The organism is Paraburkholderia nodosa, assembly GCF_001718195.1.
Classification (GTDB): Bacteria; Pseudomonadota; Gammaproteobacteria; order Burkholderiales; family Burkholderiaceae; genus Paraburkholderia; species Paraburkholderia nodosa_A.
The window spans coordinates 114470-171342 of the sequence record NZ_MCNV01000014.1; the positions used below are offsets into that span (position 1 = coordinate 114470).

Annotated in this window: 50 protein-coding genes and 2 pseudogenes (2 of these 52 running past the window's edge); 27 read left to right on the forward strand and 25 right to left on the reverse strand. The window is 65.7% G+C overall.

Annotated features, from left to right (window positions below):
- The 4 genes in view from BFD71_RS23085 to BFD71_RS23100 are tightly spaced (each overlapping or abutting the next) and all read left to right on the forward strand, a layout consistent with a single transcriptional unit that may run on beyond the window.
- Positions 1-151, forward strand: partial view of an ABC transporter substrate-binding protein gene (locus BFD71_RS23085; RefSeq protein WP_083245415.1) — the final stretch only. It extends 935 nt beyond the left edge of the window; the window shows 151 of its 1086 coding nt (coding positions 936-1086); the start codon falls outside the window, past its left edge; its stop codon occupies positions 149-151.
- Positions 148-1002 (forward strand): ABC transporter ATP-binding protein, encoded by an 855-nt coding sequence (locus tag BFD71_RS23090; protein WP_141710775.1) that lies wholly within the window; start codon positions 148-150, stop codon positions 1000-1002. Before BFD71_RS23085 ends, BFD71_RS23090 begins: the two co-directional genes overlap by 4 nt.
- Positions 983-1843 carry an ABC transporter permease gene (locus BFD71_RS23095; RefSeq protein ID WP_256094886.1) on the forward strand — a complete coding sequence of 287 codons (861 nt, stop codon included), beginning with the start codon at positions 983-985 and terminating at the stop codon, positions 1841-1843. Before BFD71_RS23090 ends, BFD71_RS23095 begins: the two co-directional genes overlap by 20 nt.
- Complete coding sequence (locus tag BFD71_RS23100; protein ID WP_069266634.1) at positions 1836-2735, forward strand: transporter substrate-binding domain-containing protein; 900 nt, start codon at positions 1836-1838, stop codon at positions 2733-2735. Before BFD71_RS23095 ends, BFD71_RS23100 begins: the two co-directional genes overlap by 8 nt.
- A 278-nt stretch (positions 2736-3013) precedes the next feature.
- On the opposite strand, the gene BFD71_RS23105 is transcribed toward BFD71_RS23100, so the two are convergent.
- From BFD71_RS23105 to BFD71_RS23115, 3 genes are all read right to left on the reverse strand, one after another.
- The gene (locus tag BFD71_RS23105) at positions 3014-3526 is read right to left on the reverse strand and encodes a hypothetical protein (protein WP_069266635.1); all 513 of its coding nucleotides are present in this window, start codon (positions 3524-3526) and stop codon (positions 3014-3016) included.
- A gap of 300 nt (positions 3527-3826) precedes the next feature.
- Entirely contained in the window at positions 3827-4387 is a 561-nt protein-coding gene (locus tag BFD71_RS23110; RefSeq protein ID WP_069266636.1) for a methyl-accepting chemotaxis protein, read from the reverse strand.
- Positions 4388-4652: 265 nt separating this feature from the next.
- Entirely contained in the window at positions 4653-7175 is a 2523-nt protein-coding gene (locus BFD71_RS23115) for a penicillin acylase family protein (protein WP_069266637.1), read from the reverse strand.
- Positions 7176-7407: 232 nt separating this feature from the next.
- Here BFD71_RS23115 and BFD71_RS23120 point away from each other — a divergent pair, with 232 nt between their 5' ends.
- Positions 7408-7611, forward strand: coding sequence for a DUF3079 domain-containing protein (locus tag BFD71_RS23120; protein ID WP_069266638.1), 204 nt, complete (start codon positions 7408-7410; stop codon positions 7609-7611).
- A 21-nt stretch (positions 7612-7632) separates the two neighbouring features.
- On the opposite strand, the gene BFD71_RS23125 is transcribed toward BFD71_RS23120, so the two are convergent.
- A complete protein-coding gene (locus BFD71_RS23125; RefSeq protein WP_069266639.1) occupies positions 7633-8412 on the reverse strand; it encodes an SDR family NAD(P)-dependent oxidoreductase in 780 nt (259 codons plus the stop codon).
- A gap of 154 nt (positions 8413-8566) precedes the next feature.
- Here BFD71_RS23125 and BFD71_RS23130 point away from each other — a divergent pair, with 154 nt between their 5' ends.
- Positions 8567-9463 (forward strand): AraC family transcriptional regulator, encoded by an 897-nt coding sequence (locus BFD71_RS23130; protein WP_069266640.1) that lies wholly within the window; start codon positions 8567-8569, stop codon positions 9461-9463.
- Positions 9464-9540: 77 nt separating this feature from the next.
- On the opposite strand, the gene BFD71_RS23135 is transcribed toward BFD71_RS23130, so the two are convergent.
- Both BFD71_RS23135 and BFD71_RS40700 read right to left on the reverse strand, forming a co-directional pair.
- Positions 9541-10320, reverse strand: a complete 780-nt coding sequence (locus BFD71_RS23135) for an ABC transporter substrate-binding protein (RefSeq protein WP_069266641.1) — start codon at positions 10318-10320, stop codon at positions 9541-9543.
- 592 nt (positions 10321-10912) lie between these two features.
- Positions 10913-11056, reverse strand: a pseudogene (locus tag BFD71_RS40700) (GGDEF domain-containing protein); the annotation flags it as partial.
- Positions 11057-11390: 334 nt separating this feature from the next.
- Between BFD71_RS40700 and BFD71_RS23145 the strand changes: the two are divergent.
- A complete protein-coding gene (locus BFD71_RS23145; protein ID WP_069266643.1) occupies positions 11391-11855 on the forward strand; it encodes an LEA type 2 family protein in 465 nt (154 codons plus the stop codon).
- Positions 11856-11901: 46 nt separating this feature from the next.
- On the opposite strand, the gene BFD71_RS23150 is transcribed toward BFD71_RS23145, so the two are convergent.
- Positions 11902-12150, reverse strand: a complete 249-nt coding sequence (locus tag BFD71_RS23150; RefSeq protein WP_069266644.1) for a hypothetical protein — start codon at positions 12148-12150, stop codon at positions 11902-11904.
- 416 nt (positions 12151-12566) lie between these two features.
- Between BFD71_RS23150 and BFD71_RS23155 the strand changes: the two genes are divergently transcribed.
- From BFD71_RS23155 to BFD71_RS23170, 4 genes are all read left to right on the forward strand, one after another.
- Positions 12567-12836: a CsbD family protein gene (locus tag BFD71_RS23155; RefSeq protein WP_069266645.1), complete on the forward strand. Its 270-nt coding sequence runs from the start codon at positions 12567-12569 to the stop codon at positions 12834-12836.
- Positions 12837-12937: 101 nt separating this feature from the next.
- The gene (locus tag BFD71_RS23160; RefSeq protein WP_069266646.1) at positions 12938-14143 is read left to right on the forward strand and encodes a paraquat-inducible protein A; all 1206 of its coding nucleotides are present in this window, start codon (positions 12938-12940) and stop codon (positions 14141-14143) included.
- Complete coding sequence (locus tag BFD71_RS23165) at positions 14140-15438, forward strand: MlaD family protein (RefSeq protein WP_069266647.1); 1299 nt, start codon at positions 14140-14142, stop codon at positions 15436-15438. The genes BFD71_RS23160 and BFD71_RS23165 overlap by 4 nt, the downstream gene beginning before the upstream one ends.
- Positions 15435-16046, forward strand: a complete 612-nt coding sequence (locus BFD71_RS23170; protein WP_069266648.1) for a PqiC family protein — start codon at positions 15435-15437, stop codon at positions 16044-16046. The genes BFD71_RS23165 and BFD71_RS23170 overlap by 4 nt, the downstream gene beginning before the upstream one ends.
- A gap of 38 nt (positions 16047-16084) precedes the next feature.
- Here BFD71_RS23170 and BFD71_RS23175 read toward each other — a convergent pair whose 3' ends face one another.
- The gene (locus BFD71_RS23175; protein ID WP_069266649.1) at positions 16085-17566 is read right to left on the reverse strand and encodes an alkaline phosphatase family protein; all 1482 of its coding nucleotides are present in this window, start codon (positions 17564-17566) and stop codon (positions 16085-16087) included.
- Positions 17567-17761: 195 nt separating this feature from the next.
- A pseudogene (locus BFD71_RS23180) lies at positions 17762-18007 on the reverse strand (MmyB family transcriptional regulator); the annotation flags it as partial.
- Positions 18008-18119: 112 nt separating this feature from the next.
- Between BFD71_RS23180 and BFD71_RS23185 the strand changes: the two are divergent.
- Complete coding sequence (locus BFD71_RS23185; RefSeq protein ID WP_069266720.1) at positions 18120-19025, forward strand: SDR family oxidoreductase; 906 nt, start codon at positions 18120-18122, stop codon at positions 19023-19025.
- 63 nt (positions 19026-19088) lie between these two features.
- Here the strand turns inward: BFD71_RS23185 and BFD71_RS23190 are convergent, their stop codons facing one another.
- Together BFD71_RS23190 and BFD71_RS23195 are read right to left on the reverse strand one after the other, a co-directional pair.
- Entirely contained in the window at positions 19089-20285 is a 1197-nt protein-coding gene (locus tag BFD71_RS23190; RefSeq protein WP_069266651.1) for a phytanoyl-CoA dioxygenase family protein, read from the reverse strand.
- 108 nt (positions 20286-20393) lie between these two features.
- Entirely contained in the window at positions 20394-21335 is a 942-nt protein-coding gene (locus tag BFD71_RS23195; RefSeq protein ID WP_069266652.1) for a LysR family transcriptional regulator, read from the reverse strand.
- A 185-nt stretch (positions 21336-21520) separates the two neighbouring features.
- On the opposite strand from BFD71_RS23195, the gene BFD71_RS23200 reads away from it, so the two are divergent.
- Positions 21521-23032 carry a CoA-acylating methylmalonate-semialdehyde dehydrogenase gene (locus BFD71_RS23200; protein ID WP_069266653.1) on the forward strand — a complete coding sequence of 504 codons (1512 nt, stop codon included), beginning with the start codon at positions 21521-21523 and terminating at the stop codon, positions 23030-23032.
- A 143-nt stretch (positions 23033-23175) separates the two neighbouring features.
- On the opposite strand, the gene BFD71_RS23205 is transcribed toward BFD71_RS23200, so the two are convergent.
- Positions 23176-24090: a LysR family transcriptional regulator gene (locus BFD71_RS23205; RefSeq protein ID WP_069266654.1), complete on the reverse strand. Its 915-nt coding sequence runs from the start codon at positions 24088-24090 to the stop codon at positions 23176-23178.
- Positions 24091-24200: 110 nt separating this feature from the next.
- Here BFD71_RS23205 and BFD71_RS23210 point away from each other — a divergent pair, with 110 nt between their 5' ends.
- Complete coding sequence (locus BFD71_RS23210; protein ID WP_069266655.1) at positions 24201-25217, forward strand: zinc-dependent alcohol dehydrogenase family protein; 1017 nt, start codon at positions 24201-24203, stop codon at positions 25215-25217.
- Between the two features lie 69 nt (positions 25218-25286).
- On the opposite strand, the gene BFD71_RS23215 is transcribed toward BFD71_RS23210, so the two are convergent.
- From BFD71_RS23215 to BFD71_RS23230, 4 genes are all read right to left on the reverse strand, one after another.
- Positions 25287-26639, reverse strand: a complete 1353-nt coding sequence (locus BFD71_RS23215; RefSeq protein ID WP_069266656.1) for a TRAP transporter large permease — start codon at positions 26637-26639, stop codon at positions 25287-25289.
- 7 nt (positions 26640-26646) lie between these two features.
- Complete coding sequence (locus tag BFD71_RS23220; protein WP_069266657.1) at positions 26647-27126, reverse strand: TRAP transporter small permease; 480 nt, start codon at positions 27124-27126, stop codon at positions 26647-26649.
- 78 nt (positions 27127-27204) lie between these two features.
- Positions 27205-28164: a TRAP transporter substrate-binding protein gene (locus BFD71_RS23225; protein WP_256094893.1), complete on the reverse strand. Its 960-nt coding sequence runs from the start codon at positions 28162-28164 to the stop codon at positions 27205-27207.
- A gap of 440 nt (positions 28165-28604) precedes the next feature.
- A complete protein-coding gene (locus BFD71_RS23230) occupies positions 28605-29597 on the reverse strand; it encodes a LacI family DNA-binding transcriptional regulator (protein ID WP_069266659.1) in 993 nt (330 codons plus the stop codon).
- 174 nt (positions 29598-29771) lie between these two features.
- On the opposite strand from BFD71_RS23230, the gene BFD71_RS23235 reads away from it, so the two are divergent.
- From BFD71_RS23235 to BFD71_RS23245, 3 genes are all read left to right on the forward strand, one after another.
- Positions 29772-30605, forward strand: a complete 834-nt coding sequence (locus tag BFD71_RS23235; protein ID WP_069266660.1) for an NAD-dependent epimerase/dehydratase family protein — start codon at positions 29772-29774, stop codon at positions 30603-30605.
- 295 nt (positions 30606-30900) lie between these two features.
- Complete coding sequence (locus BFD71_RS23240; protein ID WP_069266661.1) at positions 30901-31299, forward strand: helix-turn-helix transcriptional regulator; 399 nt, start codon at positions 30901-30903, stop codon at positions 31297-31299.
- Positions 31300-31337: 38 nt separating this feature from the next.
- The gene (locus BFD71_RS23245) at positions 31338-32627 is read left to right on the forward strand and encodes a type II toxin-antitoxin system HipA family toxin (protein ID WP_069266721.1); all 1290 of its coding nucleotides are present in this window, start codon (positions 31338-31340) and stop codon (positions 32625-32627) included.
- Positions 32628-32633: 6 nt separating this feature from the next.
- Here the strand turns inward: BFD71_RS23245 and BFD71_RS23250 are convergent, their stop codons facing one another.
- Positions 32634-33542 (reverse strand): LysR family transcriptional regulator, encoded by a 909-nt coding sequence (locus BFD71_RS23250; RefSeq protein ID WP_069266722.1) that lies wholly within the window; start codon positions 33540-33542, stop codon positions 32634-32636.
- 134 nt (positions 33543-33676) lie between these two features.
- Between BFD71_RS23250 and BFD71_RS23255 the strand changes: the two genes are divergently transcribed.
- The 3 genes from BFD71_RS23255 to BFD71_RS23265 are packed head-to-tail and all read left to right on the forward strand — an operon-like array spanning position 33677 to position 37547.
- The gene (locus tag BFD71_RS23255; RefSeq protein ID WP_069266662.1) at positions 33677-35095 is read left to right on the forward strand and encodes a M20 family metallopeptidase; all 1419 of its coding nucleotides are present in this window, start codon (positions 33677-33679) and stop codon (positions 35093-35095) included.
- A gap of 10 nt (positions 35096-35105) precedes the next feature.
- Complete coding sequence (locus BFD71_RS23260) at positions 35106-36413, forward strand: MFS transporter (RefSeq protein ID WP_069266663.1); 1308 nt, start codon at positions 35106-35108, stop codon at positions 36411-36413.
- Between the two features lie 39 nt (positions 36414-36452).
- Positions 36453-37547 carry a serine hydrolase domain-containing protein gene (locus BFD71_RS23265; protein ID WP_069266664.1) on the forward strand — a complete coding sequence of 365 codons (1095 nt, stop codon included), beginning with the start codon at positions 36453-36455 and terminating at the stop codon, positions 37545-37547.
- Here BFD71_RS23265 and BFD71_RS23270 read toward each other — a convergent pair.
- The 3 genes from BFD71_RS23270 to BFD71_RS23280 all read right to left on the reverse strand — a co-directional run bounded on the left by BFD71_RS23270 (position 37544) and on the right by BFD71_RS23280 (position 43214).
- Positions 37544-40567 carry an FAD-binding and (Fe-S)-binding domain-containing protein gene (locus BFD71_RS23270; RefSeq protein WP_069266665.1) on the reverse strand — a complete coding sequence of 1008 codons (3024 nt, stop codon included), beginning with the start codon at positions 40565-40567 and terminating at the stop codon, positions 37544-37546. The two genes, BFD71_RS23265 and BFD71_RS23270, sit on opposite strands and share 4 nt — an antisense overlap.
- Positions 40568-40573: 6 nt before the next feature.
- Positions 40574-41860, reverse strand: coding sequence for an MFS transporter (locus tag BFD71_RS23275; RefSeq protein ID WP_069266666.1), 1287 nt, complete (start codon positions 41858-41860; stop codon positions 40574-40576).
- Between the two features lie 136 nt (positions 41861-41996).
- Positions 41997-43214 (reverse strand): pyridoxal-phosphate-dependent aminotransferase family protein, encoded by a 1218-nt coding sequence (locus BFD71_RS23280; RefSeq protein WP_069266667.1) that lies wholly within the window; start codon positions 43212-43214, stop codon positions 41997-41999.
- Positions 43215-43376: 162 nt separating this feature from the next.
- Here BFD71_RS23280 and BFD71_RS23285 point away from each other — a divergent pair, with 162 nt between their 5' ends.
- On the forward strand, positions 43377-44093 hold the full coding sequence (locus BFD71_RS23285) for a GntR family transcriptional regulator (RefSeq protein WP_069266668.1): 717 nt from the start codon (positions 43377-43379) through the stop codon (positions 44091-44093).
- A 26-nt stretch (positions 44094-44119) separates the two neighbouring features.
- Here BFD71_RS23285 and BFD71_RS23290 read toward each other — a convergent pair whose 3' ends face one another.
- The gene (locus tag BFD71_RS23290) at positions 44120-45073 is read right to left on the reverse strand and encodes a LysR family transcriptional regulator (RefSeq protein WP_256094890.1); all 954 of its coding nucleotides are present in this window, start codon (positions 45071-45073) and stop codon (positions 44120-44122) included.
- A 164-nt stretch (positions 45074-45237) separates the two neighbouring features.
- Between BFD71_RS23290 and BFD71_RS23295 the strand changes: the two genes are divergently transcribed.
- Positions 45238-46428 carry a M20 aminoacylase family protein gene (locus BFD71_RS23295; RefSeq protein WP_069266669.1) on the forward strand — a complete coding sequence of 397 codons (1191 nt, stop codon included), beginning with the start codon at positions 45238-45240 and terminating at the stop codon, positions 46426-46428.
- On the forward strand, positions 46425-47729 hold the full coding sequence (locus BFD71_RS23300; RefSeq protein ID WP_083245419.1) for an MFS transporter: 1305 nt from the start codon (positions 46425-46427) through the stop codon (positions 47727-47729). The genes BFD71_RS23295 and BFD71_RS23300 overlap by 4 nt, the downstream gene beginning before the upstream one ends.
- Positions 47730-47846: 117 nt before the next feature.
- Here the strand turns inward: BFD71_RS23300 and BFD71_RS23305 are convergent, their stop codons facing one another.
- Positions 47847-48227, reverse strand: coding sequence for a hypothetical protein (locus tag BFD71_RS23305; protein WP_069266670.1), 381 nt, complete (start codon positions 48225-48227; stop codon positions 47847-47849).
- 222 nt (positions 48228-48449) lie between these two features.
- Between BFD71_RS23305 and BFD71_RS23310 the strand changes: the two genes are divergently transcribed.
- A complete protein-coding gene (locus BFD71_RS23310) occupies positions 48450-49004 on the forward strand; it encodes a type 1 glutamine amidotransferase domain-containing protein (RefSeq protein ID WP_069266671.1) in 555 nt (184 codons plus the stop codon).
- Positions 49005-49025: 21 nt separating this feature from the next.
- Here the strand turns inward: BFD71_RS23310 and BFD71_RS23315 are convergent, their stop codons facing one another.
- Entirely contained in the window at positions 49026-50960 is a 1935-nt protein-coding gene (locus BFD71_RS23315; protein ID WP_083245420.1) for a potassium transporter Kup, read from the reverse strand.
- A gap of 191 nt (positions 50961-51151) precedes the next feature.
- Here BFD71_RS23315 and BFD71_RS23320 point away from each other — a divergent pair, with 191 nt between their 5' ends.
- Positions 51152-52132, forward strand: a complete 981-nt coding sequence (locus BFD71_RS23320; RefSeq protein ID WP_069266672.1) for a bifunctional helix-turn-helix transcriptional regulator/GNAT family N-acetyltransferase — start codon at positions 51152-51154, stop codon at positions 52130-52132.
- A 6-nt stretch (positions 52133-52138) separates the two neighbouring features.
- Here the strand turns inward: BFD71_RS23320 and BFD71_RS23325 are convergent, their stop codons facing one another.
- Together BFD71_RS23325 and BFD71_RS23330 are read right to left on the reverse strand one after the other, a co-directional pair.
- On the reverse strand, positions 52139-53464 hold the full coding sequence (locus BFD71_RS23325) for an MFS transporter (RefSeq protein ID WP_069266673.1): 1326 nt from the start codon (positions 53462-53464) through the stop codon (positions 52139-52141).
- Positions 53465-53507: 43 nt separating this feature from the next.
- A complete protein-coding gene (locus BFD71_RS23330) occupies positions 53508-54392 on the reverse strand; it encodes an isocitrate lyase/PEP mutase family protein (RefSeq protein ID WP_069266674.1) in 885 nt (294 codons plus the stop codon).
- Between the two features lie 196 nt (positions 54393-54588).
- Between BFD71_RS23330 and prpR the strand changes: the two genes are divergently transcribed.
- The gene (prpR, locus tag BFD71_RS23335) at positions 54589-56550 is read left to right on the forward strand and encodes a propionate catabolism operon regulatory protein PrpR (RefSeq protein ID WP_069266675.1); all 1962 of its coding nucleotides are present in this window, start codon (positions 54589-54591) and stop codon (positions 56548-56550) included.
- Between the two features lie 75 nt (positions 56551-56625).
- Positions 56626-56873 carry the 5' portion of a LysE family translocator gene (locus tag BFD71_RS23340; protein WP_069266676.1) on the forward strand. It continues 364 nt past the right edge of the window, so only the first 248 of its 612 coding nucleotides appear in the window; the start codon lies at positions 56626-56628; its stop codon lies beyond the right edge, outside the window.

Below are 56873 nucleotides of genomic sequence, written 5' to 3' on the forward strand. Positions count from 1 at the left end.
CCAGTACTACATCGATATCCTCGAAACGGCAGGCAAGATTCCGAAGGGCAAGGTCAACGTCAAGGATGTTTACACGAACGACTTCAATCCGTTCGCGAAGCACGAGGCCCAGGCTAGCGCGACGCCCTTGCCGAACGGAACACGCTCGTGAGCACGGCAACTGCGCTACGCGAGAAGATCGTCGCGCGCGATCTCTCCCTCACCTATAGCAACGCGCAAACGGACACGCACCATACGGTCCTCAAACGCTTCGATCTCGCCGTACGCGAAGGCGAATTCATGGCGCTTTTGGGCCCGAGCGGCTGCGGCAAGTCGACCTTCCTCAACGTGCTCGCCGGCCTCACGCTGCCAACCTCGGGCGATATTCGCGTGGACGGCGACCCCGTGAGCGCCGTGCGGCAAAAGCTCGGCTTCGTGTTTCAGGGCTACGCGCTCTTTCCGTGGCGCACCGTGCGCAAGAACGTGGAGGCGGGACTCGAAATTCGCGGCATGAAACGCGTCGAGCGGCGCAGCGAGGCCGAACGCTTCTTGCGCCTCGTGGGCCTGCTGGAATTCGCGGATCACTATCCGCATCAACTTTCCGGCGGCATGCGCCAGCGCGTGGCCATCGCGCGTGCGCTCGCTTATGGCCCCGAGATCCTGCTGATGGACGAGCCGTTCGGCGCGCTCGACGCACAGACGCGCGAATTGCTTCAGCAGGAACTGCTCGCGATCTGGGAGCAAAGCGCCACGACCGTCGTGTTCGTCACGCACAGCATCGACGAGGCGATCTTTCTCTCCGATCGCATCGCCATTCTTGGGCGCGGCCCCGGACACGTGAAAGAGATCATCGACGTCGACCTGCCGCGCCCGCGCGACGCCGCGCTGCGTCACTCGGCGGCGTTCGTCGCGCTGCGTCAGCGCGCATGGGCGAGCCTCAGCACGGAACTCGACACGCGACTCGACGCACAGCCGCAAACCCATGCATTGACGGGAGCCGATCATGTCCGATTCGATGTCTGACTCGATGTCCAACCCGGGCGCGGTCCGCGAATCCTCGCACAGCGTTCAGCGCGCGCGCACAGCTTCATCTTTCGCGCGCCTATACGTAGGCGTGGAGCGCTCCCTCGCGCTCGCCGCCTTCCTCCTGTTGTGGGAGTTGCTGCCCCGGCTCGGCGTGGTCAACGCGGCTTACCTGAGCCCGCCTTCACAAGTCGCCCTCGCCATCGCGCGGCTCTTCGAAAACGGCGACGCGTGGACGCATATCGGTGCGAGCGCCGTGCGCTCCATCAGCGGTTTGCTGCTTGCCGTGGCCGGTGGCATTGCATGCGGCTTCCTGCTGGGATGGTTCAAGCGCGTCGAACGCGTCGTCGATCCTGTCTTTCAACTGCTGCGGCAGGTGTCGGCGTTTGCGCTCTTTCCCGTTTTCATGTTGTTTCTCGGCATCGGCGAGTCGTCGAAGATCGCCATTGTCGTGTGGGCCGCGTTCTGGCCGGTGCTACTCAACACCATTGCGGGCGTGAAACAGGTCGAGCGCGTGCTGATCGACTGCGCGCGCTCGATGGGCGCCTCGCAGCGCTTTATCGCGACGAAGGTCGTGCTGCCGGCTGCGTTGCCGCAGATCCTCACAGGCGTGCGTCTGGCGGGCGCCTACAGCATTACGGCGCTGGTGGCGGCAGAAATGATCGGGGCACGTTCGGGGCTCGGCTTCTATACGCTCAATTCGCAGGAGACGTTTCAGATTCCCGATATGTACGCAGGCATCGTGCTGCTCGCCATATTTGGACTGCTGATCAATCAGGGCCTGTCGATACTCGAACGGCAACTGCTGCGCTGGCGCGTCGGACTCGCGCAGAATGGCTAGGAACGCTGAGCTCGACGCTTCGGCAATTCCGCGGCGCCTGCGCTGGCCCGCCACCGCGCTAACGGCCACGTTCGCAGCGCTCGCATTACTCGCGCTGCTCGCGTGGGCGCTGAACCGCGAGTTGCCACGCGCCCTTGCCGAAAGCGACCTGCCTTTCGCAGCCGCGGCAGCACGCGGCGTGCTGATCGTGGCGGTGCCCCCGCGCCCCGCGCCTGCGCTTTATGTCGGCAAGGTCGACCGCGCGCTGCGCTCGCCCGACCCGTTCGCGGCGGCGCTCGCTTCGGACCTCGCTCGCCGCGCAGGGCTGCCTGTGCAGTTCCTGCTGGCCCAACCGGCCGCCGCGCGTGCCGCGCTGCAGGCGGGCAAAGCCGATGCCGCCATTGCCGGCCTGGATTTCTCGCCCGACGCGCGGGTCGCGTTCGCACCGGCTTCGTATTCGAGCGGCCGTGGCATGGCGCTCGTGCTGGATCATGGCAACGTGCGGACATGGCGAGACCTGAGCGGCCGCGCGATTTGCGCATCGCAAGGCAACCCTTATGCACGGCGCGCAGCGCGCGAGTACCACGCGAACCTGCGCGGATTCGACCGGTCGCTCGATGCGCTGCTGGCGTTCCAGGCGGGCGATTGCGCCGCCCTTGTCGACGACGAATTCGTGATCGAGGCGCTGCTCAAGCAGGCGGACTGGTCCTACTATCGCCCGCTACCCGGAACCATCGCTGCGCAGGCGGCGTTCATCGCCACGCGCGCGGGCGACGCGGCAAGCGCGGTCTTTGTCGGCAATACGGTGGCGCAGTGGCAACGCAGCCGCTGGCTGGCGACCGTGCGCAAAGATCAGGCAATCAGCCTCGCGTTCGACATGTTCAACGCGGAAAACGACCTGTATTGCCACTAGCTGCGCCGCCTGAGTTCTGCCACGCGCAGCTGGCAGCTTTTCAACAGGCACGCCTTGTGGCCGCACGCATTGCGCGAGTTTCGAATCCATGCCCTTGCTCTGCCCTTAGCCGGTAACGAAAGCGGCGCTCGCGCAAAGCTTCAGTAGATATTGAACTCCATGGCGCGCAAGACGCCAGGCAGCACGAGTAGCGCAGCCGATAGCCACGCACGCGCGAGGCGGTGCAGAGTCGTCGAATCGTGGGCGTTACGCACACACGCCTCTAAACGGAACCCGGTCTAGAACCCGCGCCTCAGGTTCCGGTCGCGCATTGGGTCGGGCGTCTTCTGCGTGAGCCGCAAGATGCCCTGATCGTCGAAGTAGAAGTGAAACATCATGTAGTCGATGTTGTTCGCGATGTAGCGGTAGGACCAGACTTCCCGCTGCATGCGCGAAAAGTAGGCCGTCTCCGCGGGCCGGCCGAAATTGATCAGGACATCGTTGCGTGTCCACTCGTTGACTTTCGCCCGATAGAACTCGCTCTCCTGCATGACCTGACGCACACTCACGACCTTGCCGCTCGCGTCGATGTCGGCGACGGTGTTCGTCGACCCCATCGGCTGGGTCGGCCACATGAGACGTTTGCCGCCGTCCGGCAGGTTATAGGTTTCGCGCGGCGGCCCGAGACGCGCGATCAACGCAGACTGGTCGCTGCCCGGTTCGATGCTTTGCCACGGCTGGGCGCAACCGGCCGCGAGCAGCACCGCGGCGGCGAGCCACGCGCGCTTCACGAAATTGGACAGAGACCCCATTCACGCACCCCTGAGCAGCGAATCTGGCGAGCAACACACGCAGATCATGGCGGCCGTGGCGGATGCGGACAATCAGACCTTGGTCCTACCGGCAAAAGCCGGCGCTCCGCGGAGGCCGGCCACGGCGTGTGCAATACTGGTGCAGCATGGTTGCACGCCCCGAACGGGTTGCCAGCGGCGTTTACACGCGACCTCTGCTTTCGGGGCGATCGCGTGGAAGCGATCTGGCCAGTCGACGCACGCGGTCTTTCCCGATGACGCTCCGATGCCGCAACGATCGCTGCGGCATCCGCTTTTACGTCAAGCGCCCACAAATCTGAAAACCGACACCGCCTGCTGCAACTGCGCCGCCTGATCGGCCATCGAGCTTGCCGCGGCAGCCGCCTGCTCGACCAAGGCCGCGTTTCGCTGCGTGACCTGGTCCATTTGCGCGACCGCGCGAATGTCGGCGACGATGCCGGTTAGCTGCGCACGCATCTCGCCGAGCGCGTACAGCAAGCTGCTCGTATCGCCAGCATGCGTTGCTATGGATACCGAAAGATCGCCAGCGGCGATACGGCCCGCGATTTCCATGGCGTGAGCCGGCTCGCAGCCCAGCCGGCGCGAAAGCCGCTGCGAAATCAACCAGGCCAGCAATGCGCCTGTCGCGACCGCACCGAGCAGCATCGCCACGATGAGGGTGCGCATGTACTGGAATTGCACCGTGGCTTCGGTCTGCGCACTCTTGGCCTCGCGTTGCAGCGAATCGATCAGCGCGGCGACGCTGTCTCCCAACGCGACACTCGCCGCAATGGCGCGGCGTACGAGCTCGGCGTTGTCCACACCTGCCGGCACGGGTGCGAAACCGATCTGCTGATGCATGCTGTCAGCAGCTTTTTGAACACCGTCATGCGATCGAGCCATCTCATGGCTGTCCCCTTATTCGATTCCGCTTTATGTGTATCACGGCGAGCGAAAGCCTCGACGCAAGCGCGCCAAGCTTGATGCAATCCCCCCACCAAGGGTAGGAGGGCAACGGATACAGGGAGAATCAGCCAGCGCTTCTAGCGGTGTCAGCGGAGTTCTGCTAACCCGCCGCGCGCGCCGCATTTCGAGGGGGACGTGACATCCATGACGCTGAGAGCCCTCAGTTTCCAGCCTGCTGCGCGCTGGCCGGTACGAGCTTCAGCGTATGCACCAGTGCGCCCGGCAGGAACGGCGCCGCGTCGCCATGCACCCACGTTTCATGCCCCGCGAGGAAATACGGCGACATGGGATTGCCCGATTGCCCGCCCGGCATCTCGAAGATGCCGTCCTGTTCGCGCCCCGGCGACACCGCGAAACGCTCGGACGCGCCGAATGCCCGGGCCTGCACGCGCGGCATGTTGATGTCGCCCGGGAGCGGGTCGTGCGGCGCGCTGAGCCAGCCGCGAACCCACGGCAGCCATGCCGGCACCATGCGCGCGAACGGATGCGCAATGGTCGAGCGGTTGCGCTCGCCCCAGCGCGCCTCTTCGAGCGTGGTGCCCTTGGGCAACCGGGCGATCGTGTGATCGATGCGGTCCAGCATGAACGCGCGCCAGTCCGCGAAGCCTCCCGGTATCCACGCGCGATGGTCGGCCAGCGTCTCCATCGTCGCTTCGTAACGCGAGTTCGCCGCGCGATAGCTGAGGTCCGGCGCAATCGCGGCCATCTGCTTGTCAAGTACCCCGAACCATGCTTCGTAGAGCGAGTCGTAGAACGCGCGCACCAGCCGGTAGCCGACAGCATTCACATCGGCGCGGCCATCCCACGCCTGAACGAGGCGCTGGAATTCGGCGCGTTGAGGATGGCCGTCGAGCGCGCGTGCATCGAGCGCGTCGAGCGCAACGCGTCGCCAGTACTCGATCCAGAACGCGCGATCGTCGGTCTGCACCGCGAGCATGTCGCGCTCGCCCGCGTGCGGCAGCGCGAGGAGGTCGTTGCGAATCTGCGTGGCGCGCGCGCCGAGATCGGTGCCGGCATCGCCAATTTGCGTCACTTCCTCCAGCGGCAGGGTACGGTTATTCGCGGTCCAGATGCGGCCGGCCGGCGGATCGACGCGAACCGGATACGCATCGGGCGTCCGATATCCTTGCCAGCCGGCGTACGTCCCGGAGAGGTACGGCATGCTCGCGAGCGCGGCCGCCTGACCGTCCACTTCAGCGTCCGCAGTGGCATCCGCGAAGCGCGGCAGCGGCCCGGCGAGCGTCCAGCCGATATGGCCTTGCGCGTCGGCCACCATGAAGTTCTGCGTCGGCATGCCGAAGGTCTGCGCGGCATGCAACGCGTCGGCGACGTTCGTGATGCCTTCGAGCCGCATGAAGTTCATGTTGGTCGCCTGCGGATCCTGCGCGACCCAATGCAATGCATACGCGCGCTCGCCGGCCACAATCTGTGGCCCCCAGCGCGTTTGTACGACCGGCAGATCGACGCTCGCGCCGCCGTTCACGTCGAGCCGCTCGTGGATCACCTGCGCACGCTCCCATCCGCCGCTCGGGACGCGGTAGCGCAGTGGATCGGCCGGATCGCGTTGAAGTTCGACCAGATCGACGAAGCGCCCATAGCTGTTCGTGAAGCCCCACACAATATGGCCGTTGCTGCCGGCCACGACGAACGGTGTACCCGGCAAGCTGACGCCCGTGATGCGCCGCACGCCGCCTTCGGGCGCAGGATAGACGAGCGAGATCCGGTACCAGATGTTCGGCAACGAGAGGCCGAGGTGCATGTCGCTCGCGAGCAGCGCGCCGCCGTGTGCGCTGTGCGCGCCGTCGACCGCGAAACCGTTGCTGCCGACCATCGAATCGACCGCGCTCCCGCCGCCCGCGAAGCCGCTAACGAAACCAGGCGGGCCGGCGACAAGTACGTTGGCCTCCGGTTCGGCATCGACGGCGGACCGCGTTGACGGGAGCCATGACGGCGGCGCGGCGGGCAGCGCCGCCGGCGGCTGCGCCAATGGGCGCTGCCCGTCGAGCGGGGCGTCCCAGTGGCTCGTCTCAGGCAGCAGGAACGCAAGCAGATCGGCCGGCACGCGCTCGCGCAACGCCGCGCGAGAGAGTACGCGCCTCACCTGGTCATACTGAAGATCGAAGTACATCGCGTAGACCGCGAGAACTGTGTCTTCGGGACGCCACGGCGCCGGTTGCGCGCGCAACAGCCAGTATTCGAACGGCCGCGCGCGAAGCGAGCGCAGGCCGTCGTTGACACCCGCCGTGTAGCGCTCGATCAACTCCCGCTGATCGGCGGAGAGCGCGGCGAGCGCCGCCTGCGCGTGCTCGCGAAAGCGCAAGGGCCGGTCGCGTCGGTCCAGCGGCAGCGCCGCCGGGCCGATGAGTGCCGCCATTTCGCCAGCGGCGACCCGGCGCAGCAAATCCATCTGGAAGAAGCGGTCCTGCGCGTGAAGGAAACCGCTCGCATACGCAACGTCGCCACGCGTGCCGCCCTGTACCGTCGGCACGCCGAGCGCATCGCGCCCGATCGTTACCGGTGCGGAGAGCGGCACGGCACGCGTGCCGTCCAGCTGTGGCAAGCTGACGCGCAATGCCAGCCAGCCCGCCAGCACCATGGCAGCCAGGACGATGACGACGGCACACAGCAAAATCAGCGGCCACGCACGGCGCCGCTTTGGCGGGAAAGGACTCGAACGGGTCATGGAGGAGCACGCAGGTCGTTGTGTTCAGCGCTTCCAGGCGCGGCGACCGGATCGGCCGGACGCCGTACGACCATAGCATGACCCTGTGGCAACAACACGCAGGGAGAGCGACGCGGCCTTCTACCTCTTCACCGCCCTTCCTGGGCGCGACAGTCTGCCATCTGCCACCGTGCCGCGGAAAGAACACAATCTCGATATTGCGTTCCGTCCGAGATCGCGCGGGGGCGACATCATGGCAAAGAAGTTTCCGATTCACCCGCTGCGCCCCGAGCGCCTGTGCTGGGGCTGCGACCACTACTGCCCGGCCAACGACATGCGATGCGGCAACGGCCAGAGCCGCACGCAGCATCCGGCCGAACTGCTCGGCGACGACTGGCTCGAACAGGGCGACTGGGGTATCGAAGTCGACGCGTCCGGCAAAAGCTTCACGCCTTAACGCGCGAAATCAACCGCGCAATCAGATATGAATGCCGCCAGCCACCTCGATGCGTTGCGCGTTCACCCAGCCAAAGTCATCCGATAGTAGACCGGCAATCACGGGCCCCACGTCCGTCGGTAATCCCACGCGGCCCAGCGCGGTATGTTCCGCCACTGCCTTGTTGACCTCAGGATTGTCCCGCACGATACCGCCGCTGAAGTCGGTGGCAATGGCGCCCGGCGCCACGACGTTGACCGCGATCCTGCGCGGCGCGAGTTCGAGCGCCATATAGCGCGTGAGCGCTTCGACAGCCGCCTTCATCGGGCCATAAATCGAGCGGCCCGGGTACGCGAAGCGCGCAAGGCCCGAAGAGATGTTCACAATCCGGCCGCCGTCATGAATGAGCGGCAGCAGCTTTTGCGTCAGCAGGAACGGCCCCTTGAAATGCACCGCGAACTGCGCGTCGAGCTCCGCTTCGGTGCCCGCTGCGAGCGTGGCCGTCGATGAGATACCGGCGTTGTTCACCAGATAATCGAAGCCCGTTGCATTGAGCGTCCCAAGCGCCTCTCGCAGGCGCGCGACGAAGTCGTCGAACGCGCCCGAATTCGCGATATTCAACTGCAGGGCAATCGCCCGGCCGCCCGCTTGCGCGATCTCGGCGCAGACCTTCTCTGCCTCGGCGTGATTGGTGTTGTAGGTGAAAGCCGTGTGGACGCCGCTGCTTGCCAGCCGCAGCACCGTGTCGCGACCGATCCCACGGCTGCCTCCGGTGACGACTGCGATTTTCGGGCCCGACTGACTGCGGTTGTTCGTTGCCATTTGGCACCTCTCGCTGGGTTGGATAGCGTCGATTCTGCGCCTGACGCGACCGGCGAGTGAATACCCGAATCTCCCCGATTCTTGCCTAATCCTGCTTCGCTGACTAAGATGGACCGGCGCGCACTTTCCGTCGCGCGTTTCTTATCCAGCCCCCATGACAAACGATCTGGCCGCCGCCCTGCTGCGCTACACGCAAACACAGCCGGGCACGAGCCCATACAGCACCGCTGTCGACGGACTGCTCATCCTGCGCTCCGACCATCCCGCGCCGCCCACGTTTCGCTCGGCGCGGCCGGCTTTGTGCATCGTCGCCCAGGGCGCCAAATGGGCCAGTTTTGGCGGGGAACAACTGGAGTATCGCGCCGGTCAAGCGCTCGTGGTCGGCGTGGAAACGCCGTCGCGGGGCCGCGTGTTCGAGGCGAGCCCGGACAAGCCTTGCCTGGTTCTGATTCTCGAGCTGGACCTGGCCATGTTGCGCGCCGTGGCAAAGGAGATGTCGCCTGCGCCCGTGCCGGCGGCGGACGCAAGCCGCGGCGTGTTCGTCGCGAACTTCGACGGCCCCCTCGCCGATTGCGCGCTGCGCGCCGTGCGCCTGCTGGACACGCCGGACGCCATCGGCATGCTGTATCCCATGCTGATGCGCGAGATCTGCTACTGGTTGCTAAGCGGTCCGAACGGTTCGGAAATCGCGAGGCTGGCGTCGACGGAAAGCCCTTCTCACAGCCTGCTGCGCGCGGTGGAAAACTTGCGTGCGCGGTTTGCCGAACCCGTGCGGGTGGAAGACCTGGCGGCAGTCGCCCAGCTCAGCGCTTCGGCGTTCCACCGGCAGTTCAAGGCGCTGACCGGGCTGCCGCCCCTTCAGTACCAGAAGCAGCTGCGGCTGCTGGAAGCGCGCAGACTGCTGCTTTCGCTGTCGATGAGCGTACAGGCCGCCGCCTTCGAAGTGGGATACGAGAGCGCCTCGCAGTTCAGCCGCGAATACACGCGAATGTTCGGAGCGCCACCGAAAAAAGACTCGACTCAAGCGAAGGCACTGCGCGAGGCCGCGTAGCACGCTCCGCTGACACGCAGCGCGAGAGCGGTGCATCCGCTCTCGCGCCGTGCACACGTCACGCTGGACGCGTCACATCACTTGCCATACACGTCGAAGTCGAAGTACTTCTTCTCGATCTTCTTGTACGTACCGTCCTTGATGATGCTGGCGATCGCGCCGTCGATCTTCGTCTTGAGCGCGGCGTCTTCCTTGCGCAGGCCGATGCCGGCGCCGTTGCCGAGCGTTGCCGGATCGTCGAGGTCGCCGCCCGCGAAGCTGTAGCCCTTGCCGCGCGGCGTCTTCAGGAAGCCCACGTCGGCCTGCACGGCGTCTTGCAGCGCGGCGTCCACGCGGCCGGCCAGCAGGTCCTGATAAACCTGGTCCTGGTTCTGGTAAGGCACGACCTCAACGCCTGCCGTTGCCCAATGCGCCTTTGCGTAGGCCTCCTGAATCGTGCCCTGCTCCACGCCCACGCGCTTACCCTTGAGCGATTCGGCGGTCGGCATGATGCCCGAACCCGTCTTGGCGACGAGACGCGTCGGCGTGTTGAACAGCTTGTCCGAGAACGCGATCTGCTCTTTGCGCGCCGGGGTCATGGACATCGACGAAAGCACGCCGTCGAACTTGCGCGCCTTCAGCGCCGGGATCATGCCGTCGAAGTCGTTCTCGATCCAGACACATTTGGCATTCAGACGGTGGCAGATCTCGTTGCCGAGATCGATGTCGAAGCCGACCAGTTTGCCGTCCGGCGCTTTCGATTCGAACGGCGGATAGCTTGCATCGACACCGAAGCGAATGGTGTCCGCCGCAAAGGCGCCGACGCTGGCCGTGGAGGCGATCAAGGCAATAGATACGGCTGCAAACAACTTTTTCATGGGATCCCCTCGGTTCTGGATATCAAGGTGGTCAAGAACATAAACACCGCCCGCATGGTTGCGGCGCGGACATTCCCTCGCGGCGCACGCCGCAAACGTGATCGACGCTGCGGGTGCACCTGCGCCCGGCAAGGTAGCAGTCCAGAATACGCGCGTCGAGTCGTCAAAAACAGGCGGAAACACCTATGGCAGGGAAGACCCTAAAGGGGGTTGAAAGCGGCAGCCGAAGACTTACCCGAATGTCCAGTTGCTCTTGCCGGCGCGAGCCGCGCGCGCCGGTTGGGCAGTTCCGTCATGTCGTCGATCAGGGCGCGTTGTGCGAGATGTTCCGGCTGATGGCGCATAGCGTACCGATGACGGCGCCGCCTTGCGCGCAGACCGGTGCGCTCGCATAGGTGCAAATCCCGAGTTCGGAGGCCGCCCGCGAATCGCCCCGGATATCCTTGACGTTGCTGACCACGCGCCGCCCGCTTTCCAGACTGCGCTTGCAGAGGGTGTCGAACCGCTGAACCTGCAGGCCCTCCATGATCTGCACGTCGCCGTCGTTGCGCGAATAGAGGACGGTCTGCACCTCGCGGCTGAAGTCGACCGAGGCGCCCGTCAGTTCGTCGATCGTCGCGAGTTTTTCCATGCGCCCAGGTATCCGGTCGTGAGCGAGCATCACCATGCCGATCGACATGCAAGGCAACGTGACGATCGCAAGGCCGAGCAGCACCACGTTCCAGGGCGACGGCTGCACCGCCACACGGCACGCATGCCGAAAACTTGGCGCGTGCCCTGCACGAGCAGCACGACGACCATCGAAAGCAGATTGAAAGAATCCAGGCCGCGTGTGGCGCACATCGCTTAAGCGTCGGGGACGCATCGTATCCCAGGTTTGGCCCGAATCCATGCAATCCGGATCGATCCGGTCGACTCCGCCCGCTCGAACCCGCGAATCGAAACTCGGGGGCCGGCAACAGTCGGGCGCACAGCGCGAAATCCGCGAAGGATCGACGCTACACTAAGCGGCACCCGCGGACTCTCCAGACGAGGTACTCGCCATGCCAGCACCTGACGTCAGGCGCTCAATGCGACTTGTTTGCGCCTTGCTTTGTGTGCTGTTCTGGCTTGGCGGCTGCGCGGGGTTGACGGGAGACCCGCTGCGGGTCAACGTGGCGGGGCTGGAGCCACTCCAGGGCGAAGGCATGGAAATGCGCTTCAACGTGAAGTTGCGCATCCAGAATCCCAACGACACGCCGGTCGAATTTAGCGGCGTGTCACTGCAACTGGACCTGAACGGTCAATCGTTCGCGAGCGGCGTAAGCGATCAAAGCGGCGTCGTGCCGCGCTTCGGCGAAGCGGTGATCATCGTGCCGCTGACCGTGCCGGCTCTCTCCGCCGTCCGGCAGGCTTTCGCCTTTGCGGGCAGCGCACAGGCCGGCAACATTCCCTACGAAATACGCGGGCGCCTAGCGGGCGGCATCGGCGGCGGCACACGCTTCGTCGATCACGGCAACCTGTCGCTGCCAACGCAGGGCCTGTTCGGCCCGTGAACGGCGCCAGCGCGCCGGCCGGGCGTGTCGCAGCTTGCTTCGGCGCTCAAACGTCACGGCCCTCGACGCCGAGCGCCGGACGCGCTTCGTCCGGCGGAAAGATGTACCAGCTGCCGTCGTCGTGACGAAAGAAGAACATGCCCGATTCGCCGACGGCGCCGACCGCGCTGACATAGACGCACGACCGATGCTTCCTCGCACCCTGCGCAACACGCGTCACATGCACTTGCGTGTCCGGCCGCAAGAAGAGCCATTTATCGGCCATCGCTCGCAATGAGCGTGATTTCCTGCGCATCGTCGTTTCCCTCCCAGCTCGCTCCGATGTTCCAACCCGCGGCATCCCCATTGACACGGTGCATCGGGCATGCCGGCATGATCAGCCAATCGGACTTCGGATACCTTTAAATTCGCATCGCATGTTCCTGCGCCCCGCGCTATTCAGGCATCGAAATAAGTCAGGCCCAACGTGTCTTTCACCTCGGAAAGCGTCGTCCCGGCGTGCAGCGCAACGCGCAGGCCGGCTTCGATCGGCATCTCGCCAGGCCTACCGGCCTTGATTAGCTCACCGCCGCGCTGATGCTTGCGCGCGAGCGCTGATTCGCCCGTGTTTCATCGATCGCTGCACTGCGGGCATTCGCGTTGCTCCACCGTCATTGCGCAAGTGGAGCGCGCAAACTCAATGACCCACCCTGAGCACACAGGAGCACGATCATGGACACGAGACACGCACACGCCATCGCGAACGAGGTCGCGGGAGAAGCGCAGCACCTGGCCGGCCGCATGCTGCGCGACCCCGCCATGGGCCTGGCCGGCAAGGCAAAGGTGCTGTACGGCAAATCCCAACAGGCCTTGAACGATGCGGCCGACGCAACACGCGACAACGTCGCCGACAAGCCCATGACCGCGCTCGGGCTCGCCGCCGCTGTCGGCTTCGCGCTCGGCGCGGCATGGGTCTTGAACCGCAATAAATCCGAAGGCTGAAAGCCAGCCCCGGCTCGGGAACGCTTTATGCGCGTGGTCGTGAAATCGCCTCACTGATGCGAATCGTGTGTCATCGCGAGGCGTAGTCAGGAGCTCCGCCCATGACGATCGGCTGTCCCGAATGCGGCGCCCTCGAGGACATCCCTCCGCTCGGCCCGCGCATGCTCGCGCGCTGCAGGACCTGCCACTACCCGCTCGAGCGGCGCAGCGGGCGCAGCATCACCGCTTCGCTCGCCTGCGCCATCACGACCTTCGTCCTGCTGTTCCCCGCCAACCTCGCGCCGCTGATGACGGTGCACATGCTCGGCGCCGATCGTTCATCCGTTCTCGCGTCGGGCATCGTGTCGATCTGGCGCGACGGCTGGCTCGCGCTCGCGCTGTTGCTCGGCGCATTCGGCATCGTGCTGCCGCTCGTACGCTTCGGCCTGCTCATGATCGTGCTGGGACTGGTCGGCTTCGGTGTGCGATTCAGGCATATCGGCACGCTCTTTCGCTGGTCCATCGCGCTCGACATCTGGGCCATGCCCGACGTCTACCTCGCCGGTTGCCTCGTCGGCTATGCGCGCGTCACGCAGAACCTCACGGGAACGATCGGGGCGGGCGGCTACTGTTTCATCCTTGCCGCGCTCATGTCGATGCTCACGCGCGCCTCGCTCGATCGCCGCACCGTCTGGCGCGCCATCGTCCCCGACCAACAGGCGCCGCACGGGCATGGCGCGCTGTCCTGCTCCGTGTGCGACCTCGTCGTGCCCATTTCGCATGAAGGCCGGCCATGCCCGCGCTGCGGCCTGAAACTGCGCGCGCGCAAGCCGGACGCCGTGGTGCGCGCGGCCGCGCTCACGCTCGCGGCGCTCGTGCTCACCGTGCCCGCCAACTTCTATCCGATGACCATGTCGCGGCAACTCGGGCATTACGACTCGCACCGCATCATCGACGGCGTCTATCAGCTCTTTCACGTCGGACTATGGCCGTTCGGCATCCTGATCATTGGCACGAGCATCGTCATTCCCCTTGCGAAGCTCGGCGGCATGGTGTGGTTCATCACCTCGGTCTTGCGCCATTCGCGCCGGCACCTGCGCGCCAAGGCCCATCTTTATCGCTGGATCGACGAACTGGGCCGCTGGTCGAACGTCGACGTCTTCACGATCGCGGCATTCGTGCCGCTGATCCACTTCGATGGCGTGGCGGTGGCGAGACCCGACACCGGCGCGACGGCGTTCGCACTCGTCGTCTTCTTCACGATGCTGGCCTCGCGCAGCTTCGACCCGCGCATGATGTGGGACGTGCATAGGCGGAGAAAGCCATGAGCGGCCCGCATCGCCACCGCACGCAAGCCGAAGTGCGGCGCAGCGCCTGGCCCGGCTGGATCTGGGCCGTGCCGATTGCCGCCATCGGCGCGACGGGATGGCTCGGCCTGCGCGCGCTCGTCCATGACGGCGAGACGGTTGTCGTGACGTTCGACAATGCCTACGGCATGAAGCCCGACGACACGATCGTCACACTGCACGGCGTGAAAGTGGGCGCCGTCTCGGACGTGTCGCTCGCGCCAGATGGTCAGCATGTCGAAGCAAAGCTCCGGATCGACCGGGCGGAGAATCCGTATTTGCTCTCGGGCACGCGGTTTTACCTGCGCGGCGCGAAGGTGGATTTGAGCGACCCTGCCTCGCTGAAGGCCATGCTTTCGGGACCCGAAATCGTCATGGAGCCCGGTCCCGGCAAACATGCCGACCACTTCGACGGCAGCGATCGCCGGCCCCCGCTTGCGCCCGAACACGGTCCGATGGTGCGCTATGCGGTGCGCTTCGACGGCGCGGTCGGCAACCTGGAGACCGGCTCGGAAGTGGACCTGCGCGGCTTTCCCGTGGGGACCGTCACGAGCGTGCGCCTGAGCTACGACGTGCGCACTGGCGCGCTGAGCACCCCGGTTCAACTCGCGCTGGACCCGTCGCAGCTTGGCATCGTCGGCGCACCGCCGCCCGCGGACGGCAACTGGCGGCCGCTCGTCGACGGCATGCTCGATCACCTCGTCGCCGACGGGCTGCGCGCGCGCCTTTCGCAGGACCCGCCGCTCCTCGGGCCGCGCAAGGTCAATCTCGACTTCGTTGCGGGCGCAGCGGGCGCGACGCTCACCGCCGACAGCGGGCTCCCTGTGATCCCGAGCGTCGCCCCCGCCGATTTCGATACCATGACCTCGCGCGCCGGCGAGGTGATCCGGAAGATCGACGACCTGCCGATCAAGCAAACGGGCGACGAAGTGCGCAGCATTGCCGCGCACGTGAACGCCATCAGCGCCTCGCCGCAGATCCGCGACAGCCTCATGCATATCGACCGCTCGGTTGCGCAAATCGATCAGACGCTCGCGCAGGTGTCGCCCAAGATCGGCCCGCTCGTCGCGCAGCTGCGCGAGACGGCGAACGAAGCCGATCGCACCGTCGCGGCGGCCAATCGCACGCTGGGCGCCGACGCCTCGAGCCAGAACGACCTGCCCGCCGCGCTGCGCGAGCTGACGGATACCGCGCGCTCGGTTCGCGCGCTAGCCGACTATCTCGACCGGCATCCCGAAGCGCTGCTGCGCGGCAAGGCGCAGGAGGAGAGCCAATGATGCGCCGCCAAGCGAGCCGGGCTTCGATCGCGCGACTGCTAGATGCGGCCGTGCTCGCGGGCATCGGCGTCGGGATCACGGCATGTGGCCACAGCGCGCCCACGCGTTACGTCACGCTCAACGCGACGCCTGCGCAAGCGCCGCTTGCCACCGCCGCCATGGCGCCGGTGCAACTGGGCGCCGTGCATATTCCCGCCGTGCTCGACCGGCCCGAAGTGGTGACGCATGTCGCGCCCAACCGGCTCGCCGTCGACGACAACGACCGCTGGGGGGCGCCGCTCGGGCAGATGATGCGCAGCACGCTCGCGCAGGACCTGCTGCCGCGCCTGCCGCCCGGCGCATTCGTTTTTCCGGACGCGCCCGCGCCCGCCGGCACGCGCACGCTCGTCGTCACGGTGCTCGACTGCAACGCGAGCGCGGGCGGCACGCTCACGCTGCAAGTGGCGTGGACGCTGCTCGCGGGTCAGCCCGCACGAACCACAATGAGCCAGGAGGCGGCGCTAAGCGCACAGGTCGAGGGTCACGATGCGGCCGCGCAAGCCGCTGCGCTCAGTCGCGTGCTCGGCGAACTCGCCGACCGGATCGCCGCATCGATCGCCGTGCGCTGACATGCCGATCGCTGACACAGGCGGCCCTCCCCGCATCGCTAACCTCCCGTCTGGAATCCTAACGACGCCGCCTTGGCGCGCAGGTCCGCGAAGCGGTCCACGTTCGGGTTGGTCGCGAGCTGCGACTGATCGATCGACGACACCGGATTCGACGGCGACACCCCGGGGATCCCCGAGCACTCCCCGCCGAACGTGCCTTGGGCAATCGTGAACGCAGGCGCGTCGGTGCGCGGCGCATCGGTGAAATCGAGCGCATAGGCGAGATTGAACGTCGCCGAATCGCTGCTGCGCACGCCGAGCGGCGGCAAGCCGAAGCGCCATTGCAGCAGCGCGTGAATCGAACTCGGGTCGAACGGATAGCGCGTGACCGTGCCCGCGCGAACGCGCGGCCCCAGCAGCGCGAGCGGCACGCGAAAACCCAGCTTGCCGTCGTTGCCGAGCGCGAGCTCGTTCTTGCTGATCGGCCTCGTGGGCGGCACCACGTGCTCGAGAAAGCCGCCCCACTCGTCATACACGACGATCATCAGCGTGCGGTTCCAGGTCGGACTCGTGCGCAGCGCTTCGTACACCTGCCCGAGAAACGCCTCGCCGTTGCGGATGTCCGCGTGCGGATGATCGTCCGCGGAAGTGCCTTGCGGCTCGCCCGCGAATGCCGGATCGACCATGCAGAACGGCGGCAGCGTACCCGTCCCGGCATGCGCGACAAAATCCGCAAACGGACGCGAAATGCCGACATGGCGCCTGCCGTAAAGCGCCGTGAACGGCACGTCGTGATAGTAGTAGTTGCAGCCGATATTCGCGGCGCTGAGCCTGTCCCAGATCGTGGGGAGCGTCGAATTGTCGATACTGTCGTCGAGGCGATCCGTGGCGCCGCTGTGCAGATAAAGGCGATTGGGAAACGTGCTGGTGAGGATGCCGGTGAAGTAGAAGTCGCCGATCGTGTAACTGCTCGCGACCGCGTCGAAGAACTGCACATCGGCCGAAGTGTAGTAACCGATGGGCAGCAAGTCGCCCTGATGCAGGCTCGTGCCGGGTGTGAGGAGAAAGCCGTTCATCGCGCCCGAAGCGAGTTGCGTACGCGCGCCGTCGTAGCTGTGATTGGGGTCCTGGTACGCGCACGCCTGGTAGCCATAGGCGGAATTCGCTGCGAGCGAAAACGGCGTTTGCGTCGCGCCGAACGCGTCCTTGAACTGCCGGTTCGCGGGCATGCCTTCGGCGCCCGGCACCCAGCCGAGGAAGTGGTCGAAGGAACGATTTTCCATCGTGACGAGCACGATGAAGTCGATGCCCGAACTCGCGGGATTCGGCAACGCCGGACGCGGCAAGCTATAACGGTCAGCGCCGTCCGGCGAGGGAACGTCGCCGACCGAGGGCGCGGGCGCGTCGCCGTTCTGGCCGGCCGGGTCGTCACCGCCTCCGCCACCGCAGCCCGATAATGCAACGCTGCCGGCAACCGCCGCTACGCCGGCAAGAAAGCGGCGCCGGTCGTATCCGTGATGCGGGCTATTGTCGTCTCCCATGACACGTCTCCTGGTTGGATGCGGCGCTGGCAATCCGCCCGTGCCTCGCTGCCGCGAAGCGAAACGCGCTCGCGACGGCGAGCAGCGGACGGCCTTTGCCCGCAAGCCTCGCGCCCGCTGTGGTGCAGCCAGGACACGCTCGGAGTGTGGCGATGAGAGAGGAGGACGAGGGAGGTCAGGATGCGTGCGGCAGGGTCACGACTGCTCGATGAGCGCCTTGATGCGCTCGGCCTGCCCGGCATCGACCGGGTGGTAGGCGATCATGTGCAGGTCGGGCCGGCCATCGACGGAAAACGCCGATTGCTCCAGCGCGATCAGACCCAGCGTGGGATGGTGCAAGCGCTTCACGTGGTCGGCTTCTGCATGTGCCGGCACTTCGTTCTCGCGCCACAGTGCGTCGAACTCGGGGCTCATGCTGCACAACTCGTCGACGAGCCCGCCGAATGAATCGGAATGGAAAGCCTGTTAGGCATCTTACTATGATGAACTCACTACTTTAACGGTATAGAGAATTTGGAGATAGTACGCCAGTCATGACCCAGGAGAGATGACCATGCGTATTTTTCTAACTGGCGCGACCGGCTTCATCGGCTCCGCGCTCGTGCCGGAACTCATCGAAGCCGGTCACGAAGTGATCGGCATGACCCGTTCCGAAGCCGGCGCACAGGCGCTCGCCAGGGCGGGTGCACGCGTGCATCGCGGCACGCTGGAGGAACCGGCAAGCCTGCGCAGCGGCGCGGAGCAAGCGGACGCCGTGATCCACACGGCCTTCGACCACGACTTTTCGCGCTTCGTCGAAAACTGCGAAAAGGACAAGCGCGCCATTGCGGCGCTCGGCACCGCCCTCGCCGGCTCGGATCGTCCGCTACTGATCACGTCCGGCACGGGCATCGGCAACGCCCAGCCAGGCGAACTGGCCAGCGAGGACGTCTTCAATCCGGGCCATCCCAACCCGCGTATTGCGTCCGAGCTGGCTGGGCAGGTACTGTTGGAACAAGGGCTCAATGTAGGCGCGGTGCGGCTGCCCCAGGTCCACAACCCGTTCCGGCAGGGGCTCATTACGCCGCTCGTCGCGATCGCCCGCGAGAAAGGCGTTTGCGCCTACGTGGGCGACGGCCAGAACCGCTGGCCGGCGGGCCACCTCTCCGACGTCGTGCGCCTTTATCGGCTCGCCGTTGAAAAAGGTCAACCGGGCGCGCGCTACAACGCGGTTGGCGAAGAAGGCGTGACGAGCCGCGCAATCGCCGAGGCGCTAGGCCGCGGGCTCGGCCTGCCGGTCGTTTCGATCGCGCCGGAAGAGGCAGCCGCGCATTTCGGCTGGATGGGGATGTTCGTCGGCCTCGACATGCCCGCTTCGAGCGCGCTCACCCAGGCGCGGCTAGGCTGGCGCCCGACCGGTCCCTCGCTGATTGCCGATCTGAACGAAGCGCGCTTCGCCGAGGTGGGAGCGTCGACTTGATCCGGCAGCAATCCTGAATATCCTCACCTCACCGTCTCGTGGTCGACGACGCCATCGCCGCGCTTACGCGGGGTCGCGTCGCGCGTCATGCGCGCGCAACGCCACGGCGAATCTGCCTGGCTCCCAGTCCTCATGCAGCGCGCGCTGCATGAGTGCCTGCTGGCTTTCTGGCGCGAGGCCCCCCAGAGGCGGGTCCCGGTCGAGATTCGTGGGAAACGGATAGCCTTCGGCGCACGACGCGATGACCGCCATTGTCGCGAGTTCGTCCGCAACGCCCAGGCCCTTCCTGCGCCACTCGCGCAGCACGGGATAAATCGCCTCGCACATGCTCGCACGGTCGAGCGCTTCCATTGCGCGCCCCATTGCCGACGAAACCTGCAGCAGATTCGCCATGCGCTGCACGTCGGCGGTGCGGTTCGCGCCCGCCGCATGAAATAGCGCGGGATTGAAGAACAGGGCGTCGCCCCTGGTAAGCGGCAACTGTACGCAATGCGTTTCGAAGTACGCGCGGAAATCGGCTCGCCGCCATGCAAGATAGCCCTCGGCATAGCGTTGCGAGTACGGCAGGAGTTTCGTCGGCCCGCTCTCGACCGGCATGTCGCTGTGCGCCACCGCCCCCTGGAGCGTGAGGAAAGCGGATACATGATGCACGTGCGCCGGATAACGCTGCGCCTGCTCGATCGTCTGGAATCCCAGGTGATAGTCGCGGTGCGCTTCCTGTGCCGCGCCGCCCGGCCGCACCACGTTGACCTGCGAAGTCATCTGATAGCACGGTCCGAGCCACGCCTCGCACACGGCCATGAGCGGCAGATTTGCGAAGTAGTCGACGAACACGGCAGGCGCTTCGAGGCACAGCTTCTGTTGCGCATTCCAGATGCGGTCGTTTGCGCCCGCCTTCGCGAAATGGTCCGCGCCGCTCGTGCCCTGCTCCCGCTCGGCCCGGATGATGGCTTCGAACACGGCGGTGGCATCGTCCACGGGCTGCGTATTCGCGTAGGCGCGCTCGAGCACCAGCACGCCGGCGCCGTCGCGCAGCACATGCGCCCATTCCGCCTGCAACTGCGCGCGCCGCGCCGCGTCGTGCAGCGCGCCTTCGAGCGCCACGCAGTCGTAGACGGGAATGCGCTGCCTCATATCGCAGGCGTAACGCAACGGGCTGCCGTCGTCGCGCAGTCGGTTCACGAAGGCGTCCAGCGAGCATTCGCGTTCGACGTACCATTGCCGCCCCAAATCCGCCACCGGTATTTCGTGCTGGTCCATGCGTCTGCCTCCGTGTTGGATCAAGCATAACGTCGGCACCCGGCGCCGTGGATACCAAATCTATCAAAACCGCATCAGGAAGGCGGCGGCAGGGCTGCGTGCGCCACCTCACTCCAGCGGAAAGCCATCCTTGAACGTCTGCCGCAGAAACTCCGTAAAGTGCTTGACCGCTCGCGGCACTTGCGCCCCATACGGCCGCACGACGTGCAATTGCGAAGCGAACGCGCCCACGGGGCGCCAGTTGGGCAGCAGCACGACGAGCTTGCCGGCCTGCAGCGCGGCCTGCGCGCTGAAATCGGGCAACAGCGCGATGCCGAGATGTTCCAGCGCCGCGTCGCGCAACGCCTCGCTGTTGTTCGCCGAGAACGGGCCGTTTACCGTCACCGTCTCGCGCGCGCCTTCCGCGCGGCGGCCGGCTTTCTCGAACGACCACACGCCCGCCCCCAGCGGGCGCGGATAGAACAGACAGTCGTGCTGCGCCAGATCGGCGGGCGTTTGCGGCGTGCCTCGCTGCTTGAGGTAAGGCCGCGTGGCGACGATGACCGAGCGCGTGTCGCAGAGCTTCCAGGCCACGTGGGTTTCCGGCACCTGCGCGCTATGGCGAATCGCGAGATCGAACCCTTCGGTCGCAATCGAGCTGAGCCGGTCGGAAAGCTCCAGTTGCACGCGCACTTCGGGATGCGTGCGCGAAAAGTGCGCGAGACGCGGCACCAGTTGCTGGCGCGCGAAGGCGACCGGTGCAGTGACGCGCACCGTGCCGCGGGCGACGTCGGCCATCTCGCGCACGCTCGCGAAGCTCGCGGCGATGCTGTCGAACTGCGCGCGCGTGTCCTCCACGAGCCGCAGCCCCGCCTCCGTGAAGCGCACGCTGCGCGTGGTGCGCTGCACAAGCGGCACGCCCGCCACGCGCTCCAGTTCCGCGATGCGCTGGCTCACGGCCGCCTTGCTCACGCCCAGGCGCGTCGCCGCCGCGGTATAGCTGCCCTGGGTGGCCAGCACATTGAGCCAGTGTAAATGCGTCCAGAGTGCTTCGACTCGCTGTGTATCCATCGATAAAAAGTCCGCGTCAAAACTCGTGAATCCCGCGTCGATACTAGCATGCCGTTCGCGCACTTTTCACAGACTACGCCAGTGATTGTTCACAGCTGAAAACAATCAATTCAGCGCCAGCGTCTTTCCTCGCCCCCGCACCCTCCGTAGACTGGCGGCACGCACTCACCTAACGAGGAGATGACATGCAGGCCTATACCGATTCCGCAGACGTAGTCCACTTCATCGGCGGCAAGACCGAGCGCGGCACGGGCGACCGCACGCAAGCGATCTTCAACCCCGCGACCGGCGCCGCCGCGCGCCGCCTCGTGCTGGGCGAAGTCGCCGACGTGGACGCCGCCGTGGCGAGCGCGAAAGCCGCGTTCCCGAAGTGGCGCGACACGCCGCCCATTCGCCGCGCGCGCGTCATGCTGCGGTTCCTCGAGCTGATGAACCGTCACGCGGACGAACTCGCGGCGATCATCACGGCCGAGCACGGCAAGGTCTTCTCCGACGCGCAGGGCGAAGTGGCGCGCGGTATCGACGTGATCGAATTCGCCTGCGGCATTCCGCAACTGCTCAAGGGCGACTACACCGAACAGGTTTCCACGGGCATGGACAACTGGACCGTGCGCCAGCCGCTGGGCGTGGTGGCGGGCATCACGCCGTTCAACTTCCCTTGCATGGTGCCGTGCTGGATGTTCCCGGTGGCGCTCGCAGCCGGCTGCACGTTCATCCTCAAGCCTAGCGAGCGCGACCCTTCCGCTTCGCTTTTCATGGCGCGTCTGCTCACGGAAGCCGGCCTGCCCGACGGCGTGTTCAACGTCGTGCAAGGCGACAAGGCCGTGGTCGACGCCCTGCTCGCGCACCGCGACGTGAAGGCCGTGAGCTTCGTGGGCTCCACGCCGATCGCGAACTACATCTACGAGACCGGTGCGAAGCACGGCAAGCGCGTGCAGGCGCTCGGCGGCGCGAAGAACCACATGGTCGTGATGCCCGACGCGGACCTCGACAAGACCGTGGACGCGCTGATCGGCGCGGGCTACGGGTCGGCCGGCGAGCGCTGCATGGCGATCTCGGTGGCCGTGCTGGTGGGCGATGTGGCCGACAAGATCGTGCCGCGCCTCGCCGAGCGCGCAGGCAGCCTCATCGTGAAGAACGGCATGGAAGCCGACGCGGAAATGGGCCCGATCGTCACGAAGCAGGCGCTCGAGCGCATCGAAGGCTATATCGCGAGCGGTGTGGAAGAAGGCGCGAAGCTCGTGGTGGATGGACGCGGCCTCAAGGTGCCGGGCCACGAAGCAGGCTTCTTCACCGGCGGTACGCTGTTCGACAACGTCACGCCCGAGATGCGCATCTACAAGGAAGAAATTTTCGGACCGGTGCTCGCCTGCGTGCGCGTGAAGGATTTCGCCGAGGCCGTGGAACTCATCAACGATCACGAGTTCGGTAACGGCGTCGCCTGCTTCACGAGCGACGGCCACGTGGCGCGCGAGTTCGGCCGCCAGATCGAAGTGGGCATGGTGGGCATCAACGTGCCGATTCCGGTGCCGATGGCATGGCACGGCTTTGGCGGCTGGAAGCGCAGCCTCTTTGGCGACATGCACGCGTATGGCGAAGAAGGCGTGCGCTTCTATACGAAGCAGAAGTCGATCATGCAGCGCTGGCCGGAAAGCACCGAAAAGGGTGCGGAATTTTCGATGCCGGTGGCGAAGTAACAGTTGTCGGGCCTGCGTGAGTTTGCGTGGCGTGGACACTGGCCTCGCGGTCGCATCAAAGGACGCCATTCATGCTTTGATGAAGTGTCACTGATCATCACGACGCCATGACGCGTCGGCAGTGCGAGACGCGCTGCGCACGGTCAGTCCGGTTGCGCGCCGAGCATGCGCGAAATATCCGCGACGAGCGCATCCACCGCCACGCGCACCTTCGACGGCATGTGACGCGCCTTCTGCCGCACGACGTGCACTTCGTCGCCCATCACGCTCTTGCTGTCCATGACGAGTTCGAGTCGACCGTCGCTCAAATACGGGCTCATGAGCCAGCACGGCAGCCACGCGAGACCGGCGCCGGCGGCGGCGGCATCGGCGATCGCCAGCAGGTCGTCGAAGCACAGCCGCGACGCGAGCCGGCATTCCTCGATCTCGCCGCCGGGCCCGCGCACGCGCCACGCCGGGCTCTGCCCCGCTCGGCCATAGGCGATGCCCGTGTGAGTGGCGAGGGCTGCGACGTCCGCGGGCTTGCCGTGTTGCGCGAGATACGCAGACGACGCGCAGATACCCATGCGCTGCACGCCAAGCCGGCGCGCGACGAGCGTGCCGTGATCGGGCAGCGTCCCGATGCGTACGGCCAGATCGAAGCCGTCCTCGACGAGATCGGCCACCCGGTCGCTAAACGAGAGTTCGACATTCAGACGCGGATGCTCCTCCACGAGCCGCCGCACCACGGGCGCCACGCACTGGCGTCCGAACAGCACCGGCGCGCTGATCCGCAAGCGCCCCGCAGGCTCGCGCCGTCCGTGATCGAAGGCGGCTTCCACGGCGCTCAGCTCCCCCAGCACGCGGCGGCACTGCTCGTAGTACGCGTGGCCTTCGTCGGTGAGGCTCAAGCTGCGCGTGGTCCGCTGCAGCAGGCGCACGCCCAGGCGCTGTTCGAGCCGCGCGACGATCTTCGCGACCGCCGAGCGCGTCACGCCAAGGCGCTCGCCCGCGGCGGAGAAGCTGCCCGCGTCCACCACGTCTACGAATTCGGCCACGCCGTTCAGGCGATCGTTCATATCCCCACTCCTTTTGTATCCACAGCGGCGACAACCAAGCTCCGGAATCTCACCAATGTCGCCTCGCAAGCAACACTATCATAGGTGCTCCCACTCGTACTGGAGCAGTCATGAACGCATGGAAACTGAAGGCCGGCAGCGGCCATGGCGCACTCGCGCGCACCGACGTCACGCCGCGCGCGCCCGGTCCGCATGACGTGGTCGTGAAGATTCACGCAGCCTCGCTCAACTATCGCGACCTGATGTTCGCGCGCGGCGATTACCTCGGCCTTGGCGACACGCCGCTCGTGCCCGTCGCCGACGGCGCGGGCGAAGTGGTCGAAGTCGGTGCGGCCGTCACGCGCTTCAAGCCCGGCGACCGCGTGATCAACACCTACTTCCCGCATTGGGTGGATGGCCCACCCACACCGTGGAAAGTGCGCGAGTCTCCCGGTGCGCAATTCGACGGGGTGCTCGCCGAACGCTTCGTCGCTGAGGAAACCTCGCTCGTCTCGATTCCCGCGCACCTGAGCTATGAGGAGGCCGCAACGATCTCGTGCGCCGGCATCACCGCCTGGAACGCGATCTTCGCCGATGGCGGCGCACGGCCCGGTGCGACCGTGGTGCTGCTCGGCACCGGTGGCGTGTCGATCTGGGGGCTGCAGCTCGCCCACGCGGCGGGCTTGCGGACCATCATCACCTCTTCGAGCGACGAGAAGCTCGAACGCGCCCGCACCCTCGGCGCGAGCGAGACCATCAACTATCGTTCGCATCCCGAATGGCAGGACGAAGTGCTGCGGCTCACGGGCGGCGAAGGCGCGGATATCGTCGTGGAAGTGGGCGGACGCGATACGCTGCCGCGCTCGGTGGCGGCCGCGAAGATGGGCGGGCTCGTTTCTATCATCGGCGGCGTGACGAGTTTCGCGGGCCCCGAATTGGGGTTGTTATCGGTGATCGGCGGTATCAAGCGTCTGCACGGCATCATGGTCGGCAGCCGCACGATGCTCGACGACCTGACGCGTTTCGTCGCCGCGCAGCAGATTCGCCCCGTGGTGGATCGCGTGTTCGCTTTCGAGGAAGCGCCCGAAGCTTACGCGTGGCTGGAAGCCGGCAAGCATTTCGGCAAGGTCGTGATACGCGTGGCCTGAGAGCACAGTGCGCAGAAAAGCGAAGCGGGCACGCATGGTGCCCGCTCCGTTCTTCTTGTTCCGGTCGTTCTAGAAAACCGGATGCCCGTTGATCACGCTGGGCAGCCACGTCGAGAAGAACGGAAAGTAGGTGACCAGATTGATCGCGCTAAAAATCGCGAGATAGTACGGCCACGCGACCTTGGTCGTCTCCCCGATCGACACGTCGCCAATGGCGCAGCCGATGAACTGCACCGAGCCGATTGGCGGATGCACGAGGCCCAGCGCGCAGTTCAGCAGGATCATGATGCCGAACTGCACCGGGCCCACGCCGCTATGCATGGCGAGCGGCAGGAAGAGCGGCGTCGTGATGAGGATGTGCGCCGCCATGTCGATGAACGTGCCCAGAAACACCTGGATGATGTTGATGTAGAGAAGCATCAGCCAGGGAAGGGTCGTGGCATGTTCGAGCACGCGCTCGATGGCCTCCGGAATCTCCAGATAAGCCATCTGATAGCGCAGCATGTTCGACACCGCGATCAGCAGCAGCACCACGCCCGTGGTCTTGGCCGCACGCGAGAGGGCGAAGAACAGCTTCTCCTTCGTCATCGAGCGATACACGACCACGGTGAGCGCGAGCGAATACACCACGGCAATCGCGGCCGCTTCGGTGGCGGTCGCAATGCCCCGCGCCACGCAGAAGAGAATGATCGCGATCACGAACAGGCCAGGCAGCGCGCCGAGGAACGCCCGCACCACGGCGAGCCAGCCGGGAAACACCTGCAGCCTGGTCGAGCCGTCCGCGCTGCGCGGATAGCCGAAGCGGCGCGCCTGCCAGTAAGCCGCAATCAGCACGAAGCCCATGACCCACAACACCGGCAGCAGGCCCGAGAAAAGCAGGTCGCCAATCGACACGCCGCTCATCTGCTGGCCGTTCAGCGTGCCCGTAATGCCTTGCGCCGCGAACGCATAGATGATCATGTTGGTCGAGGTGGGCATCAACGCGCCCGCCAGCGACGAGTGCGTCGTCACGTTGACGGCATAGGCCGCGCTATAGCCTTCGCGCTTCATGAGCGGAATGACCACGCCACCCATCGCCGACGTATCGGCGGAAGGCGAACCGGAAACGCCGCCGAACAGCGTGCACGCGACGACATTGGCCATGCCGAGTCCGCCACGGAAATGTCCCACTGCAGCCTGGGCGAAGCGCAGGATGCGGTCGGCAATGCCGCCGTGCAGCATCAGCTCGCCGGAGAAAATGAAGAAAGGTACCGCGAGAAACGAAAACGCGTTCATGCCCGAGATCATCGACTGCATGGCAGTCGCGGCCGGCAGTCCTTCGTAAAGGTACGTGCTGACGCAGGCGAGCCCCAGGGAGAAAGAAACCGGCACCCCAACGGCGAGGAGCACCAAAAAACTGAGCGAAAGAATTGCGAGTTCCATGTTTGCCCTACTTTGCCTTGCGTACGAACAGCGCCAGAAGATGCTCGAGCGAGAACAGCACGATGCAGGTACCGGCCACGACCGGTATGACATAGCGCACCGCTTCCGGTATGCCGAGAATCGCGATGTGGTCATCCATGGTCGTGTCCGCCATTTGCAGGCAGCCGAAGAAAATCGCCACGCCGAGCGCGATCAGGCAGAGATGCTGGAACGCCTCGGCGATCAGTTGCCCCCGCGGGGAAAGCTTCTTGACGAGCGAATCGAGACCGATATGCCCGCGCTCGCGCACCTTGAGCGCGGCGCCGAACATGGCGATCGTGACTACCAGCAGCAACGCGATCGGCTCGACGAAATCGGGTGCGCTCTCGAACACGTAGCGCATGATCACGCCGTAGAAGACGAGAACCGTCAGCGCGGCGAGCGCAACCGAGGCAACGATCGTCAGCAGGCGAAACAGCAAATCGTTGGGGAGTTTCAGGAAAGTCATGATCCATCCTTGCACGGCACACACTGCACAACGGCGTTTTTCCGGCTCCGCGCCGCTTGTGACGCGGAGCCCCGGGCTTTAGTGAATCGCCTGGATTTCGTCCACGATCTTCTTCATGTCGGCCGTCTTTTCATACTTCGTCCAGACCGGCTGCATGGCCTTCACGAAGGCCGCGCGATCGACCTGCGCGGCCGGAATGATGGTCGCGCCGCCCTTTTCCACCGTCTTGCCCGCCGTGTCTTCGCGCGCGGTCCAGAGCTTCACGTAGTACGGCACCGAGTCGGCGGCGGCCTTCTTGATGATCTCCTGCTCCTGCGGCGTGAGCGTGTCCCATACCTTCTTCGAGAACACCAGCACCTCCGGGGTCATGGCATGGTCCGTCTCGGAATACACCTGCGCCACTTCGTAGTGCCTGGTTTCCTCGTACGACGGCAGGTTGTTTTCCGCTGCATCCACGAGGCCCGTTTTCAAGCCCGTATAGACTTCGGCGAACGGCATCGGCGTGGGCGTGCCGCCCATCGCCTTGATTTCGTCGACCATGAGGTCAGACGGCTGCACGCGCACCTTCAGGCCCTTCATGTCGGCCGGCGACTTGATCGGACGCTTCGCGTAGATCGAGCGCGCGCCGCTCTCGTAGAAGGTCAGCGCAATCATGCCCTTGGCCTTGAACGCGTCGAGAATCTTCTGGCCTTCGGGGCCGTACATCACCTTGCGGAAATGGTCGATGTCGCGAAAGAGGAACGGCAGCGAAGGAATCATCGATTCCGGCACGATCTCGTTGAACGCGGCGCCATTGGCGCGCACCATGTCGAGCGCGCCGATACGCACCTGATCGATCGTATCGTTCTCCGAACCGAGTGCGCTGTTGCCGAACACCTTGATCGAATCCTTGCCGCCCGTGGCCTGCGAAATTTCCTCGCCCATGTGCTTGAGCGCCATGTTGGTCGGGAAGGTGTCGCTGTGCACGTCGGCGACACGGAACACGCGCGCGTGCGCAGCGCCTGCGGTGAGCGCGAGCGCCGCCGCCAGAACGGTCATTGCGGTCTTCGCGGTGCGTGCACCCTGTGAGTTGCGAAAGGTCTTTTTCATTGCTTGCCCCAAGAATGGAAGAGTTGTTTTCGAGCCGTGTTTGGGCTGATTCGCTGGCCAACCGGGTGTCTCAGAACCGGTGGTGGGTGATGCCTGCGTGAAGGACGACGCAAAGGCGGGGGCGGGCGCCGGCAATTGCCACCCCGACCACAGCGCACTTCGACCGGCGCCTGTTCTCCGCCATTTTCCGATCTCCTTTTGTTCTTCGCGTGCCATTTCTGGAAAACGTTTTCTCGAAATTTAATGCGTTCCCTTCAAAATGGCTAGTAGGTAGTTACGCGGAGCGAAGCAGGGTTGGCGTGGCCCAGTTGGCGTATCGGAAACAGGCGTGGCAAGGCCGCCGGCCGTTGTCTGGCGGCCAGCGCGGGGGATCTACAGCGATCAGGGAATCAGCGACAGGCGACGGTCGAGTCGCGCACGACGAGGCGGGGTTCGAGCACGACCTGCTCGACATCGGCGCGGCCGGCCAGGACGTCGATGAGCTTTTGCATGGCCAGTTCGCCCATGCGCTCGCTCTGCCCGTCGATCGTGGTCAGGCGCGGCTCGACGTATTCGCCATAGGGCACGTTGTCGATGCCGGCAACCGAGACGTCCTGCGGCACGCGAAAGCCGAGCGACCTGGCCTCCTTCATGAAGCCGAGCGCAATGAGGTCGTTGTAGCAGATCACCGCCTGCGGGCGTTTCGGGCCGAGCATCACCCGCGAGCAGGCGTGCTCGCCCGCCTGGGCGGTCGGCGCGTGCGTTTCGTAGACATCGAGCGTGAGGCCGGCCTCGGCCAGCGCCTCGGTGGCGCCGGCAATACGCTCGTCGTTGATGGTCGCCGCGGCGAAGCCCAGATAGGCGATATGCCGGTGCCCGAGATTGAGCAGATGACGCACCAGCATAGACGTCGCGAGCCGGTTGTCGAAACCGACGGTGGGCATGTCGAGCCCGCGCACGGTCCTGAGCATGACGACCGGCTTGCCCAGATTCATCGTCCACCGGGCGATTTCCTCGGAAGCCCGCGAGCTGACGATGAGCCCGTCCACGCGCGGCGCGAGCGCTTCGATGAGGGAGCGTTCGCGGGCCAGATTCTCTTCGGCGTCCACGAGAAGCAGCGTGTAGTCGTGCTGGAGCGCCACGCGGTTCGCGCCCTTGACCACGTTCGTGAAGTGCGGGTTCGCGATGTCCAGAATGGCGATGCCGATGGTGCGCGTGCGCCCCGTGATCATCGAGCGCGCCAGCGGATTGGAGCGGTAGCCGAGCAGCGCGATGGCGTCCTTGACCTTCGCTTCCACCGCCGGCGAAAAGCGCTGGGTGCCGTTCACGTACTTCGATACCGTCGCGACCGAAACGCCGGCCATGGCGGCGACATCGCGAATCGTCGGGGAACCACTTTTCATAGATCGGCAACGCCAGGGAGGATCGACGGCGAGCATTGTCGCAGAAACGGACCTCGGGTGAACCCCGGTATTCGCCGCAGGTATTCCTCCATTGACGCTGCGACCGCCGATGGCTATATTTGGAAAACGTTTTCCTCGCGTTTTCAATACCAAAATAATCTCCAGGGAGCCCTGATGTCGCAACACCCACTTGCAGCCAAACCGTTCGGCCGCCTTCTTCTTACCGGCGCGGGCGGCAATCTGGGCCGTCAGTTGCGCGGCGCGCTCGCGAACTGGGCCGAGATCGTTCGCGTCAGCGACATCACGGAGCCGGGCGAGGCGGCGGCACACGAGGAAACGCGCCGCGTCGACCTCTCGGATCGCGCGGCGGTCATGCAACTCGTGGAGGGCGTGGATGCGATCGTGCACCTGGGCGGCATCTCCATCGACGCGCCATTCGACGATCTACTCGAAGCCAACATTCGCGGCACGTACAACCTCTATGAAGCCGCGCGCAAGCACGGCGTCAAGCGCATCGTCTACGCCAGCTCCAATCACGTCACGGGCTTCCATCCCGTCACGAGCGTGCTCGATACCGATGCCGCGCACCGGCCGGACAGCCTGTACGGCGTGACGAAATGCTTCGGCGAATCGCTGTCGCGCTATTACTTCGATCGCTTCGGCATGGAGACGGTCTGCCTGCGCATCGGTTCGTCGTTCGAAGAACCGAAGAACGCACGCATGCTCGTGACGTTCCTGAGCTATCGCGACTTCATCGAACTCGTGCGCTGCTCGCTGTTCACCAACCGCGTGGGTCATGCGATCGTCTATGGCGTGTCGGACAATCCGGCGAGCTGGTGGGACAACGGCAAGGCGGGATTCCTCGGCTACCGCCCGCGCGACAGCTCGGCGCCGTACGCCGAACGCTTCCCGGCGACCGCGCCGAACGCCGAGCTCGGCGACGCTGCGCAGCAGTATCAGGGCGGACCGTTCGTGCTCGGCGAGCCGATGCATGGCGCCGAACGCTGATCGGAGTCCTGATAAAAGGGAAGACGGGCCCGGACGCCTGCAAGCAGACTGCCCTGGCCGCGAAGCGGCTAGGGCGGGGTTGCGCGGCGATTGACAGTTAGTTGCACATTTACTGACGTGTCATGCACCTACCGCCGCCCTCGCCCGGCAGCGAATACAACCTGTAGACTGTATTTTTAAATTACAGCCTGTGATTTGTATTTTTCCTTTACAGGGTATAGACTGTATCCGACTGCGCCGCGCGTTTCCGTTTGCTTCGGCCGTCTGCATCGGCATTTCGCCGCCCGGAGTTGCCGTGGACTACCCTCTCAAGACCCTGAGCCAGCTGCGCCCGATTCTCGTCGGCTTCCGCAAGAAGGCCGGCCTCACCCAGAAAGACATCGCCGCGCGGCTCGGCATCTCGCAGCAGAGCTATGCCGCGTTCGAGGCGAATCCCGAAGCCGCGAGCGTCGAGCGGCTCGTGCGGGTCTTGCGCCTCGTCGACGTCGAAATCAAGCTCGGCGCGCCCGAAGCCAAGGCCTCGCCTGTCGCGGCGAAAGCCGCGCCCCGCCCGGCCAAAGCACCTGCGGCTGCAGCCAGGATGCCGAGCGCGGCCACCCCCCCGGCCGCCCGCAAACGCACCCGCGCCACGCCGGCGGAGGCCGCGCCGCAGCGCCAGTCCGCCGGCCGCCGCAAGCCGAGGGAGGACTGGTGAGCACACGCCCCCGCCTGCCCAACCGGCTCGACCTGTGGATGAACGGCCTCCCGGTGGGCTACTGGGAGAACGTGCGCGGCAACGAACGCCTCGTCTACCTCGACAGCTGGCTCGACGACGAGCAAGGCCGCCCCCTTTCGCTCTCGCTGCCGTTCACGCCCGGCAACCAGCCCTACCGCGGCCAGATCGTCGCGGACTATTTCGACAATCTGCTGCCGGACAGCGACCGCATCCGCAGACGCATCGCCGCGCGCTACCAGACCGGCGGCACCTCGCCGTTCGAGCTGCTCGCCGCGCTCGGCCGCGATTGCGTGGGCGCGCTGCAGATCCTTCCAGCTGGCGAAGCGCCCACCGGCCTGAAGAGCATCAAGGGGCGCGCCCTGAGCGAAGGCGACATCGCGCAACTGCTGCGCGAAACCACCGCCACGCCGCATGCGGGCGAGCACGAAGCCGTGGACAGCCTGCGGCTGTCGATCGCCGGGGCGCAGGAAAAGACCGCACTGCTGCGGCATGGCGGGCAGTGGCTGCTTCCGCAGGGCAGCACGCCGACCACGCACATCCTGAAGCTGCCGCTCGGCCTCGTCGGCAACATGCGCGCCGACATGCGCACCTCGGTGGAAAACGAGTGGCTGTGCACGCAAATCATCGCGGGCTACGGTTTGCCCGTCGCGCCGTGCGAAATCGCGCAATTCGAGGACGCGAAGGCACTGATCGTGGAGCGTTTCGACCGGCGTCTTGCGAGCGACGCCAGGTGGATCGTGCGCCTGCCGCAGGAGGATCTGTGCCAGGCCACCGGCACGTCCGGCCTCGCCAAATACGAAGCCGACGGCGGCCCCGGCATCGACGCGATCATGCAGGTGCTGGACGGCTCCGTGCAGGCCACGGCCGATCGCCGCAACTTCTTCGTCACGCAGCTCATCTTCTGGCTGCTCGCGGCCACGGACGGCCACGCGAAGAACTACAGCATTGCGCTGCTGCCCGGCAGCCAGTACGCCGCCACGCCGCTCTACGACGTGCTCAGCGCGCATCCGGTCGTCGGCCGGGGCCGCAATCATATTGCGCCGCAGCGCGTGAGCCTTGCGATGGCCGTGCGCGGACGCAACCGGCACTATCGCGTCGAGGAGATCTATCCGCGGCACTGGATCGCCCAAGGCCAGCGCGTGGGATTCGCCGCGGCGGATGTCGAAGCGATGCTCGCGCAGGTGGCAGCGCAAACGCCGCGCGTGATCGAAGCCGTCGCGGCGCAGATCCCCGCCGATTTCCCCGCAGATGTAGCCGACGCCGTTTTCGCCGGCATGCGCCGGCTCGCCGCGAGGCTTACCGCGTAGGCGAAATCAGCCGCCCGCAAGCTCCTCGTCGTCGATCGCGCGCGTGAGCAGGTCGAGAAAGGCCTGCATGGTTTGCGGCAGCGTGCGGCCCGCCATCGTCTGGATCTGCAGCGTACGCTGATGCAGTTCCGGGTTCGTGAGCGGCACGGCGGCCAGCCCCTCCACCTCGAGACGGCCGCGCACGGTCAGAAAGCCGGTGAACGTCACGGCATCGGTGAGGCGTACGAATCGTTGCAACGCCACATGATAGTTGCTGACGAACACCGGCTCGAAGATCAGCCCTTCGAGGCTGCACGCGATGTCGAGGAGCTGGCGAATCGTCACGCCCTGGCTGTTCATGGCGACCGGCCAGGGGATCAGATCGCGCAACGACAGCGACTCGCGCGCCGCCAGCGGATGATCGCGCCGCATGAGCGCGAAGATCGGCGCGCGCTGCGAACAGTGCACGGCAATCTCCTTCTCGGGCGCGACGCTGAAGCACAGCGCGATATCGGCTGTGCCCTCGCGCACGCGCTGCGTTGCAACAGAAGGCGCCGACACGTCCAGCTGAAAATGCGTTTGCGGATGGCTCCGGAGAAAGTGAGCAAATACCTGTGGCAGAAAATCCGGCGCGAGGCCTTCGGAACTCGCAACGCGGATAGTCGCGCGACCGCCCTCGCTCAGCCCGCGAATCTCGCCGACCACGCGCTCCGTTTCGAGCAGGCTGCGCCGCGCGTGCTCGGCCAGCATGCGCCCCGCCTCGCTCAGCACCATGCCGCGCGGGCGCCGTTCGAATAACGGCGTGCCGAGCTCCTCTTCGAGCCGGGCGATCTGCCGGCTGAGCGCCGACACGGCAACGTAGAGCCGCTCGGACGCCTTGCTCAGCGAGCCGCTGCGGGCCACTTCCAGAAAATAGCGCAGTGCGGTGTTGTCCATGTCGATGAGCGCGGTCTCGTCCGCTTTGCCGTTTCGGCAAAGATAGATCACAAATATTGTAATTGTGCAGAAATATCGGTGGTTGCAGGATCGGTCGACGTCATCAAACGCCATCGAACAGAGGGAGACGCGCGTTGAACCGTGACACCGCCATTCAAACTGCAGTCGATCAATACGATTCAGGCCGCTTCCTGAACGACCTGCGCCGCCGCGTGGCATTTCGCACCGAGAGCCAGGAGCCGGAGAGCGGCGGCCGTTTGCGCGCCTATCTGGACGAGGAACTCACGCCGCTGCTCACCCAATGGGGTTTCACCTGCCGGGTCGTCGAGAATCCCGCCAACGGCGGCGGCCCGTTCCTGATTGCTCACCGCCACGAAGACGATGCGCTGCCCACCGCGCTCAGCTACGGCCACGGCGACGTGGTACGCGGCTACGACGCGCAATGGCGCTCGGGCCTCACGCCATGGGACGTAACCGTCGACGGCGAGCGCTGGTACGGCCGCGGCACCGCCGACAACAAAGGCCAGCACAGCATCAACCTCGCGGCGCTCGAGGCCGTGCTCGACGCGCGCGGCGGCAAACTCGGCTTCAACCTCAAGCTGCTGTTCGAAACGGGCGAGGAAGTCGGCTCGCCGGGCCTGCACGAACTGTGCACGCGGTTGCGCGACGAACTCGCCGCCGACGTGCTGATCGCCTCCGACGGACCGCGCCTGAGCGCGCACCGTCCGACAATCTTTCTCGGCTCGCGCGGCCTCGTCAATTTCAAGCTCGAACTCACGCTGCGCGAAGGCGGTCATCATTCGGGCAACTGGGGCGGCCTGTTGCGCAATCCGGGCGTCGTGCTCGCGAATGCGATCGCTTCCATGGTCGATGCGCACGGCAAGATCCTCGTCGATGGCCTGCGCCCGCCGCCGATTCCGGAATCCGTGCGCCGCGCGCTCGCCGATATTCGCGTGGGCGGCAATCCGGGCGAGCCCGAGGTCGATCGCGATTACGGCGAGCCGGGCCTCACGCCCACCGAGCGCGTGTTCGGCTGGAACAATCTGGAAGTACTCGCGTTCCGCACGGGCAACCCCGAGAAGCCCGTGAACGCGATTCCGCCGCACGCCATCGCGTACATGCAGATCCGCTTCGTCGTGGGCACGAACTGGCAGGACCTCGAACGGATCGTGCGCGCGCACCTCGATGCGCACGGCTTCGAGATGATCGAACTCGAAGTGGAACGCGGCGCACCGGCCACGCGCGTCGATCCCGACAACGCCTGGGTGCAATGGGCGCTGCGCTCGCTGCGCGAGACCACGGGAGCCGACCCCGTGCTGCTGCCGAATCTCGGCGGCACGCTGCCCAACGACGTATTCGCCGAGGTGCTCGGCATGCCCACGCTGTGGGTGCCGCATTCGTATCCGGGCTGCTCGCAGCACGCGCCGAACGAGCACCTGCTCGGCCCGGTCGTGCGCGACGGGCTGCGCATCATGGCTGGCCTCTTCTGGGACCTCGGCGCAAGAGAGGCCGGCGCGTCCAACCCCGCACCGCATCCCACCACGCTTGCATGAGGACGTCGCAATGAGCATCGAATCCCTACCCGCGCACGGCAGCGAGCCCTGGTCAGAGCCTGCTCAAGGCACGTCCGGCAAGAACGTCTCGCGGCTCATCGTCGCGACTTCGATCGGCAACGCGCTCGAGTTCTACGACCTGCTGGCTTACGGCTACTTCGCCTCGACGCTCTCCAAGCTCTTCTTCCCCGTTCACAACGCAACGATGTCGCTGCTGCTCACGCTCGGCACATTCGCGCTCTCGTACCTCGCGCGGCCGGTCGGCGCGCTCGTGCTCGGCTCATACAGCGACCGCAAGGGCCGCAAGGCGTCGCTCACGCTCTCCATCACGATGATGACGATCGGCACCGGCATGGTCGCGCTGATGCCCACCTACGCGACGATCGGCATCCTCGCGCCCATCGGCATTTTTGCCTCGCGTCTTCTGCAAGGCTTTTCGGCGGGCGGCGAGTTCGGCAGTTCCACTGCCTTCCTGATCGAGCACGCGCCGCAGCGCAGCGGTTTCATGTCGAGCTGGCAGTTCTCGAGCCAGGGCGCAAGCACGCTGCTCGTCTCCCTGTTCGGCGCGGTGCTCACGGGCATGCTCACGCAGCCGCAGCTCGAAGGCTGGGGCTGGCGCATTCCGTTCCTGTTCGGTGTGCTGATCGGTCCCGTGGGCCTTTATATCCGCCGACGCATGGACGAAACGCCCGAATTCGAGCGTATCGAAAAAGCCGAGTCGCCCGTGCGCGAACTGTTCGCCACGCAGAAGGCGCGCGTGATCGCATCGATCGGCGTGCTGATCCTGACTACCTCGGCCCAATACGTGCTGCTCTACATGCCGACCTATGCCGCGCGGCAGCTCGGCCTCGCACCTTCGTCGGGCTTCATCGCCACGCTCGTGGCCGGCCTGATCGCCATCGTGCTCACGCCGATCGTGGGCCACTGGTCGGACAAGGTGGGCCGCACGCGCATCATGTTCGCGGCGGGCGTGCTGTTCCTGCTCACCGTCTATCCCGCGTTCATGTTCGTCACCGCCCATCCTTCGCTGCCCTCGCTGCTGGCGGCCGTGGTCTGGATCGCGGTGCTGAAGGTCACCTATTTCGCCTCGATTCCGGCGCTCATGGCCAGCTTCTTCCCCGCACGCACGCGCACCACGGGCATGGCGCTCGCCTATAACGTCGGCACGACCGTGTTCGGCGGCTTCACGCCGCTCGCCGTGGCCGCGCTCATTGCGGCGACCGGCAACAATCTCGCGCCGGGGCTCTGGCTGATGTTCGCGGCCGTGTTGAGCCTCGCTACGCTGATCTGGGCCTGCATGCGCCTCGACGCCCGTTGAAGCGGCCCGCACAAGAACACCAACAGGAAACACGCACGTATGCAACACGATTTGCCGCAGGAAGTTCAGGACGCCATCCAGTTTTCCGTCGATCACGAATCGGCATGGGACCGCAATGCCGATGGCAACTTCGGCGTGCACGTGAACGACCCGCCGCCGTGGAACTGCTTGCTGGGCCCCATTCACGATCGCGGCCCTGTGTCCGGCGCGGTTGCTGTGAACGGGCGCCCGCTCGCGCAATGGGGCGCGCCCGATCGGCCCGATCTGACCTTCAGCATCGCCAAGACGTATCTGGCGCTGCTCGCGGGCGTGGCGCACGATCGCGGCCTGCTGCCCGATCCCGACGAGCCCGTCCACGTGCGCGCGCCCGGCATCGGCTTCGACGATGACCACAATGCGCAGGTCACGTGGACGCATCTACTGCAACAGACGAGCGAATGGCAAGGCACGTGCTTCGGCCTTACCGATCAGGCCGATCACTATCGCGCCGTTACGTTCGGCGAGCCGCCCGACGGGAAAAAAGGCGACTTGCGCCCGTTACGCGCACCCGGCACGTATTGGGAATACAACGACGTGCGCATCAACCAGCTTTCGTTCGCGCTCCTGTGCCTGTTCGGTCGTTCGTTACCCGAAGTCTTTCGCGAGACGATCATGAGGCCCGTCGGCGCGAGCGAGAACTGGCAATGGGTCGGTTACGACGACGCGTGGATCGACCAGGGCGGCAGACGCGTGCAGTCGGTGCCGGGCGGCTCGCATTGGGGCGGCGGCATGTCGGTGAGCGCAAACGATCAGTTGAAGGTCGCGCAAATGCTGCTCGACGACGGCGTCGTATCCGGCCGCCGCGTACTCTCGAGCGAATGGATCGCGCGTATGCGCACGCCCTGCCCGCTCGCGCCGTTCTACGGCTCACTGGTGTGGCTCAACACGGGGCGGCGCATGTTCCCGAGCGTGCCCGAGTCGAGCTGGTTTGGCGTCGGCGCGGGCAGTTCGTTCATGTGGATCGAGCCCGAGCGCAAGATCGCGCTGATCGTGCGCTGGCTCGATTCGCAATTCGCCGATGCGTTCTTCGGCAAGATGCTGCACGCCGTGGATGCCGTGTGCGCGCGCCAGGGCACGAGGACGCTGGCGACCTAGCGCAGCGCCATTTCCAGCACCCGCGCCACGTGCAGCGCCGTGGCGTTTGCGCCGTCGTGGATCTGGTGGCGGCAACTCGTGCCATCCGCCACGACGAGATCGGCGCGATCCGCCTTGCGCACGGCGGGCAACAGCGCCAGCTCGGCCATCGCCAGCGAAGCTTCGTAGTGCTCCGCTTCGTAGCCGAAGCTGCCCGCCATCCCGCAGCATGACGATTCGATCGGCTTCACATCGAGGCCCGGAATCCAGCCCAGCACCGTGAGCACGGGGCGGAAGGCGTCGAATGCTTTCTGGTGGCAGTGGCCGTGCACCCACGCGCGTGGCGCATCGAGTTCGTGCAACGTCAGATCGAAGCGGCCCGCGCCTTTCTCGCGCACGAGGAATTCCTCGAACAGGAACGCCGCGGCCGACAACTCCCGCGCTTCGTTGCCGTAGCCGTATTGCAGGAATTCGTCGCGCATCGAGAGCAGGCACGAAGGTTCGAGCCCGACGATCGACACGCCGCGGGCCACGAACGGCATCAGCGTATCGAGCAGGCGCCGCGCCTCGTGCTTTGCCTCGTCGACCAGTCCCGCGGCGAGGAAGGTGCGGCCACAGCAGAGCGGGCGCTCTTCGCCGCGCACGTTGAAGTGCACGAAATAGCCGGCCGCTTCGAGCACACGTTGCGCGGCGCGGGCGTTTTCGGGCTCGAAGTTGTCGTTGAAGGTGTCGACGAACAGCACCACTTCCTTCGTTGCCGCTGCTGCGTCGGGCTTTGCGGCCGCGACCTCCGCAAGGAACGAAGGCCGCAACTGCGGCAGCGAGCGTTGCGGCGCGAAGCCGAGCATGCGCTTTGCCCACGCGGAGACCACCGGGATACGCTCGCCCGCCGCCGCAAGGCCGCCGGCTTGCGCCGCGCGTCGCGCATAGCGCGGTAAATAGGCAATCATCTTCTCGCGCAGCTTCACACCGTGCTTCGTATTCCATGCAGCGCGCGCCTCGATTTTCAGCTTCGCCATGTCCACGCCGGTTGGACAGTCGCGCTTGCAGCCCTTGCACGATACGCATAGGTCGAGCGTGTCCTTGACGTCGTCGCTTGCGAGTCCGTCCTCGCCCAACTGCCCCGAAATCGCGAGCCGAAGCGTGTTCGCGCGGCCACGCGTCACGTGCTTCTCGTCTTTCGTCACGCGGTAGCTCGGGCACATCGTGCCCGCGTCGAACTTGCGGCAGTGGCCGTTGTTGTTGCACATCTCCACGGCCTTCGCGAGGCCGCCGGTCAGGTCGTCGCCGCAGCCGGGCGGCGTTTCTACACCCGTTAGCGGATCGCGGCCCACGTCCCACGCCGACCAGTCGAGCATCGGCCGCATCTGGCGCTCGCGATATCCCGGCGCGAAGCGGAACAGCGTCGCGTCGTCCATTTTCGGCGGCCGCACGATCTTGTCGGGATTGAAACGGTTCTCGGGGTCGAACAGCTGCTTGATTTCCGAGAATGCGGCGTTGATCTTCGGTCCGTACTGCCAGGCAATCCATTCGCCGCGGCACAGACCATCGCCATGCTCGCCCGAAAACGCACCCTTGTACTCGCGTACCAATTCCGCAGCCTGCTCGCCTATCGCGCGCATTTTCGCCGCACCGTCGCGGCGCATGTCGAGTATCGGCCGCACGTGCAGCGTGCCGACGCTCGCGTGCGCGTACCACGTGCCTTCGGTGCCGTGCCGATGGAAGATGTCGGTCAGGCGGCTCGTGTACTCCGCGAGATGCTCGAGCGGCACGGCGCAGTCCTCGATGAACGAGACGGGCTTGCCGTCGCCCTTCATGCTCATCATGATGTTCAGGCCCGCCTTGCGCACTTCCCACAGCGCCTTTTGCTCGTTCGCATCAGTCATCTTCACGACCGAGTCCCGCAGGCCGTGATCGCCCATCAGCTGGACCAGGTCATCGAGGCGGCGCAGCTGGGCGTCACGCTCGTCGCCCGCGAACTCGACCAGCAGGATCGCATCGGGCCTGCCCACCAGCGCCTTTTCGATCACCGGCTTGAAGCCCGGATTGCCGAGCGCGAGTTCGATCATCGTGCGATCGACCAGCTCGACCGCAGTCGGCTTGAGCTTGACGATGTGCTGCGCCGAGTCCATCGCTTGCCAGAAGGTGGGAAAGCTCACTACGCCCAGCGTTTTGTGCGCTGGCAACGGCGCGAGCTTCAGCGTGATCTGCCGGCTGAACGCGAGCGTGCCTTCGGAGCCCACGAGCAGATGCGCGAGATTCGCCACGCCGTCGTCGGTATAGGCGAGCGGGTTCTGGCAATCGAACAGGTCGATGTTGTAGCCGGCCACACGGCGCAGCACCTTCGGCATGCGTTCCGCGATCTCGCCGCGCTCGCGCGTGGCGATGCGCTGTACGCCTTCGAGCAGCGCCGCCAGCCGCACGCCTTCGTGCGGCATGTTCAGCGACTGGAAGCGCGCTTCGGTGCCATCCGCGAGAATCGCGTCGATGCCGAGCACGTTGTGCACCATGTTGCCGTATTCGATCGAACGCGAGCCGCACGAGTTGTTGCCCGCCATGCCGCCGATCGTGCACTGCGCCGCCGTCGACACATCCACGGGAAACCACAACCCGTGCGGCTTGAGCCACGCGTTCAGATGATCGAGCACGACGCCCGGTTCGACCGTCACAGTGCGCGCATCGGCGTCGAACTCGACGACGTTGTTGAGCCACTTCGACGTGTCGATCACGAGCGCTTCGCCCACCGTCTGCCCGCACTGGCTCGTACCCGCGCCGCGCGCCAGCACGGGAGCGTGCGCGAGGCGCGCCACTTCCAGCGCGGCGCGCAAGTCGTCCTGATCGCGTGGCACGACCACGCCGATGGGCATGATCTGATAGATCGAGGCGTCGGTTGCGTAACGGCCGCGGCTTGCGGCGTCGAACCACACGTCGCCGCGCAGTGCTTCACGCAGACGCCGCGCGAGCGGCGAGCCGTGGCCCGCGCTCGAAGGAACGAGATGAACCGGCTTGACCAGCATGCCCGAGGTGCGTGCGCCTTCCATCGCCGTTCACACTCCTTGATGAGAACCTGCGGGTTCGTCAGCCTTCGTGCCCAGCTCGAAGCGGCTCTCCGGCTGCATGCGGAACGCGAGGATCACGCCGCACCCCATCAGCACCATGCTGCCCACGAACGGCAGGTCCCAGTTGCCGAAGCGGTCGATCAGAAAGCCGCCCACCACGGGCGAGATGATCGCGGCCAGCGCCGAGCCCGTGTTCATCATGCCGCTCGCCGTGCCCGAGAATTCCGGCGCGATATCCATGGGAATCGCCCACATCGGCCCGATCGTCATTTCGGCGAAGAAGAAGCCCGCCGCGAGGCACGCCATGGAAATGACCGGATCGTGCACGAACATCAGCGGCACGAGCACGATCAGCGTGATCAGCATGCACACCGAGACCATCCAGCTTCGCGCGCGCTTGAGGTTGCCCGTGCGCTGAAAGAGCCAGTCGGTCACGAGGCCGCCGAGCGTGTCGCCCACCACGCCCGCGAGAAACACCACCGAGGCGAAGATCGCCGACTTGCCCAACTGCAGGTGATAGTTGTGCAGGAAGTATTGCGGGATCCAGCTAAGGAAAAGCCACAGCGTCCAGCCGTAGCAGAAGTAGACGATCGTCACCGGAATCATGCGCCTGAAGAGCGCCATCCACGGCAGGCCGGTCGCGCGCGGCTTGGGCGGCGGCAGGATCGCGAGCTCGGCCTCGGTAATGCGCGGGTGATCCTTCGGATGTTCGGTGAAGGTGAACGCCCACACCACCACCCACAGCAGGCTGAGCGCGCCGCAAACATAAAACGATTCGCGCCAGCCGTAGCGCGCCATCACCAGCACGACCACCGCTGGCGCCACGGCATTGCCGATGCGCGAGGCGGAGTGCGTGATGCCCTGCGCGAAGCCGCGCCGCTCTTTCGCGACCCAGCGCGACATCGCCGAGGTCGAGGCGGGAAACGTCGCGCCCTCGCCGAAGCCGAGCAACAGGCGCGCGGCGAGCAGCGTGGCGAGGCCGCCCGCCATGCCGGTGAGAACCGTGGCCACGCCCCACAGCGCACCGCAGAAAAGCAGCGTGCGCCGCGCACCGAAGCGGTCGCTCACCCAGCCGCCGATGATCTGAAACAGCAGATACGGATACGCAAACGCCGAAAAGACCAGCCCGACTTCGGTGTGCGAGAGCTGGAACTCCTTGCCGAAGCCCGCCGCGGCCGTGCTCACGTTCACACGGTCGAGGTAGGTGATGAAGTACATGATGCAGAGCATGATCAGCACGACGCTGCTCGCGCTCGTCAATCGATACCGTTTCATCGTCAGTCTCCGTTGCTGGTTCTGTCGGCCGCATCGCCCTTCTCGAAGTGGCGTCCGGCATGGGAACGATCTTGCATCGCCCGGAATCGGCCTGGCATGCCGCGCCCCGTGCGCGGCATGTGAAAAAGTGCTTGTTTCAGGCGGCTTTCAGCGACACCACGTTGGGTTGCGCCGCGAGATAGTCCATCGCGGCAGGCAAGCCGCTGTCCCTCAAGGGCACGCCCGCGACGCGCAGGCCCATTTCGCAGCCGGCCAATGCCGCCAGCAGCGTGAGATCGTTGCAGTCGCCCAGATGCCCGATGCGGAACATGCGCCCTTTGACCTTGCCGAGGCCCGTGCCGAGCGAGAGATCGAAGCGCTCGTAGATGATCTTGCGCACGGCATCCGCATCCACGCCTTCGGGCATCATCACGCCCGTGAGCACGGGACTGTAGACGGCGGGATCGGCGCACTGGATCTCGAGGCCCCACGCGCGCACCGCGCGCCGGCACGCCTCGCCCAGCCGCTGATGCCGCGCGAACACGTTGTCGAGCCCTTCGTCCTGCAGCATGTCGAGCGCTTCGGAAAGGCCGTAGAGCAGGTTCGTGTTGGGCGTGTACGGCCAGTAGCCGCTCTTGTTCATCTCGATGATCTCAGCCCAGCCCCAGAAGCTGCGCGGCAGCTTCGCGTGCTCGCTCGCGGCCAGCGCCTTCGCCGAAACCGCGTTGAAGCTGATGCCCGGCGGCAGCATGAGACCCTTCTGCGAGCCGGAGACGGTCACGTCCACGCCCCATTCGTCATGGCGATAGTCAGCGCTGGCGAGACCGGAAATCGTGTCGACGAGCAGCAGCGCCGGGTGCCCGGCGGCATCGATCGCGCGGCGCACCGCGGCGATGTCCGAGGTCACGCCGGTCGAGGTCTCGTTATGCACCACGCACACCGCCTTGATGGCGTGCTGCGCGTCCTCGCGCAAACGCTTTTCGATCATGTCGGCCTGCACGCCGCGCCGCCAGCCCTCGATGCCGGGCAGGCCGAGAAATTCCGGCTTCAGGCCAAGGCGCTCGGCCATCTGCTTCCATAGCGTCGCGAAATGGCCCGTCTCGAACATCAGTACCGTGTCGCCGGGGCTCAGCGTGTTGGTGAGCGCGGCTTCCCACGCGCCCGTGCCGGAGGCCGGGTAAATCACCACCGGCTGCTGCGTCTTGAAGATCTTCTTGATGCCGTCCACCACCTTGAGCCCGAGCACGGCGAACTCGGGGCCGCGATGGTCGATGGTCGGATAGCTCATCGCGCGCAGGATGCGATCGGGCACCGGGCTCGGCCCGGGAATCTGGAGGAAGTGGCGACCAGCGGGATGGAAATCGAGCTTCAACATGCAATCGCTCCTGTTTTGAATTTTGCATTCAAAAAACTATAATCCAGCCAGCTCATGTGCAGACAGGCAATTCTGATGTGGTTTACCCCAGGCGCAGTGTGCTTCTTTGGGGTCCTGTCCTTGGGCTAGAATTCGCTGGAAATCGATGGAAATGCCTTTTGCATGCAAAACCCGAACCTGAACCCCTCTGCGACCAGCCCGGAACTGCCGCCCATTCCGCGCCAGCAACTCCATGACACCGTCGTCGACCATCTGCGGCGGTTCATCGTGGAAGGCGCGCTCGAGGCCGGGCGCAAGCTCAACGAGCGCGAGCTGTGCGAAACGCTGGGCATTTCGCGCACGCCGCTGCGCGAGGCGCTGAAGGTGCTCGCGTCCGAAGGGCTGATCGAGATTTCGCCGAATCGCGGCGCCTCGGTCTCGAAGATGTCGGAGGCGGAACTGCGCGAGACCTTCGAACTCATGAGCGGACTCGAAGCGTTTTCAGGCGAACTGGCTTGCGAGCGGATCACCGCGGCTGAGATCGCCGAGATCAAGGCGCTGCACTACGCGATGCTCGCCTGCCGCGCGCAGAACGATCTGGCCGGTTACTACAGCCGCAATCAGGCGATTCACGACAAGATCAACGAAGCGGCGCGCAATTCGGCGCTGCGGCAGACGTATATCGCGGTGAATCGCCGTTTGCAGGCGCTGCGGTTCCGCTCGAACTTCGAAACCGCCAAGTGGGACCGCGCGATCCATGAGCACGGCGAAATGCTGGCGGCGCTCGATGCGCGCGACGGCAAGCGGCTCGCGGCGATACTGCGGCAGCATTTGCTCGCCAAACGCGATGCGGTGTTGCGGATTGGGGATACGCCGCCGGTGCAGGACACCGGCAACTAAATCGCCGCTCGCGCCACGTCTTTCGACTACTTCGCCGCCGACTCCAGAAAACTCTGCGCAAGCTGCTTCCTCAGGTGATCGGCAGCAGGTGAGAGCCTGCGGCCCACGCGCGTGACCATCTGGCTCGAAAAGCCCGCCGCGATCGGATGATCGATCGGCACGGCCACCAATTCGCCCAGATCGATGCCGCGGCGCGCCGTGATCGACGACATGAACGCCACGCCAAGACCAGCGGCCGCGAGCGTCTGCGCCGTGTTGAACAGATCCACGCGATACGCCGGCATCACGTTCAGACGCGCATCTTCGAACAGCGACTGCACGAAGTGCTGCACACCGAACGACTCGGTCATGAAGATCAGGCGCTCGCTGGCGAGTTCGGCGGGCGCCACCTTGTGCATCTTCGCAAAGCGGTGCGAGGGTGCGACGAGCGCGCAAAGCGGCCGCGACGCGAAGGGATGAATGCGCATGGCAGGGTCGTCGGAGGTGCGTGTGCACAGGCCGATATCGACGACGTCGTCGCGCACGAGCGACAGCACGACCGGCGTCGGCCCCGAGCGAATCTCCACGAGAATGTCCGGGTACGTCATCGAAAAACGCTGCAACGCCCGCGCGATCAGATTGCCGATGAAGCCCTCGCCCACACCCAGCGCCACGCGGCCGCGCCGCAGGTGCCGGTACTCCTCCAGGCGCGCGGCCAGATCGCGCTGACGGCGTTGCCCGTCGCGATAGTGGTCCACCAGCACCTGACCGATCTCGGTCACGGCCACGCTGCGCCCGCGCCGCTCGATCAGCGGAAAGCGCAGCCGGCGCTCCAGCGCCGCCACCTGCCTGCTGATGACCGAGGCGTTGATGCCGAGCGCCTCTGCGGCCATGCGCACGCCGCCTGCGGCTGCGATTTCGGCCAGATAGCGCAGCGGCCGCTCGCCGATCTCGTCGATCGCGCCTCGCGCCGCATCTTCCCAATCTGCCTTTCCCCGCACTGCATTGCTCCTTCCGCGCGCCTTGCCATGCTGCGCCGCGACAATCTATCGTTGACTATAAGTCAACATTTTCGGTGCTTTTCCGTCATGGGTCGAGTTTTTCGTCGATGCAATACTCGGCCTTTGGCTTTTGCCCAAAACCCATTCCAATAAGGGGAGTCCCCGTGAGCGAGCACCACTACTGCGAAGTCGCCGACCTGGCCGAAGCCCGATCGGAACTCGACGAAATCCGTCATCACCTCCACAAGCACCCCGAGCTGTCGTACGAGGAAGCCGACACGTCGTGTTTCGTCGCCGACAAGCTCGAGTCCTGGGGCTACGAAGTCACGCGCCATGTGGGCGGGCACGGCGTCGTGGCGGCGCTCAAGGCCGGCACGAGCACGCGCACCGTAGGCGTGCGCGCCGACATGGACGCCCTGCCGGTCCAGGAGCTGACCGGCCTCGACTACGCGAGCATCCACGCGGGCAAGATGCACGCGTGCGGCCACGACGGCCACACCACCGTGCTGCTCGGCGCCGCGCGCCAGCTCGCGAAAACGCGCAATTTCGACGGCACCGTCCACCTGATTTTTCAGCCCGCCGAGGAAGCCGGTTCGGACAGCGGCGCCGAGCGCATGATCGCCGACGGCCTGTTCGAGCGCTTCCCCTGCGAAGCCATCTTCGGGCTGCACAATCATCCGGGCGTGCCCACCGGCACCTTCGGCTTTCGCGCCGGCCCGCTCATGGCCGCGTGCGACACCGTCAAGCTGCGCGTTCACGGCAAGGGCGGCCACGCGGCGCGCCCGCATCTGGCCGTCGACCCGGTGCTCGTGGGCAGCAGCATCGTGATGGCCCTGCAGTCGGTAGTGTCGCGCAACGTCGACCCCAATGAAGCCGCGGTCGTGACCGTCGGCGCGTTCCGTTCGGGCCACGCGCCGAACGTGATCCCCGAAGACGCCGTGCTCGAAATGAGCGTGCGCTCGTTCTCGCCCGAGGTGCGCGCGACGCTCGAGGCACGCATTCGCGCGCTCGTGCAAGCGCAGGCGCAAAGCTACGGTGCGACGGTGGACATCGAATTCATCCGCGGTTATCCGGTGCTGATCAACAGCGAAGCCGAAACCGAATTCGCACGCCAGGTCGCCGAGGAACTGGTCGGGCCGGAGCACGTCATCGCGCCGTTCCCGCCGATCGCCGGCAGCGAGGATTTCGCGTACTACCTGCAGCAGCGGCCCGGTTGTTTCGTACGCCTTGGCAATGGCGAAGGCCGGCCGATGCTGCACAACGCGCGCTACGACTTCAACGACGACAACCTGACCATCGGCGCCGCGTTCTGGACGCGCCTCGTCGAACGCTTCCTCAGCAAGGAGCGTGCATGAACGCCGCCACCGAACCGCTTCTGGAAACAGCCGAAGAAGCGCCGCTCTCGCCGGGCTACCAGCGCAAGATCGTTCTCGCGGCGGTGATCGGCAACCTGCTCGAATTCTTCGACTTCACGGTCTATAGCTATTTCGCGCTCACGATCGGCCATCAGTTCTTTCCCGCCGACAGCCAGGTCACGTCGCTCTTGCTCGCGTTCGCGGTGTTCGCCGTGGGTTTCGTGATGCGCCCGCTCGGCGGCATCGTGCTCGGCCGCTACGCGGACCGCGCGGGCCGCAAGCCGGCGCTCACGCTCACCATCCTGCTGATGGCGGTGGGTTCCGCGTCCATCGGTCTTGCACCGACCTATGCGCAGATCGGCCTGGCCGCGCCGCTCTTGATCGTGGTTGCCCGCCTCGTCCAGGGTTTCGCGCAGGGCGGCGAGTTCGGCGCGGCCACCGCCACCCTCCTCGAAATGGGCGGCCAGGCAAGCCGCGGGTTTCGCGCGAGCTGGCAGCTCGCGAGCCAGGGCGCGGCGGCGCTGCTCGGCTCGGGCCTCGCGGCAAGCCTCGGCTTTCTGCTCTCCGCGGAAACGATGCATAGCTGGGGATGGCGCATTCCATTCTTGCTCGGCACGCTCATCGCGCCGGTCGGCATCTATCTGCGCCGGCACATTCGCGAAGAGCCGCCCGCGCAGCGCGTGGTCGCGGACCGCGACGACCCGAAGCGCGGCCTGTACGTGCGCAACTGGTTTCTCACGATCTTCGCGATCATGGGCATGTCGGTTTCGACCTACGTGATGATGTACTACATGCCGACCTACTGCATCCAGTACCTGGGACTGCCACCCAAAATGTCGATCCTCGCGGGCGTGGCGTCCAGCACGATCTCGCTCGTGATGTGCCCGATCTACGGCGCGTGGTCGGACCGCATGGGCCGCCGCAAGCCGCTCACGGTGATCGGGCGCGTCGCGTTGATCCTGCTGCTGTATCCGGCGTTCTGGCTCATGACGCACTTTCCGTCGCTGCCGGTCGTGCTCGCCGCGCTCGTCGTGCTCATGCTCTGCTATACGATGGGCTCTGCGCCCGCTTACGCGCTGATGCCGGAAAACTTTCCGAAACATCTGCGGGCAGGCTATATGTCGAGTGCATACGCGATTGCGGTTTCCGTGTTCGGCGGCACGGCTCAGCTCGTGGCCGGCTGGCTCATCCATGTGACGGGCAACAAGATGGCGCCCGCGTGGTACATGATCGGCTGCGTGCTGATTTCGCTCATCGCCGTTTCAATGTTCGAGGAAACCGGCAACAAGCAGATCGACTGACCGCTCGCCTGACAAGATGCAGCCCTAAAAAGGGCGGGCGACGCACGCTGCGTCGCTCGCCCTTCGCACTACACCCCGATTCTTCTTCGATAGTCAGTTTGACTACCTACCACGCCCTTATTGGCTGCCGCCAGGCTGCGTGCTCATCCCGCCATTGCCATTACCGTTGTCGTTGTTATACGGCATGCTTTGAGGGGTTCCCGTGGCAGGCGCAGGCGCCGCGCCAGTCCCCGTTCCCTGGCCGCCGCCGGTCGCTGTAGTGCCGGGCGCGCCATAGCCGCTATTGTTATAACGGGTGCCTGCGGTGCTGCCCGGCGGACGCGCCGTATTGATGCCCGCCGCGCCCGTCGTGCCGCCGCCCGCGCCGACACCATTGCTACCGCCGCCGGCGCCACCGGCTCCCCCGCCGGCTCCCCCGCCTGCGCCCTGCGCGAGCGCCGCTGCCGAACACGTTGCGATGATGACCCCAGCCAGCAATTGTTTGATCGATCCATTCATTTCGCTCTCCTTGAGGATTGTGGATGGAACTGCTACGTGGCGAACCGGCGGCGCACCACGCCTGACTGTTGTTCCGCAAGCGCCATGCCGCCGCAGAGTCGAACCCGGCTGCGCGCCGTTTGCTCTGATTCGAGGTTTCACGCGCCGCGCGGCATCCGCCTTGCTACATTTGAGATTGGTTGCAAACGGTCTCAGACGGTCTCACTCAAGGAGGAAATCGCAATGGCCAATATGCTCGACAACTGCAAGGTCGCAATCCTTGCCATGGACGGATTCGAGGAAGTCGAACTTACCGAGCCGCGCCGCGCATTGAAGGAAGCGGGGGCGCACGTGGACGTGATATCGCAGAAAAGCGGTGAAATTCAGGGTTTTCGTCACGTCGACAAGGGCAGCAAGATCAAGGTGGACCGCACCTTCGGCAGCGCGAAGGCGGATGACTACGACGCGGTCGTATTGCCCGGCGGCGTGGTGAACTCTGACGCCATCCGCCTGATTCCGGAGGCGCAGGCGTTCGTGCGTGCGGCCAACGACGCGCATAAAACGATTGCCGTGATCTGCCATGGTGGTTGGCTGCCGGTCTCGGCCGGTATCGTCAAGGGACACACCATGACGAGCTGGCCCTCGCTTCAGGACGATATCCGCAATGCGGGCGGCAAGTGGGTCGACGAGACCATGGTCCACGACGGCAACTTCATTACGAGCCGCAAGCCCGACGATATACCTGCCTTCAACGTCGAGATCATCTCCACCCTTTCGGCGGCGGCGGGCACGGCATGACGGCGCCGGCCGGCGTCATGCTCACAGCGCCACCTGCACGCCCAGCTCGACCACATGCGCGGGAGCCAGACCGTAATACTCGGCGCTCGAAGTGCAGTGGTACGACATGAACGCGAAGAGCCGCGCACGCCAGCGGCTCACGTCCTGCTGGGCTTGCTCGCGCAGCACCTCGTCGCGCGGCAAGTAGAACGTGGTCTGTTGCGGGTCGAAACGCCAATCGCCCAACCTGCCTTGCAGCGATGCCAAAAGCCGCGGCAGATTGGGCCGCTCGACGAAGCCATGATGCGCGACGATCTCCCAGCAACCCGCGCCGAGGTCGCGCGCTTCGATGCGCGTTTCATCGTCAGCCTGCGGTGCGGACTCCGAAACATTGGCGAACACGATCACCGTGCGATGCAGGACGTGATTGTGGCGCACGTTGCTCGCGAGCGCGGCCGGCGTCATGCCGGGTGCGTTGCCCGGATACACGGCCGTGCCCGGCACGCGAGGCGGCTTCGGATCGGCAGTGCAGATACCACGCAAAAAGACGTCCACCGATTCGCCGCGTGCCGCATGACGCGCCTCGAGTTCGCGGCCACGGTGCCAGGTACTCGTCATAATGAACAGCAATGCGCCCACGGAAACCGGGAACCAGCCACCGGTGGGAATTTTCGGCAAGCTCGCGGCGAGCAGCATGCCGTCCACGATCAGCAGCGGCACACATGCCAGCCATGTGGCGACGCGCGGCCAGCCCCATACTTCGTGACATACAGATAGCATTTGCATCGACGTGGTCACCATCGTCATCGCCACGGCGAGGCCATACGCGGACGTGAGCCGCTCGGAGCTGCGAAAGAACAGCACGAGAAACACCACGGCCACGAGCAATCCCGCGTTGACTGCCGGAACATAGATCTGGCCGCGCCGCGTGCTCGAGGTTTCGATCGTTCGCATGCGCGGCAGGAAGCCCAACTCGATGGCCTGGCTCGTCATGGAAAACGCGCCCGAGATCACCGCTTGCGAAGCGATGATAGTGGCAAGCATGGCGATGCCGACCGCCGGAATGAGCGCCCAATGCGGCATCGAGCGAAAGAACGGCTGGCTGGCGCCGCCCGGCTCGTACAGCACGGTCGCGGCCTGGCCGAAATAGCCCGCGACGATCGCCGGCAGCACGACGCAAAAGAACGCAATGCGAATGGAGCGCGTGCCGAAGTGGCCAATGTCGGCGTAGAGCGCCTCGGCGCCCGTCAACGCAAGAATTACGGCAGCGAGCACGCCGAAGGCGAGCCCCGGATGCGCGAGCGCGAGCCGCACGGCCCAGACCGGCGACGCCGCGGCGAGAATCGCCGGATAGAGCGCGATGTGATAAACGCCCACCGCGCCGAGGCTCAGGAACCAGAGCGCCATGACGGGCCCGAAGGTGCGCCCGACCACGGCGGTGCCGCGCGCCTGGAACAGGAAGAGCGCCACGAGAATCGCCAATGAAACCGGCAGCACGGCGCTGTCGAATGCGGGATTGATTTCCTTGAGCCCTTCCACCGCGGAGAGCACCGAAATGGCAGGCGTGATCATCGAGTCGCCGTAAAACATCGCCGCGCCGACGAGACCCGCGAGCACGAGCAGACGCGGCGCGGGCCGCCCCGCCTTCGCGAATCCGGCGCACACCAGCGCCGTGAGCGCAACGATGCCGCCCTCGCCCTCGTTGTCGGCGCGCATGACGAAGCAGGCGTACTTGAGCACGACCACGATCAGCACCGCCCACAGGATCATGGAGAGCACGCCCATCACCACCGGCTGGGCCGAGGAATGCGCCGTCTGCACGGCTTCGCGCAGCGCGTAGATCGGGCTCGTGCCGATGTCGCCGAACACCACGCCGAGCGAGCCGAGCACCAGTGCGCGCTGGCCGGCGTCGTCGTCCTGCCTGCGCGCCAGCTCTTTGGGCGCGTTTCCGTACGGGTTGAGGCGTTCCTTGAGCATGGCTGCAGGCGTTCGGTGGAGGCTTTGACCTCTCGCAATTGGCGTTCCTCTGGCGCCTGAGCCAGTGGAAGGGTCGAACGTCAATTTCCCGGCCGCGTGGCGAACTTGCCTTATCCGTCGGGCACGCCTATATTGAGTCCGGATGGTTGCGAGTCGCAACCATTTGCATGAAGACCATAACGGAGACCATCATGGATTTTGTCGACGTGCCCGCGCAGCCTCGCGAGACGACCATCCTCGAACTGCGCGAGTTCTCGCGGCGGCTCGTGCGCGAACTGGGCTTCATGCGCACCACGCTCGCCGACAGCGATCTCGCCCCATCCGCCGTACACGCCATCATCGAGATCGGCGCGCAGCCGGGCATCAATGCACGGGCGCTCGGCGACATCCTGCGGCTCGACAAGTCGAACACGAGCCGCCAGGTCGCGCGGCTCGAGGCGGCCGGTCTCGTCAAACGCAAGACCGCCGACGATGACGCGCGCTCTACCGAGTTGACCCTGAGCGCGGCAGGCCAGAAGCTGCGCGCGAAGATCGACCGCTTCGCCACGGATCAGGTTTCCAATGCGCTGCGCAGGCTCGTTCCTGCCGACCAGCAGACGCTCGTGCGTGCGCTCGCGCTCTACGCCGACGCGCTCGCGCACGACAACCCCAACGAGACCCGCGCAACAGCGCCGGCGGCGGGCGTGCAGATCGTGGAAGGCTACCGGCCCGGGTGCATTGGCGACATTGCGAGCCTGCACGCGCGGTTCTACGCCGCGAACTGGGGCTTCGGCTCGTACTTCGAGAAGAAGGTGGCCACGGAACTCGCCGACTTCACCGGCGCCTTGCCAGCCGTTGGCAAGGCGCTCTGGCTCGCGGTGGAGCGCGATCGCGTCCTCGCTTCGCTTGCCATCGACGGGAACGAGAGCGGCAACGCAGGTGTCGCTCACCTGCGCTGGTTCATCGTCGACGTCTCACTGCGCGGTACCGGCATCGGCCGGCAGTTGATGACCAACGCGATGCAGTTCGTCGATGCGCACTACGCCGAGACCTACCTGTGGACCTTCAAGGGCCTCGACGCCGCGCGGCATCTGTACGAGTCGTTCGGCTTTCACCTCGCGCAAGCGTCCGAAGGCGACCAGTGGGGCACGAAGGTCACGGAGCAGCGCTTCGTGAGGCGCCGTGCCGATTGACTCGCATCACGCGGAACTCGCCGGGCGCCCGCGCGTTTCCGGCATGCGCAGATACACGATCAGCGAAACCGCCGCGCAGGCCGTGACGTACCAGTAAAAGTACTGCTCGTGGCCGCTCGCCTTGAAGCGCAGCGCGACAAACTCCGTCGTGCCGCCGAGAATCGCCGTGGTGAGCGCGTACGGCAGTCCCACCGCGAGCGCGCGGATGCGCGTGGGGAACAGCTCCGTTTTCGCGAGCATGTGCACCGAGGTAAAGCCGCTCAACATCACGAGGCCGGCGAACGACAGCAGGAACGCCACCAGCGGATCCCGCGTGTGGCTGAGCGCCGTGAAAAGCGGCACGGAAAACAGCGTGGTCGACAGGCCAAAGCAGATCAGCACCGGGCGGCGGCCGAACACGTCGGAGGCGAGCCCGAGGAGCGGCTGGAGCGGCATATACAGCAGCAGCGCGCCGGTGGAGACGAGCGTCGACATCTCCTTCGAAAGGCCCACGGTGTTCACGAGGTACTTCTGCATGTAAATCGTGAACGTATAGAAGCCCACCGTGCCACCCACAGTCATGCCGATAGCGAGCAGAATCTGCCGCCAGTGCAACAGCAGTTGCTTGAGCACGGGCGGACCGGCCTCACGCCGGCCGCGCTCGAACGCTTCGGTCTCCGTCACGTTGCGGCGCATATAAAGCGCGAACAGCGCGAGCGCGCCGCCCAGCAGAAACGGCACGCGCCAGCCCCAGCGCTCGATCTGCCCGGCCGTCATCAGCAGGTTCTGCATGACGAGCATGAGTGCGAGCGCAACGAGTTGGCCGGCCACCACGCTCACCTGCAAAAAGCCAAGATAGAAGCCGCGCCGGTTGGCGGGCGCGATCTCGCTGAGGTAAGTCGCACTGGTGCCGTACTCGCCGCCCATGCTCAGGCCCTGGAGCAGGCGCGCCGCAATCAGCACGACAGGCGCGAGTACGCCGATGCTCGCGTAACCGGGCGTGAGCGCGATCATCAGCGAGCCGATGCACATGGCCGTGACCGACCACGTGAGCGCCGACTTGCGCCCGTGACGGTCGGCGTAGAAGCCCACGAGCCAGCTGCCGAGCGGCCTCGCAACGTAACCCACGGCCGCGATGGCCGCCGTGTTCATGAGCTGCACGGTCGGCTTGTCGCTCGGGAAAAACGACTTCGCGAAGTAAATCGAAAAGATGCTGTACGCCAGAAAGTCGTACCACTCGATCAGGTTGCCGGCCAGGCCCCCGACGATCGAACGGATGCGCGGCCGCGCGATCGGTGCTGTTTCTGCCGGCTGGTTTTCGATTCGGACTCCGAAATCCGTGTCGTTCGACATGCGTGTCTCCTCCTCTTGTTTTGCAAATTGTGCGCTGTGGCGTTCAGTCCTTCGGTGCGTACTCGCGATCGAGCCGGTCGAAGAGCGGCTTGTTCACGAGGCGCTGACGCTCGGCGAACGGCGCGACGATCGTCGCGTCTTCGTCGAGCCGGCCGTTCGTGCGCAATTGCCCGAGAGCGCGCTGCATGCCGACCACGGCGCCCTGCAGCGCCGCGTTCGCGTACAGCACCAGCGCATAGCCAAGGCCCGCCAGCGCCTCGCGCGACTGCACCGGCGTCTTGCCGCCAATCACGATGTTGATGAGTTGCGGCGCGTCGATGAGTTTGGGCAGGCGCTCGATATCTTCGAGCTTTTCCGTGGCTTCGATAAAGAGAATGTCCGCGCCCGCCTCGATGAACGCGTGGCCGCGCGCGATCGCGTCTTCGATGCCGTGCACGGCGGCCGCGTCGGTGCGCGCCATGATGAGCAGGTTGCCATCTTCGCGCGCATCCACGGCGGCGCGGATCTTGCCCACCATCTCGCTCGCGCCGATCACTTCCTTGTTAGCGAAGTGGCCGCACTTCTTCGGCATCACCTGGTCTTCGAACTGGATCGCGTCGGCGCCGCTGCGCTCGAGCGTGCGCACGGTCTGGCGCACATTGAGCGCGTTGCCGAAGCCCGTGTCGGCATCGACGATGAGCGGCAGGTTGACCGCGTCGCGCACGCGCGCCGTGTGCTCGGCAATGTCGCTCAAGCCGATGAAGCCGAGATCGGGCAGGCCGAACGACATGTTGGTGACGCCCGCGCCCGTGAGGTAGAGCGCTTCGAAGCCGGCGTCCTCGATCACGCGGGCGCTCATGGCGTTGAAGGCGCCCGGCACGAGCAGGCCGCGGCGCTCGTTGACCTTGGCGCGGAACGCGGCACGGCGTGCTGCAGTGGAAGTGGTCATCGCGATGACTCCGTTCAGTGGGTTTTGAGATGGCTCAGGCAGTGCACGATGTGTGCCAACCAGCGGAAACTGGGCGCAAACCATATAAAACAATACTTTAGGCAACCCCAGCGTACGACCGGTGTTTCATGCCACAATCTATGGAACGTTTCATGAAACGTTTCCGAACACCCATTTCCGTACCAAGGATTGCGCCGTGCCTCCCTCCAGCCCGTCCCAGGCCGCCAGCCGTCCGAGCATCGCGCTCGTGAGCATCAGCCGGCTGCGCAATCTCTGCGAAACCGTTGCGCCGCGCTATGCCAGCGAGGCGCGCTTCTTCAACGTGCGCGAAGGCTATGGCGACGCCGTCACGGCGCTGCAGCCCTATATCGAAGCCGGCACCGTCGACGTGGTGCTCGCCGCCGGGTCCAACGGCGCGTACCTGCGCGACAACCTGAGCGTGCCCGTGGTCATGGTGAAGGTGAACGGCTTCGATGTGCTGGCCGGCATCACGCACGCGAACGCCACCTGGCCCGGCGCGCCCATCGGGCTGATCCTGCACGAGAGCGTCTCGCACGAACTCGCCGACCTCGGCGCGTGGCTCAACCTGCGGCTCACGCAGTGCGCCTATCGCACGGTGGACGAAGTGCACGACGCCGTCACGGCGCTCGCCGCCGAGGGCTGCCGCGTCATCATCGGCCCCGGCATGGCTTGCGATCTCGCCCAGGCGGCGGGGCTCGAAAGCGTGTTCCTGTACTCGCTGGGCGCGGTGCACGAGGCATTCGAGCGCTCCGTGGAGCTGGCCCGCGTGAGCCGCCAAAAGGAGTCCAAGCGCGTGCGCCTGAACACGATCGTCGCGCACCTGCGCGACGGCGTGGCCGCTTTCGACGAAGCCGGTCAGCTCGAAGCGGTCAATCCAGCCATGCTCGATCTGCTCGGTCTCGACCGCGCGCGCGATGTGAGCGCGCAACTGGTCCGCTCGGTGGGCCCGCTACTGCACGAAGTGGCCGGCGGCGATGCGGCGGTCGATGAACGCATCGAGCAGATCGGCGGCCGCTCGCTGATCGTGAGCTGCGTGCCGATCGTCGAGCAAGGTGCGCGCTCGGGCGCGGTGGTCACGGCGCAGGATGCGCTCGTCGCGCAGCGCATCGACCGGTCGCTGCGCACGACCCAGCGGCCGCGGCACCTCGTGGCGCGCTACGAACTGGACGACCTGGTCGGCGTTGCGCCCGCCATGGCGCGCGTGCGGCGCCTCGCGGCCATGAGCGCCGCACACGACGCCACCGTGCTCCTCACGGGCGAAAGCGGCACGGGCAAGGAACTCGTCGCGCAGGGCATCCATAACGCGAGCCGCCGGCGCGGCAATCCATTCGTTGCCTTCAACTGCGCGGCGCTGCCCGAGGGGCTGATCGAAAGCGAGCTGTTCGGCCACGAGGAAGGCGCGTTCACGGGCGCGCGGCGCGGCGGCAAACCGGGCCTCGTCGAAATCGCGCATACGGGCACGATCTTTCTCGACGAAATTGGCGAGATGCCGCCCGCGCTGCAAAGCCGCCTGCTGCGCGTGCTCCAGGAGCGCGAGGTGATGAAACTGGGCGCCAGCCGCGCCACGCCCGTTGACGTGCGCGTGATTGCCGCCACGCACCGCGACTTGCGCGCGCTGGTGCAGGAAGGCGCCTTCCGCGCCGATCTGTATTTCCGGCTCAATCTGCTGCATATTCCGTTGCCGCCCTTGCGCGAACGCCGGGAGGACATTGCCGCGCTCGCGCGGCATCTGCTCGAACGTATGGCCGATCGCTACGCCTTGCGTGCCGCCGCGATCGAGCGCGTGCTCACGCTGTTCGCACCATACTTCGCGAGCTATGCGTGGCCCGGGAATGTGCGCGAGCTCGAGAATCTGCTCGCGCGCGCGGCCATCTTCCTCGCCGACGAAACCGGCGACGCGTCCGCGGATAGTTCGTTATACGATGTATTCCCGGAATTCGCGCAGAACGACGAAGCGAACGATGCGCCGCGGCGCGCGGCGATTGCCTCGAACGGCGCGCGGCGCGACGCCGCCAGGCCGGTCACGCGGGAAGACGTCGAGCGCGCACTCACCGCGCACGGCGGCAATCGCGCAGCCGCCAGCCGCGCGCTCGGCATAGGCCGCACGACGCTTTGGCGCTTGATGAAGGGCGCGTGAGCGCACGGAGTATCATGACAACCTCCACGATGCGCCGATTGAGGGCGCATCGAACCTGCCGGGGAACCTGCCTTCGTGAACTATTTCAATGTCCTGGTCGCGCTTTCTGGCGTCCTGCTGCTGAGCGTCGCCAGCCCGGGGCCGAACTTCGTCATCGTCACCTCCACGGCGGTGGCCTCGCGGCGCGCGGGCCTCGCGACCGGCCTCGGTCTCGCCGCCGCCTCCGGCACATGGGCATGGATCGCCATCGCGGGCCTAAGCCTGATCGTCTCCCATGTGGCCTGGATCGGCACCGGGCTGCGCATCGCAGGCGCGGCCTACCT

Coding starts and splice junctions, on each gene's coding strand:
- BFD71_RS23095 (WP_256094886.1), top strand. CDS start 983: ATGTCCGATTCGATGTCTGACTCGATGTCCAACCCGGGCGCGGTCCGC.
- BFD71_RS23100 (WP_069266634.1), top strand. CDS start 1,836: ATGGCTAGGAACGCTGAGCTCGACGCTTCGGCAATTCCGCGGCGCCTG.
- BFD71_RS23105 (WP_069266635.1), bottom strand. CDS start 3,526: ATGGGGTCTCTGTCCAATTTCGTGAAGCGCGCGTGGCTCGCCGCCGCG.
- BFD71_RS23110 (WP_069266636.1), bottom strand. CDS start 4,387: ATGCATCAGCAGATCGGTTTCGCACCCGTGCCGGCAGGTGTGGACAAC.
- BFD71_RS23115 (WP_069266637.1), bottom strand. CDS start 7,175: ATGACCCGTTCGAGTCCTTTCCCGCCAAAGCGGCGCCGTGCGTGGCCG.
- BFD71_RS23120 (WP_069266638.1), top strand. CDS start 7,408: ATGGCAAAGAAGTTTCCGATTCACCCGCTGCGCCCCGAGCGCCTGTGC.
- BFD71_RS23125 (WP_069266639.1), bottom strand. CDS start 8,412: ATGGCAACGAACAACCGCAGTCAGTCGGGCCCGAAAATCGCAGTCGTC.
- BFD71_RS23130 (WP_069266640.1), top strand. CDS start 8,567: ATGACAAACGATCTGGCCGCCGCCCTGCTGCGCTACACGCAAACACAG.
- BFD71_RS23135 (WP_069266641.1), bottom strand. CDS start 10,320: ATGAAAAAGTTGTTTGCAGCCGTATCTATTGCCTTGATCGCCTCCACG.
- BFD71_RS23145 (WP_069266643.1), top strand. CDS start 11,391: ATGCGACTTGTTTGCGCCTTGCTTTGTGTGCTGTTCTGGCTTGGCGGC.
- BFD71_RS23150 (WP_069266644.1), bottom strand. CDS start 12,150: ATGCGCAGGAAATCACGCTCATTGCGAGCGATGGCCGATAAATGGCTC.
- BFD71_RS23155 (WP_069266645.1), top strand. CDS start 12,567: ATGGACACGAGACACGCACACGCCATCGCGAACGAGGTCGCGGGAGAA.
- BFD71_RS23160 (WP_069266646.1), top strand. CDS start 12,938: ATGACGATCGGCTGTCCCGAATGCGGCGCCCTCGAGGACATCCCTCCG.
- BFD71_RS23165 (WP_069266647.1), top strand. CDS start 14,140: ATGAGCGGCCCGCATCGCCACCGCACGCAAGCCGAAGTGCGGCGCAGC.
- BFD71_RS23170 (WP_069266648.1), top strand. CDS start 15,435: ATGATGCGCCGCCAAGCGAGCCGGGCTTCGATCGCGCGACTGCTAGAT.
- BFD71_RS23175 (WP_069266649.1), bottom strand. CDS start 17,566: ATGGGAGACGACAATAGCCCGCATCACGGATACGACCGGCGCCGCTTT.
- BFD71_RS23185 (WP_069266720.1), top strand. CDS start 18,120: ATGCGTATTTTTCTAACTGGCGCGACCGGCTTCATCGGCTCCGCGCTC.
- BFD71_RS23190 (WP_069266651.1), bottom strand. CDS start 20,285: ATGGACCAGCACGAAATACCGGTGGCGGATTTGGGGCGGCAATGGTAC.
- BFD71_RS23195 (WP_069266652.1), bottom strand. CDS start 21,335: ATGGATACACAGCGAGTCGAAGCACTCTGGACGCATTTACACTGGCTC.
- BFD71_RS23200 (WP_069266653.1), top strand. CDS start 21,521: ATGCAGGCCTATACCGATTCCGCAGACGTAGTCCACTTCATCGGCGGC.
- BFD71_RS23205 (WP_069266654.1), bottom strand. CDS start 24,090: ATGAACGATCGCCTGAACGGCGTGGCCGAATTCGTAGACGTGGTGGAC.
- BFD71_RS23210 (WP_069266655.1), top strand. CDS start 24,201: ATGAACGCATGGAAACTGAAGGCCGGCAGCGGCCATGGCGCACTCGCG.
- BFD71_RS23215 (WP_069266656.1), bottom strand. CDS start 26,639: ATGGAACTCGCAATTCTTTCGCTCAGTTTTTTGGTGCTCCTCGCCGTT.
- BFD71_RS23220 (WP_069266657.1), bottom strand. CDS start 27,126: ATGACTTTCCTGAAACTCCCCAACGATTTGCTGTTTCGCCTGCTGACG.
- BFD71_RS23225 (WP_256094893.1), bottom strand. CDS start 28,164: ATGACCGTTCTGGCGGCGGCGCTCGCGCTCACCGCAGGCGCTGCGCAC.
- BFD71_RS23230 (WP_069266659.1), bottom strand. CDS start 29,597: ATGAAAAGTGGTTCCCCGACGATTCGCGATGTCGCCGCCATGGCCGGC.
- BFD71_RS23235 (WP_069266660.1), top strand. CDS start 29,772: ATGTCGCAACACCCACTTGCAGCCAAACCGTTCGGCCGCCTTCTTCTT.
- BFD71_RS23245 (WP_069266721.1), top strand. CDS start 31,338: ATGAACGGCCTCCCGGTGGGCTACTGGGAGAACGTGCGCGGCAACGAA.
- BFD71_RS23250 (WP_069266722.1), bottom strand. CDS start 33,542: ATGGACAACACCGCACTGCGCTATTTTCTGGAAGTGGCCCGCAGCGGC.
- BFD71_RS23260 (WP_069266663.1), top strand. CDS start 35,106: ATGAGCATCGAATCCCTACCCGCGCACGGCAGCGAGCCCTGGTCAGAG.
- BFD71_RS23265 (WP_069266664.1), top strand. CDS start 36,453: ATGCAACACGATTTGCCGCAGGAAGTTCAGGACGCCATCCAGTTTTCC.
- BFD71_RS23270 (WP_069266665.1), bottom strand. CDS start 40,567: ATGGAAGGCGCACGCACCTCGGGCATGCTGGTCAAGCCGGTTCATCTC.
- BFD71_RS23275 (WP_069266666.1), bottom strand. CDS start 41,860: ATGAAACGGTATCGATTGACGAGCGCGAGCAGCGTCGTGCTGATCATG.
- BFD71_RS23280 (WP_069266667.1), bottom strand. CDS start 43,214: ATGTTGAAGCTCGATTTCCATCCCGCTGGTCGCCACTTCCTCCAGATT.
- BFD71_RS23285 (WP_069266668.1), top strand. CDS start 43,377: ATGCAAAACCCGAACCTGAACCCCTCTGCGACCAGCCCGGAACTGCCG.
- BFD71_RS23300 (WP_083245419.1), top strand. CDS start 46,425: ATGAACGCCGCCACCGAACCGCTTCTGGAAACAGCCGAAGAAGCGCCG.
- BFD71_RS23305 (WP_069266670.1), bottom strand. CDS start 48,227: ATGAATGGATCGATCAAACAATTGCTGGCTGGGGTCATCATCGCAACG.
- BFD71_RS23310 (WP_069266671.1), top strand. CDS start 48,450: ATGGCCAATATGCTCGACAACTGCAAGGTCGCAATCCTTGCCATGGAC.
- BFD71_RS23315 (WP_083245420.1), bottom strand. CDS start 50,960: ATGCTCAAGGAACGCCTCAACCCGTACGGAAACGCGCCCAAAGAGCTG.
- BFD71_RS23320 (WP_069266672.1), top strand. CDS start 51,152: ATGGATTTTGTCGACGTGCCCGCGCAGCCTCGCGAGACGACCATCCTC.
- BFD71_RS23325 (WP_069266673.1), bottom strand. CDS start 53,464: ATGTCGAACGACACGGATTTCGGAGTCCGAATCGAAAACCAGCCGGCA.
- BFD71_RS23330 (WP_069266674.1), bottom strand. CDS start 54,392: ATGACCACTTCCACTGCAGCACGCCGTGCCGCGTTCCGCGCCAAGGTC.